The sequence below is a fragment of the Aporhodopirellula rubra genome (assembly GCF_014192335.1).
Taxonomy (GTDB): Bacteria; Planctomycetota; Planctomycetia; order Pirellulales; family Pirellulaceae; genus Rhodopirellula; species Rhodopirellula rubra.
Window position 1 is genome coordinate 1 of record NZ_JACHXU010000009.1, and the last position, 57,671, is coordinate 57,671.

42 protein-coding genes and 1 pseudogene (1 of these 43 running past the window's edge) are annotated in these 57,671 nt (G+C 54.6%); 20 read left to right on the forward strand and 23 right to left on the reverse strand.

Annotated features, from left to right (window positions below):
* The first annotated feature begins 401 nt into the window (after nt 1-401).
* Complete coding sequence (locus FHS27_RS13400; RefSeq protein WP_246419741.1) at nt 402-3,875, forward strand: mechanosensitive ion channel domain-containing protein; 3,474 nt, start codon at nt 402-404, stop codon at nt 3,873-3,875.
* Nucleotides 3,876-3,895: 20 nt separating this feature from the next.
* Nucleotides 3,896-5,038: a magnesium/cobalt transporter CorA gene (corA, locus tag FHS27_RS13405; RefSeq protein WP_246419745.1), complete on the forward strand. Its 1,143-nt coding sequence runs from the start codon at nt 3,896-3,898 to the stop codon at nt 5,036-5,038.
* 119 nt (nt 5,039-5,157) lie between these two features.
* Here corA and FHS27_RS13410 read toward each other — a convergent pair whose 3' ends face one another.
* The 3 genes from FHS27_RS13410 to FHS27_RS31090 form a co-directional block, all read right to left on the reverse strand.
* Nucleotides 5,158-6,225: a M42 family metallopeptidase gene (locus tag FHS27_RS13410; protein ID WP_044254651.1), complete on the reverse strand. Its 1,068-nt coding sequence runs from the start codon at nt 6,223-6,225 to the stop codon at nt 5,158-5,160.
* A 102-nt stretch (nt 6,226-6,327) separates the two neighbouring features.
* Nucleotides 6,328-6,786: a GNAT family N-acetyltransferase gene (locus tag FHS27_RS13415; RefSeq protein ID WP_184305450.1), complete on the reverse strand. Its 459-nt coding sequence runs from the start codon at nt 6,784-6,786 to the stop codon at nt 6,328-6,330.
* A gap of 262 nt (nt 6,787-7,048) precedes the next feature.
* On the reverse strand, nt 7,049-7,693 hold the full coding sequence (locus FHS27_RS31090) for a hypothetical protein (RefSeq protein WP_246419747.1): 645 nt from the start codon (nt 7,691-7,693) through the stop codon (nt 7,049-7,051).
* A 352-nt stretch (nt 7,694-8,045) separates the two neighbouring features.
* Between FHS27_RS31090 and FHS27_RS13425 the strand changes: the two genes are divergently transcribed.
* The 5 genes from FHS27_RS13425 to FHS27_RS13445 all read left to right on the forward strand — a co-directional run bounded on the left by FHS27_RS13425 (nt 8,046) and on the right by FHS27_RS13445 (nt 15,159).
* The gene (locus tag FHS27_RS13425) at nt 8,046-10,097 is read left to right on the forward strand and encodes an efflux RND transporter periplasmic adaptor subunit (RefSeq protein WP_184305451.1); all 2,052 of its coding nucleotides are present in this window, start codon (nt 8,046-8,048) and stop codon (nt 10,095-10,097) included.
* Nucleotides 10,098-10,277: 180 nt separating this feature from the next.
* Nucleotides 10,278-11,216, forward strand: a complete 939-nt coding sequence (locus tag FHS27_RS13430; RefSeq protein ID WP_221225094.1) for an efflux RND transporter periplasmic adaptor subunit — start codon at nt 10,278-10,280, stop codon at nt 11,214-11,216.
* A 72-nt stretch (nt 11,217-11,288) separates the two neighbouring features.
* Nucleotides 11,289-13,526: a hemolysin D gene (locus FHS27_RS13435; protein WP_221225095.1), complete on the forward strand. Its 2,238-nt coding sequence runs from the start codon at nt 11,289-11,291 to the stop codon at nt 13,524-13,526.
* Between the two features lie 193 nt (nt 13,527-13,719).
* Nucleotides 13,720-14,121, forward strand: a complete 402-nt coding sequence (locus tag FHS27_RS13440; protein WP_184305452.1) for a DUF3467 domain-containing protein — start codon at nt 13,720-13,722, stop codon at nt 14,119-14,121.
* Nucleotides 14,122-14,373: 252 nt separating this feature from the next.
* On the forward strand, nt 14,374-15,159 hold the full coding sequence (locus FHS27_RS13445; protein ID WP_184305453.1) for a (5-formylfuran-3-yl)methyl phosphate synthase: 786 nt from the start codon (nt 14,374-14,376) through the stop codon (nt 15,157-15,159).
* On the opposite strand, the gene FHS27_RS13450 is transcribed toward FHS27_RS13445, so the two are convergent.
* The gene (locus tag FHS27_RS13450; protein WP_315854559.1) at nt 15,101-15,766 is read right to left on the reverse strand and encodes a pyroglutamyl-peptidase I; all 666 of its coding nucleotides are present in this window, start codon (nt 15,764-15,766) and stop codon (nt 15,101-15,103) included. The two genes, FHS27_RS13445 and FHS27_RS13450, sit on opposite strands and share 59 nt — an antisense overlap.
* A 193-nt stretch (nt 15,767-15,959) precedes the next feature.
* Here FHS27_RS13450 and FHS27_RS13455 point away from each other — a divergent pair, with 193 nt between their 5' ends.
* The 3 genes from FHS27_RS13455 to FHS27_RS13465 all read left to right on the forward strand — a co-directional run bounded on the left by FHS27_RS13455 (nt 15,960) and on the right by FHS27_RS13465 (nt 18,678).
* On the forward strand, nt 15,960-16,406 hold the full coding sequence (locus FHS27_RS13455; RefSeq protein ID WP_236624912.1) for a YbjN domain-containing protein: 447 nt from the start codon (nt 15,960-15,962) through the stop codon (nt 16,404-16,406).
* Between the two features lie 98 nt (nt 16,407-16,504).
* Complete coding sequence (locus FHS27_RS13460; protein ID WP_184305454.1) at nt 16,505-16,960, forward strand: hypothetical protein; 456 nt, start codon at nt 16,505-16,507, stop codon at nt 16,958-16,960.
* Between the two features lie 278 nt (nt 16,961-17,238).
* On the forward strand, nt 17,239-18,678 hold the full coding sequence (locus FHS27_RS13465; protein WP_184305455.1) for an MBL fold metallo-hydrolase: 1,440 nt from the start codon (nt 17,239-17,241) through the stop codon (nt 18,676-18,678).
* Nucleotides 18,679-18,690: 12 nt separating this feature from the next.
* Here the strand turns inward: FHS27_RS13465 and FHS27_RS13470 are convergent, their stop codons facing one another.
* Entirely contained in the window at nt 18,691-20,277 is a 1,587-nt protein-coding gene (locus FHS27_RS13470; RefSeq protein WP_221225096.1) for a TIGR04222 domain-containing membrane protein, read from the reverse strand.
* A gap of 355 nt (nt 20,278-20,632) precedes the next feature.
* On the opposite strand from FHS27_RS13470, the gene FHS27_RS13475 reads away from it, so the two are divergent.
* Nucleotides 20,633-21,367 carry a metallophosphoesterase family protein gene (locus tag FHS27_RS13475; RefSeq protein WP_184305457.1) on the forward strand — a complete coding sequence of 245 codons (735 nt, stop codon included), beginning with the start codon at nt 20,633-20,635 and terminating at the stop codon, nt 21,365-21,367.
* Between the two features lie 163 nt (nt 21,368-21,530).
* On the opposite strand, the gene FHS27_RS13480 is transcribed toward FHS27_RS13475, so the two are convergent.
* From FHS27_RS13480 to FHS27_RS13490, 3 genes are all read right to left on the reverse strand, one after another.
* Entirely contained in the window at nt 21,531-22,829 is a 1,299-nt protein-coding gene (locus FHS27_RS13480) for an SGNH/GDSL hydrolase family protein (RefSeq protein WP_246419749.1), read from the reverse strand.
* 89 nt (nt 22,830-22,918) lie between these two features.
* A complete protein-coding gene (locus tag FHS27_RS13485) occupies nt 22,919-25,639 on the reverse strand; it encodes a right-handed parallel beta-helix repeat-containing protein (protein WP_315854560.1) in 2,721 nt (906 codons plus the stop codon).
* Nucleotides 25,640-25,932: 293 nt separating this feature from the next.
* Nucleotides 25,933-26,364, reverse strand: coding sequence for a hypothetical protein (locus FHS27_RS13490; protein WP_184305458.1), 432 nt, complete (start codon nt 26,362-26,364; stop codon nt 25,933-25,935).
* Here FHS27_RS13490 and FHS27_RS13495 point away from each other — a divergent pair.
* The 3 genes from FHS27_RS13495 to FHS27_RS13505 all read left to right on the forward strand — a co-directional run bounded on the left by FHS27_RS13495 (nt 26,364) and on the right by FHS27_RS13505 (nt 30,296).
* Entirely contained in the window at nt 26,364-26,900 is a 537-nt protein-coding gene (locus tag FHS27_RS13495; RefSeq protein ID WP_184305459.1) for a hypothetical protein, read from the forward strand. The two genes, FHS27_RS13490 and FHS27_RS13495, sit on opposite strands and share 1 nt — an antisense overlap.
* A gap of 281 nt (nt 26,901-27,181) precedes the next feature.
* Nucleotides 27,182-28,198: a GGDEF domain-containing protein gene (locus FHS27_RS13500; RefSeq protein WP_221225097.1), complete on the forward strand. Its 1,017-nt coding sequence runs from the start codon at nt 27,182-27,184 to the stop codon at nt 28,196-28,198.
* Between the two features lie 622 nt (nt 28,199-28,820).
* The gene (locus FHS27_RS13505; protein ID WP_184305460.1) at nt 28,821-30,296 is read left to right on the forward strand and encodes a family 16 glycosylhydrolase; all 1,476 of its coding nucleotides are present in this window, start codon (nt 28,821-28,823) and stop codon (nt 30,294-30,296) included.
* A gap of 118 nt (nt 30,297-30,414) precedes the next feature.
* On the opposite strand, the gene FHS27_RS13510 is transcribed toward FHS27_RS13505, so the two are convergent.
* The 4 genes from FHS27_RS13510 to FHS27_RS13525 all read right to left on the reverse strand — a co-directional run bounded on the left by FHS27_RS13510 (nt 30,415) and on the right by FHS27_RS13525 (nt 37,656).
* The gene (locus FHS27_RS13510) at nt 30,415-32,346 is read right to left on the reverse strand and encodes a hybrid sensor histidine kinase/response regulator (RefSeq protein ID WP_184305461.1); all 1,932 of its coding nucleotides are present in this window, start codon (nt 32,344-32,346) and stop codon (nt 30,415-30,417) included.
* Between the two features lie 115 nt (nt 32,347-32,461).
* The gene (locus tag FHS27_RS13515; RefSeq protein WP_184305462.1) at nt 32,462-33,241 is read right to left on the reverse strand and encodes a response regulator; all 780 of its coding nucleotides are present in this window, start codon (nt 33,239-33,241) and stop codon (nt 32,462-32,464) included.
* Nucleotides 33,242-33,424: 183 nt separating this feature from the next.
* The gene (locus FHS27_RS13520; RefSeq protein ID WP_184305463.1) at nt 33,425-36,703 is read right to left on the reverse strand and encodes a PAS domain-containing protein; all 3,279 of its coding nucleotides are present in this window, start codon (nt 36,701-36,703) and stop codon (nt 33,425-33,427) included.
* 326 nt (nt 36,704-37,029) lie between these two features.
* A complete protein-coding gene (locus tag FHS27_RS13525) occupies nt 37,030-37,656 on the reverse strand; it encodes a response regulator transcription factor (protein WP_184305464.1) in 627 nt (208 codons plus the stop codon).
* Between the two features lie 629 nt (nt 37,657-38,285).
* Between FHS27_RS13525 and FHS27_RS13530 the strand changes: the two genes are divergently transcribed.
* Nucleotides 38,286-39,413 carry a PAS domain-containing protein gene (locus FHS27_RS13530; RefSeq protein ID WP_184305465.1) on the forward strand — a complete coding sequence of 376 codons (1,128 nt, stop codon included), beginning with the start codon at nt 38,286-38,288 and terminating at the stop codon, nt 39,411-39,413.
* Between the two features lie 183 nt (nt 39,414-39,596).
* Here FHS27_RS13530 and glgP read toward each other — a convergent pair.
* Together glgP and FHS27_RS13540 are read right to left on the reverse strand one after the other, a co-directional pair.
* Nucleotides 39,597-42,145, reverse strand: a pseudogene (gene glgP / locus FHS27_RS13535) (alpha-glucan family phosphorylase).
* A 2-nt stretch (nt 42,146-42,147) separates the two neighbouring features.
* Nucleotides 42,148-42,507 (reverse strand): SpoIIAA family protein, encoded by a 360-nt coding sequence (locus tag FHS27_RS13540; RefSeq protein WP_184305466.1) that lies wholly within the window; start codon nt 42,505-42,507, stop codon nt 42,148-42,150.
* Between the two features lie 687 nt (nt 42,508-43,194).
* On the opposite strand from FHS27_RS13540, the gene FHS27_RS13545 reads away from it, so the two are divergent.
* From FHS27_RS13545 to FHS27_RS13555, 3 genes are all read left to right on the forward strand, one after another.
* On the forward strand, nt 43,195-44,790 hold the full coding sequence (locus FHS27_RS13545; RefSeq protein WP_184305467.1) for a phytanoyl-CoA dioxygenase family protein: 1,596 nt from the start codon (nt 43,195-43,197) through the stop codon (nt 44,788-44,790).
* A complete protein-coding gene (locus FHS27_RS13550) occupies nt 44,787-45,902 on the forward strand; it encodes a glycosyltransferase (protein WP_184305468.1) in 1,116 nt (371 codons plus the stop codon). Before FHS27_RS13545 ends, FHS27_RS13550 begins: the two co-directional genes overlap by 4 nt.
* Nucleotides 45,903-46,209: 307 nt before the next feature.
* Nucleotides 46,210-46,899, forward strand: a complete 690-nt coding sequence (locus tag FHS27_RS13555; RefSeq protein ID WP_184305469.1) for a class I SAM-dependent methyltransferase — start codon at nt 46,210-46,212, stop codon at nt 46,897-46,899.
* A gap of 290 nt (nt 46,900-47,189) precedes the next feature.
* Here the strand turns inward: FHS27_RS13555 and FHS27_RS13560 are convergent, their stop codons facing one another.
* The 4 genes from FHS27_RS13560 to FHS27_RS13575 all read right to left on the reverse strand — a co-directional run bounded on the left by FHS27_RS13560 (nt 47,190) and on the right by FHS27_RS13575 (nt 51,557).
* The gene (locus FHS27_RS13560) at nt 47,190-47,363 is read right to left on the reverse strand and encodes a hypothetical protein (RefSeq protein ID WP_184305470.1); all 174 of its coding nucleotides are present in this window, start codon (nt 47,361-47,363) and stop codon (nt 47,190-47,192) included.
* A 133-nt stretch (nt 47,364-47,496) separates the two neighbouring features.
* Entirely contained in the window at nt 47,497-48,792 is a 1,296-nt protein-coding gene (locus FHS27_RS13565; protein ID WP_315854568.1) for a DUF1559 domain-containing protein, read from the reverse strand.
* Between the two features lie 818 nt (nt 48,793-49,610).
* Nucleotides 49,611-50,246 (reverse strand): 3-keto-disaccharide hydrolase, encoded by a 636-nt coding sequence (locus tag FHS27_RS13570; RefSeq protein ID WP_221225098.1) that lies wholly within the window; start codon nt 50,244-50,246, stop codon nt 49,611-49,613.
* A gap of 210 nt (nt 50,247-50,456) precedes the next feature.
* A complete protein-coding gene (locus FHS27_RS13575) occupies nt 50,457-51,557 on the reverse strand; it encodes a cellulase family glycosylhydrolase (protein ID WP_184305471.1) in 1,101 nt (366 codons plus the stop codon).
* Between the two features lie 427 nt (nt 51,558-51,984).
* Here FHS27_RS13575 and FHS27_RS13580 point away from each other — a divergent pair, with 427 nt between their 5' ends.
* Complete coding sequence (locus tag FHS27_RS13580; protein ID WP_184305472.1) at nt 51,985-52,386, forward strand: hypothetical protein; 402 nt, start codon at nt 51,985-51,987, stop codon at nt 52,384-52,386.
* An 80-nt stretch (nt 52,387-52,466) separates the two neighbouring features.
* Here FHS27_RS13580 and FHS27_RS13585 read toward each other — a convergent pair whose 3' ends face one another.
* From FHS27_RS13585 to FHS27_RS13605, 5 genes are all read right to left on the reverse strand, one after another.
* Nucleotides 52,467-53,879: a PQQ-binding-like beta-propeller repeat protein gene (locus FHS27_RS13585; protein ID WP_246419751.1), complete on the reverse strand. Its 1,413-nt coding sequence runs from the start codon at nt 53,877-53,879 to the stop codon at nt 52,467-52,469.
* Between the two features lie 100 nt (nt 53,880-53,979).
* Nucleotides 53,980-54,315 (reverse strand): cupin domain-containing protein, encoded by a 336-nt coding sequence (locus FHS27_RS13590; RefSeq protein WP_184305474.1) that lies wholly within the window; start codon nt 54,313-54,315, stop codon nt 53,980-53,982.
* The gene (locus tag FHS27_RS13595) at nt 54,312-54,605 is read right to left on the reverse strand and encodes a GYD domain-containing protein (RefSeq protein WP_184305475.1); all 294 of its coding nucleotides are present in this window, start codon (nt 54,603-54,605) and stop codon (nt 54,312-54,314) included. The genes FHS27_RS13590 and FHS27_RS13595 overlap by 4 nt, the downstream gene beginning before the upstream one ends.
* A gap of 135 nt (nt 54,606-54,740) precedes the next feature.
* The gene (gene ric, locus FHS27_RS13600; RefSeq protein WP_184305476.1) at nt 54,741-55,454 is read right to left on the reverse strand and encodes an iron-sulfur cluster repair di-iron protein; all 714 of its coding nucleotides are present in this window, start codon (nt 55,452-55,454) and stop codon (nt 54,741-54,743) included.
* Nucleotides 55,455-55,466: 12 nt separating this feature from the next.
* Nucleotides 55,467-55,877: a hypothetical protein gene (locus tag FHS27_RS13605; protein WP_184305477.1), complete on the reverse strand. Its 411-nt coding sequence runs from the start codon at nt 55,875-55,877 to the stop codon at nt 55,467-55,469.
* Between the two features lie 528 nt (nt 55,878-56,405).
* On the opposite strand from FHS27_RS13605, the gene FHS27_RS13610 reads away from it, so the two are divergent.
* Nucleotides 56,406-57,671 carry the 5' portion of a glycoside hydrolase family 95 protein gene (locus FHS27_RS13610; RefSeq protein WP_246419753.1) on the forward strand. It continues 1,059 nt past the right edge of the window, so 1,266 of the gene's 2,325 nt are visible here — the first part of the coding sequence; it begins with the start codon at nt 56,406-56,408; the stop codon falls past the right edge of the window.

Below are 57,671 nucleotides of genomic sequence, written 5' to 3' on the forward strand. Positions count from 1 at the left end.
TTCTGGCATCGCCGAGGCCAAAGAAACGACGGCTTCCGCCATCGACGTCGCAACACCAAAATCAAAGAAACCTAACAAACCCTGTCATGCACCCCACGAAATTCAGACGACGGATTCGGCATCAATCCCCCCACTCCGAACGCCACCAACCCGATCGCGGGGCGAGGCCCATGAACACCATGCTAGCGTGCGTTTTGCACCCTCTAACCGCCTTCTTCTCGGATTCGTGTTGACGCCAATGTGACGTCTTTTCTAGCGTCGCGATGCCTTTCTCCCCGCACCCCTGGTGACCCATCTTGCGTACGCAGAAACCGTCTCAACCATCCCTGGTTTCGCTCTTTTGCACCTTCCTGATCGCCCTCCCTGCGTCAATTTTGCACGCCCAGGAGGTTTCGGAACCCTTGCCCGCGCCAACCGAACAATCTCTATCGATTGAAACGGTCGAAAGAGCGATCGCCGATCTCGAAAGCCGCAAAGATCTCGATGCGGACAAACTGCTGCAGGTGACGCAGGGGATCGAAAACTATCGTTCAGCACTCGCCAACCTTAAATCCGCGGCGATCAACGAAGCCAACCAGCGAGCCCTTGTCAGCGAAACCGAAACGGTCACCGCACGCGCCGAACAACTGAAACAACAGCGAGACGAACTCAAGGGGCAACCCACGCGAATCGAACCGGGCCTCAGCCTGCAGGAGATGGAACAACTCCTACCACAATGGGAATTGTTGCTTGCCACGCACAAGAAGAACCGCCAGGCCGCCGAATCGGAGCTACAAACCCGGTCCCAGCGCCGCAAAGAGATCCGCGCCTTCATGGTGGCCAAAGAACAACGGATCGTCGACGCCACCGCTCAACTGCAAACACTCTCGTCCTCGGAAGCGTCAACGCTATCGAACTCGTTGGTAGCACGCCTGCTAACACGGCGTTTGACGCTCGTCAAAGAGCTACCCGCTCTTCAGGCCGAACTGGCAAAATACGACGCGGAAGAATCTGCCGACGTCCTGCGACTGCGAATCGACCTAGCCAACGCGAACGCCGCTCATCGCGAAAAGTGTATCGAGCTGCTTCAAAAGGAAATCAACACGGCACGTGAGAGGGCCGCCGAATTATCGATCCAACAGGCTCGCTTTGAAGCCATCGCGGCCGCGCCCTCATTGAAAGACTACGCAGAGACGAACCAAAAACTCGCCGAAAAAACGAAAGCCGTCGCTGAAGCATTGGCCTCGGCCGAGCAAGATCAAAAAGCCGCAGCCGAAGTCTATGAGTCACTCGTCCGGCAATTTAACCTGACCCAAAAGAAGGTCGAATCGGTCGGTTTGACCAGCTCCATTGGCGCCCACCTTCGCAAGCAAAAGAAAGACCTCCCTGATGTCTCGGAAAGACGGGCCGCAGTCGCTCTCCGTCAACCGCTAATCAATGACATCCAATACGAAGTTTTCGACTACGAGGATCAACGTCAAGAAGTCGGCGACGCCAAATCGTTGATCGCTGAAATCGATGGTAAATCCGAATCAGAGATTCCCCCAACACACAACGCGGCGCTCAACATGGCATTGTTGGAATCAGCCGCTCAGGATTTGATTCAACGACGCCGTGAGACGCTGGACACGCTCATTAAAAGCAGTGGTCAGTATTTCGACGAATTGATCGAGCTCGATACCACCGACCAACAATTGATCCGGCTCGCCGCGGATTACGAAAACTACATCGATGAACGCGTTCTGTGGATTCGTAGCGGTCGCCCACTGACCACCGATCTGAGTCTCGATGCATCCGACACGTGGCTGATCAGTCCTGCGAAATGGGTTGAGGCCGGCTCCGCTCTTCTATCTGACATTCGAAAACGCTCGTATCTCTATCTCTTGGTCCTGCTGCCGTGGGCAGTCTTTTTGGTTCGCGGACGCAAAATGCGTGACCGGATTAAAGGCTTCGGCGAAAACGCCGACCGAGCCAACTGCCGCTCAATCTTGCCGACGTTCCAAGCCTCGTTTTTCACGCTGCTTGTCTCCGCGGTATGGCCAACGTTCACCGCGTTGCTGGCATGGCGGCTTCACCGCATCGCCGGTGACTCCGAATTCGTTGCCGCGATTAGCAACGGCTTCCTGTGCGTCTCGCTAATCTGGATCGCGTTGGAACTCGTGCGTCAGGTTTGTCGCCCGATGGGACTCGGGGAAGCACACTTTCGTTGGTCCTCGCACGCAACCGAATCGCTCCGCAGCGGACTGCGAAAGATGGCGTTCGTCGCGTTGCCCATCGTCTTTGTTACCGCGACGCTGTCCGTTTCCGAACGATCTCACGGACGCGATTCGCTCGAGCGGGTGTTCTTCTTGATTGGAATGTGCGTTGCGGCCTATGGCGTCTATCGACTGCTAACGCCCGGTGGCGTGCTGCGTGAATATTTTTCATCCGATGAATCGCCGTGGAGCGGTCGTATCAAACACGCGTGGGCCATTCTGGGAACCTGCGTGCCATTGTCGCTCGCGATGCTGACGATCGCCGGGTTCTACTACACCGCCGAAGTGCTCTCGTGGCGATTGTTTGCGACGTTCGGATTCGTGGTCTCGCTGTTAATCATCCGTTCGCTGTTTTTCCGAATGCTGATGCTTCGGCGACGGTATCTGAGCATGGAACAATCTCGGCAACGTGCATCGGCATCGGCGTCCGCCACAACCGGGGATGCCGCCTCGCCAATGGTGGCGGGAATCGTCGCCGAAGACCCCAAAGCGGACATCACCGCACAAAGCCAACAATCACGACGACTGATCAATTCAGGAATGATCGCGTGCTCAGTGGTCGGTTTATGGATGATCTGGGTCCAAGTGCTTCCCGCACTCAGCATGCTGGACAACTATCCGATCTGGACGACGGCCACCGCAGCAAGCACCGATACGGCTAGCTCGCCCTCGATCGCATCCGCGACCATGTTGCCCACATCGGGCGACGACGCGACCGCCTCTTCTACGATCTCCGCGAACGCCCAAAACACGTCGGTCATCACTCTGTCCGACTTGGCACTCGCGTTGTTGATCACCGCGGTAACCTTTGTCTTGTTTCGCAACGGTCCCGGTCTCCTCGAAATGTCGGTGTTGCAACAACTGCCTGTCGACGCTTCGGTACGTTACGCGATCACCACCCTGGTCAGTTACGCGATCGTTTTGATCGGAACGATCGCCGCATGTTCCACCATCGGATTGCAGTGGTCACAGATCCAATGGCTCGCGACCGCGTTAACGTTTGGCTTGGCCTTCGGCCTGCAAGAAATGTTTGCGAACTTCGTTGCCGGATTGATCATCTTGCTCGAACGTCCCATCCGCGTCGGAGACGTCGTGACCGTCGATGATGTCAGCGGTGTCGTTTCACGCATTCGAATTCGCGCCACCTCGATCACCAACTGGGATCGAAAAGAATATGTCGTTCCGAACAAAGAATTCATTACGGGCCGCCTGTTAAACTGGACGTTGTCGGACAAGGTCAATCGGATTTTGGTCAACGTCGGTGTCGCATATGGTTCAGACACGGAACGGGCTCGCGAGATTCTAGAGAACGTGGCAAAAGATCATCCGATGACGCTCGACGACCCAGCGCCGGTCGCTACTTTTGAAGGCTTCGGCGATAGCACACTCAACATGGTGCTGCGAACGTACTTGCCAACACTCGACAACCGACTCGAAGTTATCCACCAATTGCACACCACGATCGACCGGGCCTTTCGAGCCGAGGGAATCGAGATCGCGTTCCCACAACGAGACCTCCACATCCGCACCCAGGCTGGCGTCACCGGACTCAGTTTGGGAACCGAATCGAACCAAGCACTGGCCGTTGAACCGACGTCTGACATCTCTCCGGCCAGCGATCTTTCCAGAGAGGCCGCGTAACGACTTTGAATATCAAACTCATGCTCTTGTCGCGTCGTCGGCGGCGCGTACTCGACACTGTCGGCAAAGCTCCCGGATCGATCGTCGCCCCCAAAGGAGCCGTCAAAGGCCAGATCCGAGTGATCTCCTACGACGCTAAAAACTACTCGGATCAAAAGTACGATTCCGCTGGCGACCTCAGTAAGTTTGCGACTAAAAAGAAACTCGCGCCCGTCGATGCCCCGGCTATCGACCCCGATCCCGAGGCTCCGGTTGAACGTCCCGATGGAGTCACTTGGATCAACATCGATGGCGTTGGCGATGCCAAGATGCTCAAAGAACTAACGCGGATGTTTGGCATCCACCCGCTCGCGATGGAAGACGTCGCAAACCTGCACCAACACGCAAAAACGGAAAACTACGGCGACACTCTGTTCTTTGTCGTCAGAATGCCGACCGGAGACAACGGGTTCCAAACCGAACAAGTCAGCATTTTTTTGATCGACGGCATCGTCATCACCGTCCAAGAACGCCCCGGCGATTGCCTCGAACCGGTCCGGCACCGCATCGCCAACAATCTCGGTCGGATCCGACGACGACGTGCGGACTACCTCGCCTACGCGATCTTCGACGCCATCATCGACGGCTATTTCCCATTGGTCGACGCCTTCGCAGACCGACTCGACGAAGCCGGTGTGATGCTCGAGAGCGGAGGCAATCGCCAACTGCCGCTGCACCTGCATAGCATCCGCGGTGAATTGCTGCTGATTCGCAAAGTAATGAATCAACATCGAATCGCGATCATGAACGTGTTACGCGAAGAAGGCGAGCTGATTTCTCACGACACCTCATTGTTTTTTCGCGATTGTCAGGATCATGTTCAACAGATCATCGAGGCCGCCGATACCGATCGCGAAACCTGTGGAGAAGTCCGTGAACTGTACTTTGCCATGCTGGGTGAGAAAAACAACGATGTGATGAAGGTGCTGACCATCATCGCGACTATCTTCATCCCCATGAGTTTTGTGGCCGGGATCTACGGAATGAACTTCGACCCGAAGGCATCCGAACTCAACATGCCCGAACTCCACTGGGCGTTCGGTTACCCGTTCGCCCTTAGCCTGATGGCTCTGATGGCCGGTGGTTTACTCGCGTTCCTGTACCGCAAAGGCTGGCTCAGCTGACAGCGAGGACGCAGGTGCAACAGATACACAAAATGCTGCCGGGTGACACAGGCTGGCAGCCCGTGCTACGGAAAGCAATTTAGTGACGAAGTGCGCCGACTTACACGACACTCGCTCGATCAACCGGGAATGAACGAACACTTCGGCGTGAGACTTTGAGCGAAGAGCGTCAGCAATTTGGCGATCGCCTCGATGTCTGCGGTCGAAATAGTCTCCACCGCCGAATGCATATAGCGGTTGGGAACGGCGACCAAACCGGTGGCAACACCTGCACCGGAGATCTGCAAGACGTTGGAATCATTCGGCGCCGCACGACCAAGCGCCGCGAGTTGATAAGGAATGCCGTTCGCCTCTGCCAACTCAATTAGCCGCGCAGCAACCTTCGCGTTGATGTTGGGTCCACGCACGATCACGGGCCCACCGCCGAGTCGAATGTTTCCCTGCTGTTGCTTGCTGATCGTTGGGCAATCCGACGCGTGCGTGACGTCGACCGCGATCGCAACGTCAGGAGCGATTCTCGCCGCCGCTGTTTTCGCACCACGCAGGCCGATCTCTTCCTGCACCGTCGCAACCCCGAACAATTGGCACTGCAGCGGCGTCTCCGACAACTCCGCAGCACTTCGGCGAACCGTTTCCATCACCGTCCACATGCCCGTTTTGTTATCCATCCCCGGACCACTGACGTAATCACCGAGCAACCGTCGGTAGTGCAGATCCAGCGTCACGGGGTCTCCGATGCGAACCACTTCGGCCGCTTTCTCGCCATTAGTGGCACCGATATCGAGCCACATGTCCTCCAACCGAACCACTTCCTCACGTTCTTTTGACGACAACAAGTGAATCGGCTTTCGACTGATCACGGCCGATACGGGACCGTTGGCCGTCCAAACCGTCATCGCCTGCCCGATCAGCTGCTGCGGATCCCAACCACCGATCGTTTGTGCGTACAGGAATCCCTCTTCGTCGATGTAGGAAATCAGCATTCCGATTTGGTCGCAGTGCCCCGCGAGCATCAATCGCGGCGAATCGGCCGGCCCCACCGAGGCGGTCAAATTCCCGTGCACGTCAATGGAGACATCGTCGGTGTGCGGTTTGAGATACTCCGAAATCAACTTCTGAATCGGCTCTTCGTATCCCGAAGGACTCGGCGTACGGATGGCGGTTTCGAGAAACTCAAGAGGCGTCATGGCCATTGGGCTGCAATCTCAATGTTGGGAAAACGGAAAAAGGATGGGACGAGGAAACACGTCATTGATCTTGCGAAAAGACAATGCTGCTAACGTGTGAAGTTACTTACGTTCGTCAAAGGGCCGCTCGCGAATTTGATAGAACAATGCCTTCTTTTGATCCGGCAACGAAAAATCAAAACCACAGGAGCGTAAGAAATCTTCCGAGGAACTGATCGCGAGCACTTCCATCACGCCGAGCGATCGGGCACGGTCGATGCACTGAGCAACCAATTGACGCCCAAGGCCCAAACGCTGCGCCTCAGGATGAACCGCCAAACACTGCAACTCGGCTAGCTTAGGCGAATAGATTTCGACCGCAGCGAACCCGATGCACCGCTCGCCTTGCATGGCCACGAACCCGTGACGAGTCAACTCAATGATCTCAGCTTCCGTACGTGCCAACAACAAATGTTGCGACACAAACGGCCTCATCAACGCGTGAATCGCCTCGGCATCACTCGGAAGGGCTTGCCGCAATTCGCAAGTCGGTTTGGACGACGATTCAGAATCAGGGTTCATAAACAATCTTAAAAGCGCGTTGAGCGGACACGGCAGGCCGGGAACGATTCGGACTGACTTCGACCAGTCGTTTTACCAAGTCCGCGACCCGAGGAGGAGCGGAGGCACGCCAGTGGGCCGCCGAAGTGACCGCACAATCCAATGACGGAAAAATTGGCGACGGTTAACGAAAACCACGCATCAGAAACATCGCTGGCGAAAGCAAGCCATCGGGGATCCCACCCATGACTCGCCCATGAAGACAGCGATCCCATCCAGCGACTCAGCCTACGCGACGCTTCCGCTGTGGTTTGGCCAGCAAGTGAATCGGAGGCACGATCGCGCCACCGCCGTGAAAGGTGCGTTTGCCATCGATCGTGTGGTCGAGCACGAACGCCCCGGAAGGGATGCCCTTTCGAGGGCTCACCCGGAGAATCGCGGCGTGGCCGCATTGTTGACAACGCAAGCGAAAGCCGTGCTGATCGAGCATCGCTTGAATTGACGCGGCGAGGGCCCGGTTGTGTTCGAGCGACCCCAGCGACCGGCCGACGAGAGCCTGCAGTTTCGCCTGCAACGTCAAACGCATCGAGCGCTGAATCCGGTTGAGCTCCTGCTCGAGCGATTCGAGTAACTGTTCCGCGGGAACCAGCGGCTCTCCGGGAGCAACATCCATGCTTTCGCACTCGCCTCCGGCACCCAGTGCCTCAGGGGCGGACTCGCCCACAATCGACGCCTCGGCACTCAAAGGTTCTGTAGTCGCGGATTCTGAAGTAGGGGAATCGGTAGGAGGCGAATCTGCAGCCGATGCTGACGCTCCCAAGGTTTCCGCTTTCAGCGTTTCCGGCTGCGAGGCACTCTGGGTATTGTCGCCATTCTGAGGCTCAGACGACTTACGAAGTGCAGAGATTTGCTTGAGCGGGGCGTTCAAATCAGGTCCATCAGGATGCGTGGTTCTTGCCGCTCTACATTTTCGCGACGAAAAAGACTAGACGCCAGGTTATACAAATTGTATAACCAGTCCAGTTCAGTTGTTCGTTTTTTCCCGAAAGAGGCACCTCACGGGTTTCCTGACCGCTCTTACCCGGGGGTTCGGAGCAAATCGCCGCTTCATCACAGACGGCCCGTCCGTGACAGACGTTGCGATCGGTCTAGAGACCCCAGCAAACCCAAGTTTCGAATTAACTTCCTGTGGCGGGGGGAAGGTGGTTTCAACTACCGTCTTCTCGTAACCAGAAATCTCTGTTCTCCCGCGTCCTCATCCGCTCCAGATCACCAGACATATGTCGGTCAACCAACAAACGGTCGAAGAAACCAAGGCTCAGATCCGCGGTCTTGTCAACGAAATCGCTGCGTTGACCAAGAGCGGATCGACGGCGTCGGAGTTCTACCCCGAACTGCTATCTCGAATCATCACGGCCCTGGCGGCCGCGGGCGGTGCGATCTGGCTGCTCGACGAAGACCGGCAATTGCGGCTGCAGTACCAGATCAACGCCGAACCTTCGATTTTGGCCGACGACAGCGACGACGCTGCCCGCCACCGCCGGCTGATTCAACGGGCCGCCAACGCCGGTCAATCCGTCCTGATCCCGCCCTACAGTGGCACGACCGACGGCGACGCCGAAGGCAACCCGACTCGTTATCTGCTCGTCCTTGGGGCCCTGCAACACGACGGTCAAAAAGACGGGCTGATCGAAATCTTTCAACGCCCCGACACCGCACCGGAAACCCAAAAAGGCTACCTCCGGTTCCTGCAACAGATGTGCGAACTCGCGGCCGAATGGTTGCGCAGCCAAAAACTCATCAAACTCGGTGATCGACAAACCCTCTGGCAGCAAGCCGACTCGTTTGCCCGTGCCGCCCACGAATCGCTCGATCTCAAAGAAACCGCCTACATCGTCGCCAACGAAGGTCGCCGTCTGATCGGGTGCGACCGCGTCAGTGTGGCAATCAAGAAAGGCCGCAAGTGCACCGTCGAGGCGATCAGCGGCCAAGACACAATCGAAAACCGGTCCAACATCGTATCAGCGCTGAACGTACTCGCGACCCGAGTCGTTGCCGCCGGTGAACCGCTATGGCACGACGGCACGACCGAAGACCTTCCGCCTCAAATCGAAGAAGCCCTCGAGGACTACGTCGATTTGTCGTACGGACGTAATCTCGCCGTCTTGCCGCTGCGTGAGCCCCAACGAAAACTCGGTCACGAAAAAGAAGTCGGTGCCGCCGGCGAAGTCGACCGCGACGACGCCCACCGAGGCGAAGTCATCGGAGCCCTGATCGTTGAACAAATCGAAACCGATCTCCCGCCGGACGTCTTCCGCACACGTTGCGATTTGGTCTACGAACACGGAACCCGCGCGATCGCCAACTCACAGGCGCACACGAACCTGTTCCTGATGCCGTTGTGGCGAACGCTCGGTCGTGCCACTTGGGTCCTCCGCGCACGAACGCTGCCTAAAACACTCGGTGTGCTCGGCCTGATCCTGGGCCTCATCGCCGCCGGTTTCTTCATTCCGATGGACTTCGATCTCGAAGCCGACGGCACGCTGAAACCAGAAGCTCGACGCGAAATTTTTGCGGGCATCGATGGCGAAGTTCGCGAAGTGCTCGTCGACCACAATTCGATGGTCACCGCCGGACAACCGTTGGTGAGAATGATCAACCCCGACGTCGAAGTCGAAATCACCGAACTCGAGGGGCAGATCTACACCACGAAAGCGGAACTGCAACGCGTCCGTGGCCAACTGACCAAACGCGATTCACTCAAGCGAACCGACTTGCGTGCACTCGAGGGCGAAGAACTCGAACTCGAAACCAAACTGGATGCCCAAAACGCCAAACTCGCTCTGAAGAAAAAGCGAGCCGACGACCTGATCGTTCGTTCGCCGATCGATGGACGCGTGGTGTCATGGGAAGTCGAAAAACTGCTGCTCAATCGCCCGATCTCCACCGGCCAAGTCCTGATGGAAATCGCCGACCTGAGCAAACCGATGTACCTCGAAATCGAAATGCCCGAAAAACGCGAAGGGCACTTGGATGAGTTTGTCGCTGCCAACGCCGGCAAAGACCTCGAGGTCACCTACATCTTGGCATCCGACCCCGATCACCCGCTGCCCGCAACGTTGCCGGTCAACAACATCTCCCTCCGCGCCGAGGCGAGCGAAGAACACGGCTCGATCATCAAGATGCGAGTCATTCCTGATCAAGACGAACTACGCAAGCTCTCGCCGAGCCCTGGGACCAAACTGACTGCCGACGTCAAAGTCGGACGACGCGCAAGCGGGTTCGTGTTGCTGCACGAAGTTTACGAATGGTTTGCCAAGTTCATTTTCTAATTCACCACACGCTTGAGCGCCAAAACGAATTAACAACAAAGCCAACGGACGGATCGAGAGAACACAAGAGCCAGGACGGTTAACCCAATTCACGACAAAAACTTGACTCTTCCATTCCGATCGCTCTTCACCTTCTCTCTTTCATCTCTTCTGCCTTTGCTCCCTTCGCGAACACTCCCCATGCATTTCACTCCGCAATATCGACGAAACGCTTTGCTCGCCGTGGTTGTTGTCGCCGCCTCCTTGTCGTTGACAAACGCTCCCGCCACCGCTCAATCGTCCTCGCAACGACTGGCGTCTCCGGGCCAACGAGTGGTTGCCGACAACTGCAGTGTCAAGTACATCCGCAACGTCAACATCCCGGCTGAAGTCGAAGGAAAAATCATCGAGCTCAACTTCGAAGAGGGCATGGACATCGTCGCCGGCGACATCCTCGCCGTGATCGACGACACAGCCGCGAAGCTCGCTCTCGAACTGAAACGGGCCGAAGAAACCGAAGCGATGCTGAACGCCGACAACGACGTCAACCTGGAGGACGCACGCAACAGCCGCGAACTCGCCGACGCCGAAGCCGAATCGCACAAGAAGCTTTACCAAGAACAGGCGATCCCATTCTGGGAAATGAAGAAGAAGGAACTCGAGGCAGTCCGCGCGGCGTTGCGAATCGACCTGGCCGAAATGCAAAAGAAGATCGCATTGGCCCAGTACGTCGCCAAGCGTAACGAGCGAGAAATTGCCGAATATGAACAAAAACGACGCCGCATCGTCGCCCCTTTCGACGGATACGTTGAAACCCGTGTCGCCCAACGAGGCGAATGGGTTCAACCCGGTTCGCCGATCGCGACCATCGTGCAACTCGACCGCGTTCGCGTTGAAGGCGTCGTTGACGCAATCGCTTTCTCAGGCCGCGTGCGTGCCGGACTGCCGGTCACGGTGCGGGTCTTCTCGTCGAGCGATCGGGACCGTCCCGTCATCGTTCAAAGCAAACTCGGATTCGTCAGCAGCGAATTAAACCTTCGCCGCCAAGTTCGCATCTGGGTCGACATCGACAACGTCAAGGATGAAAACGGAGCTTGGATCGTGAAGCCCGGCATGCAAGCCGAAATCCTGTTTGAATAAATCGTTTGCGACCGACCGTCACCTCCAAACGATTCCCTAAAACATCCCCACGCTCCCCAACGTTCCTAATTCATGGCCACCCTTGCTGAATCACTGGTTAGCAGCTCGTCACGTGCACTGACGGTGCGCCGACGTCCTGACTTGACCGCGAGTCGGCACCATTACCAGGGCCAGGGATTCTGGGTGCTCAAGGAACCCGTCGGGCTGCAGTACTTTCGTTTTCACGACGAAGAGTATTTCATCCTCAACATGCTCGACGGACACGTCAGCCTGCAACAAATCAAAGACGGTTTCGAGCAACGTTTCGCCCCTCAAAAAATCACCTTCGGCGATCTGCAGCAATTCATCGGAATGCTGCACCGCAGCGGCCTGGTCATCAGTAATTCACCGGGCCAAGGCAAATCGCTCCGCGAACGTGGACGCACTAAAAAGAACAAAGAACTCCTCGGCAAGCTGTCGAACGTTTTCGCCGTCCGGTTCCGCGGGATCGACCCCGAGAAAATCCTCAACCGCATGTTGCCGATTTTCGGCTGGATCTTCACCGTTCCGGCGTTGATTTTCTTCATCGGATTGCTGATCGCCGCCTCGTTGTTGCTCGCAACGCAGTACCAAACCGTTTACGCCAAACTGCCGACGTTCCATCAGTTCTTCGCTGCCGATCGATGGATCATCTTGGCCGCAACGATGGCGATCGTGAAAGTCATTCACGAATTCGGGCACGGTTTGAGCTGCAAGAAATTTGGTGGTGAATGTCACGAGATCGGCTTCATGCTGCTCGTCTTCACGCCCTGTTTGTACTGCAACGTTTCCGACTCGTGGATGTTGCCCAATAAGTGGAAACGGATCTGGATCGGTGCCGGCGGGATCTATGTCGAGATGATCCTCGCGTCAATCGCCGCCTTCGTTTGGTTCTTCAGCCAACAAGGCACGACGATCAACGACCTGTGTTTGAACATGATGTTCCTCAACGTCATCAGCACGGTACTCGTCAACGGCAACCCGTTGCTGCGATTCGACGGTTACTACATCCTCATGGATTACCTGGAAATTCCAAACCTTCGTCAAAAGAGCACCGAAGTGCTCAAACGTTGGTTCCAGGAAACCTGCCTCGGTTTGGAATTGCAAGACGACCCGTTTTTGCCGCAACGCAACCGATTCATGTTCGGCATGTTCACCATCGCCAGTGTCATCTATCGCTGGGTCGTCGTGTTCTCGATTGCCTGGTTCGTGATGCAGGTCCTCGAACCTTATGGGCTGCAAGCTCTCGGCCGAATGCTGGCCGTGGTCGGATTCTCAGGACTGATTGCCCAACCGGTGATCCAAACATGGAAATTTGTCCGTACACCAGGGAGACTCTCAAAAGTGAAACGTGGCCCACTCCTCACCTCGCTGGCAATTGCCGGAGCGATCATTGCGGCGGTGTGTTACATCCCGCTGCCGCACCACATCGATGCCGCATTTGAAATCCGGCCGAGCCGAGCGGGTGCCGTTTACGCCGGTACCGTCGGACGCGTCGTTGAAACTGTCCCCGTTGGCACTCGCATCACGCAAGGACAGCCGATCGCCGTTCTCGAAAACCCGGAACTGCAAATTCGTTTGGCCGACCTCCAGGGCGAAGAACGTTTCGCTTCGGTGCAATTAGCTAACCTCAAACGCCGCGCACAAGAAGACGCAACGATCGTCGCGCAGCTCGAAACGCAAGAAGAGATGCTGCACTCGATCCGCTCACTACGGGCTAAAACCCAAGAAGAGATCGATCGGTTGACTATTAAAGCCAAGCAGGACGGTTTCGTTCTGCCGCCACCGGAGCGTCCATCCAACGATCCCGGCGACGGACGTTTACCCGGATGGACCGGCACGCCGTTGCACGAACGCAACCGCGGCGCCCTGCTGACCGCCGACGATATGATCTGTGAGATCGGCGCCCCGGATGCATTCGAAGCCGTGCTGATCATCGACCAAGGTGACCGACAACTCGTCCGCGAAGAACAGCTCGTCGACCTGAAACTCGATTCACTCCGACTGCACACCTTCCACGGCAGCATCGATGAAATCTCTAAGAACCCGATGGCCGCGGCCAGCACATCAATGTCGAGCCAAACCGGTGGCGACCTGCAAACAGAGATCGATCCCAAAACAGGCCAAGTCCGGCCTCGCAGCGTCTCCTATCAAGCACGCGTCCCAATCGACACGACTGACATGATCCTACGTCCCGGATACCGCGGCGCCGCAAAAGTACACGTCGATCCGATGTCGTTGGGCCAACGACTGTGGCGCATCATCATCAAAACTTTCAACTTCGATTTCTAAAACAACGACAGCGACCTATCCTTCACAAACCACGCAAATTGAAGCAAGCCGATCTACGAACTGATTGAAAAAATCAGTTTTATTGTCCCACACCTACCGCTTTCGCGTTGCGAGTATGGGGGGGACCTTTAACATGTGACCCAACGCGAAACCAACTCACCTTTCCCCCTTTCTCACCTTTGGAGAATTCTTGATGGCAGACGACAACAGCAACGATTCGGTAGAAGCAGAATCGGCAACCGCGACCGCAACCGCCGAACCGACATCGCCTGCAGCGAAAGCTCAAACTCCTCCACAACAACCTGTTCAGGTTCAAGTGGAAGACAAAGAGGCACTCGCCACTTACGCAAACTTTTGCCGCGTTACCGGATCGCCCGAAGAATTGATCATCGACTTCGGTTTGAACCCACAACCGATCGGCGTGCCAAAAGAGCCAATCCAAGTCAAACAACGTATCATCGTGAACTTCTTCACCGCGAAACGTTTGCTCGCCGCATTGCAAATGTCGGTCGCTCGTCACGAATCGGTCTTCGGTGTTCTCGAAACCGACATCAACAAACGAGTTCGTCCAGGTTTGCAACAGCAACAAAAGTAGAACAACGAAACGCATTGCCGGCGGGTCATCAACCACTCGCCGACACGTTCGACCGAACCACTCTACCATCGCGGTAGAGTGGTTTTTTAATGCCTGTTCCTAAACTCGCTGACGGAGCGTTCCCGTAACGACATGCGAAGTTCCATTGATGACGCACGCACAGAGCGCCTTGTTGCCGCCTCTCCGCGTTTTGCAATTCAATCCTCCCCTCCTCCCAACGCCAACCAATTCGAAACTCGTTAAGCTGCGTTCATGAACCAACCGAGCGTCACCACGGCGGCACCGTCATCTGCCCCACAACTACTCATCAGCGTCCGCGACATTCATGAAGCAACTCTGGTTGCCGAGGCGGATGTCGACGTGATTGATTTCAAAGAACCGCGACGAGGGGCCCTGGCACCCGTCGAACCGGAAATCTGGAGCGCCGCGTCCACGAGCTTGCGAGACCGTTCACTGTCGGCGGCCCTCGGCGAAAGCAACACTGCATCGTCTATCGCGGCACTCGTCCCGAACCAATTCCGATTTGCCAAAGTCGGGCCCAGCGGCATGCGTTCGTCCGGGCAACTCCGACGCCTCTGGGATTCGCTGCCCTTACCGCCGACGGTCGAGTTGGTTCCGGTTTCTTATGCCGATCACGAGGCGGCCGGATGCCTCGCTCCCGCCGACGTGCTCGCCACTGCCATCGAATCGGGCCACAAAAGATTGTTGATTGATACATTTATCAAGAACGGACGATCGCTGACCGATCACCTTTCCAACGCGCATCTCGCGAGTCTCTTAAACACCGCCCACAACGCCGGAATATGGATTGCCCTCGCCGGATCGATTCAACTCCCCCAGGCCCAACGCCTTCACGAAATCGGAATAGTCCCTGGATGTTGGGGAGTTCGGGGTGACGTTTGCCGATCGAATGAATCCGGTCATCTACAACGGACAGGCTCGCTCGACCCAAACCGCGTTTTGAGATGGCAACGCTCGCTCAGACTGACCGGCGGCTTTCCGATAACTGCTGAATCAAAATTGCCAGCGCCGCGCTAACCATCGGCGTACTCATGCTCGGCGAATCCGAATTTTCGCGGGCGACTTGAGCCGGAGAAAGCGGCATGTGAACGAAGGAGGAAGAGGTTCGCATGCCGAACGATCGAATGTAATGCTGGCTCAAGAACAACGCCGCATTGCACAGATAAGTCCCCGCGTGATTGGAAACCGTCGCCGGAATGCCCGCTTCACGAATCCGCGCCGCTGCTGCCGCCAACGGCAATGGACTACGGTACGCCGCCGGTGCCCCCGACAGAATCTCACTGCCGTCGGTACGCAGATTCAGCCCCACCGCCTCCAACCGGAGTTGCGACGCACCTGGAGCCTGCCCGCAATGCAGAGCGAAATCATAGTCTTCCTGAAGATCCGTCCTCAATTTTTCGCTCATCCGGCCCAACTCCACCGGATACCGGCGAGTCACCAGCTCGATCGGGCCGTCGTGCCAACGTGTCAGCTCAATCAACGCCAACCAACTCGAATTATCGGGCCAGCGGTCGTAAGGCTCAAATGCGGTCAATAGGACGCGGGTCACAGGGGCAGCTGCCGGTCGAGTCAGGAAGGACGGGAATAAAACAATGTCTCCGAACGCATCGTTTTTTGCGTTCACCCTGGAAGTATAGTTCGCCCGAACAGCCGCGCGCGATCAGGTTAGCTTCCGGATGATTTTTTCAGTACAATCAAATCATGACCGTCGCGAACCTTCCTATCGCACAGAATGTCTTCCTCACCTGTTCTGCCGATTCCCCCCTCCTGCGGATCGCTCTTCTAATTTCAGATCGTCAAGCCCCGGAGTCACCGACATGTCTGCTCTAGTCGATCAGCTCAGCGCGTATTTGGACCGAGGTGCGATAGTCTACGATCAAGACGAAGAGCGAGGCCTATTTCGCATGCTCTTCGAAGGCAAACACGGGGACATTCGCGTCATGATGATCATCGATGAATCGATGCTTCAGGTCTTCACACACCCGGCCAACAAAATTCCCGAGAGCCACCGTCAACTCATCGCCGAAGCGATCACGAGAGCCAACTACGGACTGAAACTCGGGAATTTCGAAATGGATTTCGAGGACGGAGAAATCCGTTATCAAACCGCATTGCCTCTGGGCGAAACGTTCCCCGAGGACGATATCATCGACCACATCCTCTACGTCGGTGGTGCCATGATCGATCGTTACGTCCCCGCGTTCCTGTCGATCATCTACGGCAACGAAGACGTCAAATTGGCGATCAGTGCCGCCGAGATGTAGAAAACGATCCTGAGATTGAGCAGAAGGAATGGCTGGCGGCATGGCACCGTCAGGATTTCCGTTCGCCTCAGCCCTCATTTTGAAGCAGCGTTCCGCAGATGGCTAATCCTTACACGCCGCCCGAAATTGCCGCCGATTCGCCATCGACTGACTCGAGTTCAAATATCGCGTTGTTTTCGCCTGGACAAATTGCCTGGGCAACCTTCCTCGGTGCCCCAATTGCCGGATGCCTGTTGTTGGCATCGAACTACAGACGACTCGGCAAACCCGCCGACGCACAGATTGCCTGGGTCGTCGGCCTGCTGAGCACGGTCTTGCTGCTCGCAATCGCGTTCGTTCTTCCTGACGAATTCCCCAACACCGTTTTGCCTGCCGCTTACACCTTCACGATGTACCAATGCGCCAAAATGTTCCAAGGAAAGGAACACATACGGCAAATCCTCAGTGGTATCAAAGGTCGTTCCACGTGGTTGGTAACAGGAATCGGATTCTTATGCCTCGTCCTGATTTATGCGGCAATCTCTGCCGTCGTTCTCGTAACAACACCTGAGTAACAGGCGAGACTCTGAACAGGTGTCACACAACCAACTCGACAGGCATGCGATTTGCGTCGCCTCTGACAGCGTATTTCTATCGCCGCGATAAAACGCGAGTGCTACGCCACGGTTTGGTTTGAGTAAACGCAACTCGTTCAGCACCGGGGGCAGGTCTCAATATTTGCCGAATGCTTTGACCGAATTCGCAATGGCCTGTGCCTCAATCCTTCGCTGTGACCCAGCACTCGCATTCTCGACCGGCAATCATTCAAACCAACACATGCGGGAGGCTACCGATGACAATGGTATTCGAAACAGTAAAGACAGATGGCATCGCCCAGCTTTCGTACCTCGTAGGAGACACTGGCACAGGGACGGCCGCCGTGATTGATCCCCGACCAGACGTTGAGATCTACCTCAGACTCAGTCGCAGTCGAGGCGTTACGATCACGCACATTTTTGAAACGCACATCCACGCTGACTTCATGAGTGGGTCGCGCGAATTACAGCAACGTCTCGGCGATGCAAAAGTCTACGTCAGTGGGGAAGGCGACGCCCAATACGGATACCCGGTCGAGAAACTCGCAGCGGGAGAACAGTTCGAATTCGGCTCGGTGGCACTGACCGTACGTCACACACCCGGACACACTCCCGAACACGTTTCCTACGAACTGGCCCAACACGATCAAACCGATTCACCCTGGGGAGTCCTCAGTGGCGACTCTCTCTTTGTCGGGTCCGCCGGGCGGCCCGACCTCCTCGGTCAAGAAGAAACAGAGGAGTTAACGAGGCAGTTATTTCACACACTCCGCGACTATTATCTGCAACTCGACGACGGAGTTATCATTTATCCGTGCCATGGCGCCGGTTCCGCATGCGGTGCCGAAATCGGTGAACGTCCCCTGTCGTCCATCGGCTACGAACGCCGAACCAACCCGTTTTTGCAACATGATGATTTCGACGCGTTTCGCGATTTCGTCAAGGACGGTGCACCACCCGTCCCGCACCACTATCCGATCTTGAAAAAGGTGAATGCTCGCGGTCCCGAACCGACCTCCGGCGTTCCCGCGATCCCTGGCTTAACACCGACGCAGTTTCATGACGCCGTGCAACACAATGACGTTCAACTGATCGACACGCGTCAGATGTTGGCCTTTGGCGGCGGACACATTCCAAACGCGACCAACATTGGTGACCGGCCTGAGTTGTCCGTATGGGCCGGTGACATGCTTTCGTACGAACGACCGATTCTTCTTGTTGTTGAAGATGAATCTCGGTTGGATTGGATCATCTGGCACTTCATCAACGTCGGCCTCACTCACTTCACCGGGTATCTCGTTGGGGGAATGAAAGCATGGCAAAACGAAGGCCTCCCGCTGCAAACCTTGCCGCAACTTTCCGTGCACGAACTGGCCGAACATCGAGACGAGTATCAGGTTCTTGACGTGCGATCACCACAGGAATTTGAAAAACAGCGGATCCCTGGTGCGAGACATCAGTTCGTTGCCGAGATGCGAGATGGGCTCAACGGGGATCTCGAACTTGATACCAACGATCCTATTGCCGTTTATTGTGGTAGCGGCTATCGAGCCAGTATCGCCGCCAGCATCTTGCAGCGTGAAGGTTACCGCAAAGTATGCAATGTTCCCGGCAGCATGCAGGCGTGGCAGAACGCGGGCAATCAGGTCGAAAAATCGTCCAGCACCGACTCCCAATCCGTCGTTCTCTCGCCGTGATCGCCCCGTCAACTAACCGCCGCAGCCACCACATCCTCCGCATCCGCCTCCACAACCCGCGTCACCACCGCCGGAACTGTCTCCGAGTCCAAAACTATCGAAGAGTCCGCCGCTACTACCGCCGTCGCCCGTACTCGTCCAATCCGCCCAACCGCCTGCCGTCGATGCCTTCTCCATGGCAGAGACTTCTTCGGCATACAACATTTCATTTGCCCAGAGATCGGATGGGTCTGAAAAAAGATACGCCGCCGCGACAGGCCCCCAAAACGCCAGGTACGGTAACTCATCGAAATCAGCATTGGCGTCCTCGCGATACAACTTCAGATTCGTTTCGGGCAAGTCATACTGTGCCCGCTGCTGAACCGCACGCCCCGCCGCAGACAACCGCACGCGACTCGCCCAGTGCATGGCGGCCAGGATTCCGATCACCGCAATCACCATTTCCAAAACTAACAAACCAATGGGGCGGTTGTTGTCTAAGCCTTGCAAGCATCGAATCCCACCGACGAGTAACAAGACCATCGCGATACCAAACGCCCCCGAATAAAACCGGCTGCGTTGATACGAACTCCGTAACAAACCCGAATCACTCATTTGCGTTTCGGCGTTCGCTGCGGTCGAATGGATCGCCAACATCAACCGCTTGAGTGTCTGAGGCTGTTTGCTCTCTTCGAGATAGTCCGCGATTGCCTCCATCGAACCGATGGCGATCGGGTCATCGTCTCGCTGTACCTGCAACGCATGCCGATTGACGATCGAGAAAACCTGCTGATCACAACTGACGACGCCACGCTTTTGCAACGCGACAAGCGTTGTTTGCAGCAAGCGTCGTTTGCCTCCCGTCAGCACGGCCAGTTGCCCCCATCCGAGCCTAGAACTCAGTCGGTTATCGGTCGACCGACCGTTGCTGATGTGGAACCAGATCCAGAGAAATGCCAAACCGGTTGCGATAGCCAAGCCATTAGCAGCCAAAAATTGAGGGCCGTGCAAATTGAATGGGAACAACGCAGCCAACGGCGTAACGGCCAATCCCCCGATCGCATAATGCGAACCAGAAACACCCGGACGGCCGAAGGCTATCTTCGGGACCAACCAATACTTTCGGCGGTCAATCCGAACCGATGAGACGGACTGAGCGAATCTTTCCTCCGTCGACGGCCAAACTTCAGCCGGTGCGGCACCAAATGCTTTTTCATAGGATGCCAAAGTCCGTTCATACTGATCCTGATATCGAACCCGTTCTTGGGAACCACCTTTCGTCGGCCCGTGATGCAAAGGAGCAGGCAGCACATTTTGGCAAAGATCGATCCAATAGTTCTCGGTGTAAACCAGATGTTGGTGCCAAACCTGATCAACGGCATCCGAAGGTGTGACTGAGTGCCCGGCAGTCGCTGCCAAAAACAGAAACCGCCGATACTCGTCAATACATTGGCGTGCATACTCGATCTCCCAGTTGTTCTCGCGAGCTAATCGTTGCGAAAACGCAAGCCCACGATTGGCTGGTGGCACGGTCCAGTCCGCAGGCTCGCCCCCGATCGAAAAATGAGAGATGTCTTGCCACAACGTGTCATGGTCGACGAATTCATGGTTCAGCTTCATCACAAAATTCCTCCAACCTCAACAGGCGGGAAAAGCGAGCAAGCAGGGCGCAAATGGAATGATTCTGAAGCGAATCCGAGTAAATTGCGTTTCCGAATGCATCGTATCGACGGCCAAAATCGCCTGCCCCGCTCCCTATCAATCACCAGCCCCGGCGTGGGGAAAACCACAAACATGTTCAACGCCGGTTCATTAGGTACGCTGCTTACTGGTAAACAAAGCACCCAATTTCATAGCCCGCCTGCAAAACCAAAACTCCGTCTCCGGACAGATTGGAATGCGGATAAATGCGAGCGGCGACTGTCAGCAAAACAGAAATCACGACGCAATCATTCGCGTTCTCGGAAAAGAACTCATGCGTGCTCTCATTAGCGATGTTCACGGCAATCTCGAAGCCCTCGATGCGGTGGAAAACCAAACGGCTGGTTTGGAAATCATCTGTTTAGGAGACGTCGTTTGCTATGGACCTGACTCCATCGAATGCGTTCGCCGATCAGGATCCTGGCATTCCGTCGTCGCTGGCCCACTCGACACTTCGATGTTGGATCATCGCCCCGATCAATGGAGTCCGACCATCAATGCAACAATTCAACGACTACGAAAACGGTTCAGCGATTCGCCTGACGCGCGCGAGCTTTTTGAAACGATCGCTTCGTATCAATCGGAGTTCACATCGAACGGAATCTTGCATTTCCATGGCGTCCCCGGAAACGTGCGAGACTGGATTTTTCCAGAAGAAATCTACTGCGGAAAAAAACTCGACCGCATCGCCAACCATTCACAACATGCGTTCATCGGGGGCGGCTCCCACATCCCTGGCATCTTTCGCAGGAACCAATCGAATTGGGAATTCACGACTCCTCAGAATGGCAAGACATACGATTTGCCAACCGACGAGAAAACTATCGTCACCCTAGGATCGGTTGGGCAACCACGTGATACGGATCCTCGCGCCGCCTATGCGATTCTCGATGACACATCAATTACTTTTCATCGCGTCGACTACGACATCGAAAAAACACGACGGAAGATCGAAGACGATCCTGATACCGAGAACATCCACGGTGCGCGGCTCCCCGGAGGACGCTAGAAAAACAACATTCGAAAAAACAACATGACGAAGCTCCAATGCGAGTATCTAATCATCGGCGTAGTTACCAATGGATCGTTCCCCAACGAGCAATTCCACCGCAATCGGAATCGCAGTTGTAGATTCCCTACGAAATGACGCGTTCACTCCAGAAAGTGCGACGTCACTCCGATACTTCGTCTTCCACGACGTCGCCAATAACCAGCAGCGAACCGATGTACCAAGTGTGGTCTTCATAGCGTTTCGGATTCTCATCGAAGTAGGCACGTTTGCTCTCGAAGAGTATCTCACGCTTGTCGAGTTGTGTGGGCGTCACGGTGACTTCGAATCGATGAACGCCTAGCGGCAACCCCGATGCAAGACTTAGTTTGCTCATGCGATGATACGTGCAGTAACCGTCGATGCTCCTGCGTGACGACGGGGCTTGATCATCAACTCGAATTTGAACTTCGCAACCGTCGGGACCGAGCAGATGAAAGACCGCAGCGGCAGTTCCATCGAGAGTGAATTTCAAGGAAGCGTCTGGTTTCATTGCCTGATACATCTCGGGAAAATTCTTGTTAAAACGCTTGGCCAGGGAATCGGCGGCATCGAGTTTCCTCCATTCACCGTGCAACATTCGCTCGGTAATGGGTACCTGTTTGGCGTGTTCCCAATTGTCTTCACGCAGCGGCTCGACCAGCTCGTGCGGTTCAGTTTGCCCGCTGGCTTTCCGAATCGCCGGCCAACTGCGAGCAATCGTCTCGGTATACAACCGATGCCCGGTCTCGACATGAGGATGCACACCGTCGCTCGAGAAAACCATCGGTTTCACATCAGCGATATTTTCGGGCTTGGGTGCTTTGAACACCAGCTCGCCCGCTTCGTGCAGCTCGTTTACTTTGACGCCGAAGTGGATCGACGGAATTTGGTAATGATCAGCAAGCTCTTCCATTGCGCTGGCTGATTGCTGCATTTTGCCTGCCGCGAGATCTTTCAACATCGCCTCAGTCAACGTGTATACGAAGCAAATATCGATGTCGGGATTTGCCTTCCACGTTTGACGAACGATTCCCTCCATCGCTTGATGAATCTGTACCGGCGACGTTCCACCGTCGTTGACGGCAAACTCGACGAACATCATATCGGGTTGATGACGAAGAACATCGTTCTGCAATCGAAACACGCCAAGGTCGGATCCCGTGCCACCGATTGCGGCATGAATTTCTTCAAATTGGGCGTCAGGATACTGTTTTTGAAACCATTCGCGAGATTGAACTCGCCATCCGGGCGCGGCTGTAATACTACCCCCGAGATAGGCAATCTTCACACTCTTCCCCGCGTCCACCTTGGCTAGAAAGTTGGGCAGTCCGTTGCGGGGCGCACATTCCACCGCGTCGCGTCTAACGTGCGTGTCTCCAGCCACACACGAGGCGGCAAGGAAGGTAACCAACAGCATTCCAAGACAGCTTTTTCGTTTCATTCGTCAATCACTCGGTCAACCAGAAATGTTAAGTTAAGTCTCGTGGAGATGGGGACGTGCCTAGCGAGTGCAACATCCGCGCAAGTCGATCAATCATTCACTTCGGAAAGTTGCATGTCGTCGATGTAAATGGTGGCGTTCTCGGTCCCTTGGCTAACGAAGCCCAACCAGTCGAGACTTTTCCATTGCTCATGAACCAGCGGAAGATCCTGAAACGTCTGTGTTTCTTGGCCCTCGACCGTGACCGACACGCTCCATGTGCCCGCGTGATCGCCAATCGCTGCGGTCAATTCAATCTCCACCCACTGCTCGACAGGAATGTCAGTCAGGTTTCGCTGGGGCGTTCGCAGCATTTGATTTTCGAACCATAAACTCGGTCCGATTTGATATGGCTGGGAAGCATCACGCCACTCATGTTGGAAAACAGCGTCTTTGTCGAGTCGAATCGAATACTTGCAACAAACGGTTCCCTGATTGAGTTTGGGTGAGAACGAGAACATCGGGTAATAGCGATGCTTTTGCCCCGGCGCGTCGACGATCTGCAACGCGTGGGTTCCGCTCTTCGCCAATGGAGTCTCGACGACTCGTACGAAACTCAAATTCTTCTCGGCACTTATTCCGATTCCCGACGGAAGTTCGCCATATTCAAAGTCCTCTCGGAATGTAGGCGGAGGAGGAGGAAGCGGTTCCGGCGGCAACACCATCTCCGGCATCTTCAATGATTTAGCCTGGTCGATCCATTCACGATCACCGTAAACGCCTGCCTTGTCGACATCGAACGGTTTGAAACCGATTTTTGCGGCCGCCGAGAGGTCGGTAAAACGAAAATCATCGTTCTTCGAATCCACAAATTGCGGATCTTCGATTACCGATTCATCGCTGGTATCTATCTCGCCGACGTCGATCGTTTCGCCCATACGCCAATATAGATTGCCTCCAATTTTGACGCCGTCATCGCCCCACTTGCCATGAAACAACGTCGCGGTGTCATAACAGACGATGTTGCGTTCATAAGTAAACGAAAGATGATCCTCCGCTCGGCTTCGACGAACTTGATACTCACGCCCGAACGCGAAAATATTGTTCCGAATGACGTTCTCACGACCGTAGTGCTGATGGTAGCCGCCGGACTTTGTTCGATAGACCAAATTGTTTTCCATCAGAATGCCCGTGCTGCCTTCGTCGTTGTAAAGTCCCCAACCTCCGTAGCCCCACGATTCGATGTCATGGATCCGATTTCCTCGCAGGACGGTGCCCGGCGAAGGGCCAAGCGTGTAAATGCCGCCCATGTCACTGAGCCATCCCTTACCGAGGTGATGAATATGATTGAAATCGATTCGGTTACCTTTGGCCAAACTGGATCCGTATCCCCAGCGCCAACCCACCGATATTCCGGTGTAGTACATGTCCGCGATCTCGTTGTGAGTCACACGGTTGTATCCGCTATTTCCAATCCACACGCCAACCGCACATGGAAACAAATGCCCCGCGTCATGGATGATGTTGTTGTCGACGACAATGTCGCTGGTCCATTCCGACTCATTGGAGGCAATGCCTGTTTCACCGATTGGCACACCACCGGCGCCAAGATCGTGAACGCGAGAACGTTCGAGCCGGCAATCGCGGCACCCTTTGCGAAACCAAACTCCATAGTTGCTGACATGACCAATCTCACAGTCAGTGATGGTCACACTCCTGGCGCCATCAACTTGCACCGAAGCCCCTAAGTACGCGGCCGCCTGAGCAGGTTCGTAACCACCGGGCGGAGTCCTGTTTCCGGTGTGTCGAAACGAAAGTCCACGAAACGTCAGATTTTCAACCCAACGATCCTTCGCCGAATCGCCTTTGATGACTAAGAGTTGTTCACAGACGGGGATAACGCACTCGACGTCATCCATCTTTTCATCAGGTCGAGGGTAATAGTGAAGAGTGCCCTCAGCCGAAAGAAAGAACTCCCCGGGTTCATCCAACGCATTGAGATAATTTTCGAGCAGGTATCCCGTGTTCCGCGTTAGCGGATTCCAAGACTTCATACCGCGGCCTGAGGTCACGAGACGTCCGGTGGCGAGATCCGCACGTTCCAAGAATCGGCGAGTCGTGTCCCACTTATGAAACGCCAAAAACTGCACTTGTCGAATCTCCTCGTCACTCAAACCCCTGAGACTTGCGACATCTTCAGGTCGGGCCGTCAACACTTGTCGGGCTCGCTTACCGTCGTCGATCAGGTTTTCACTAGACCGTTCGAAGTAGAAAAAGAATTCGTCGGGCTCGCGAGCCCGAACGGCGCGTTTTCCGTTCACCCAAAGTTGCTCGAAACGCTGATCCCGTGGAATTTGACACGTCCAGAGATTGTCTGCGGATTTGGACCATTGCGAGACAATCCGTTGACCACCGGAGATAACAGGCGATGCATTTTTGGCGGCTTCGTAAACAACATTGCCGTCATCTACCCCAAACACCATTGGTTCCGTGATTTCATAAAACCCATCTTCGACTACAACGCGAAACGCCTGATCCGGTACTTCCGCTCGACGCTTTCGAACTTCATCTCGGGCTGCCTGAATGCTGTGGAACGGTCCCGAAGGGCTAACCTTCAATACCGTCTCCCCGACCGTCGCAGTGCCCGAAGTCGTCGATGAGTGGCTCGCATGTTCGGTCGTCTCCGATGCACTGGTCAGGTGGTAATCGGTACTTCTCGTAGCTCCGATCCCAAACTCCGTTTGAGTCATCTTTCCAACGTTGGATGTGAACGAAACGGAATCAAATGAATGCAACAGTGACTCGTAGGAATTGAATCTACAATCAGTCACATCAGACTCAATCGAAACGTGCTCGGCACAAAAACCAGGTGCAGTGGTCGCCAACAGCGCGAACCATGTCAAAGCCAGCATCTTCATATCGATGTTCGCTAACCAAGGAGGGAGGATGGGGAGGGACCGCATCGAGAGCTGAGGGCCAATCATGCATCTGCGCGGAAGGGCGACTTGCTCAAATCAACTGCGGCAAGCGGTAATCATAGCAGACTTGAATCGACGCTCGCAAAATCTCGCCACGTCGGACTCGCGGGCGATTTCAAGTGAGACCGCGAATACAATCAGCCCACTCAAACGCCATCTATCCACACAACAAAACCTGCTGGCAGTCGCCCGTGCGTCCGAGTTCTGCGATATCGACTAATGGCGAATAGAACGGCGAAATCACGGGAAAACTTGAAACCCTCGTCTGTTTCTTCAACACCCGCCTGCAATCCCTCAGTGGTTTCAACCGAAATCCCCCCCAAAAATGTCATGACAGTTTGCGAATCGAGCGAGCGTGGAGCCTCGCAAAAGTGTCTGAACATCATCCCAAAACCGTGTGTCATGCGTCGATTTAACCGGCGAATCGCCAATCGTCCCGCGTCATGGAACAACATTTTTCCGCCGCAATTCGCGCCTTCATCGTGGTACTTTGGTGCCCTCAAAGTTTGAAAACCACGAATTCCGGTTTTCAAAGATAGATATACTGGGCGCACCTCAACTCCGGGATTGATTGACAATGGACGAACCAATAGACGCACAAAATCGCCCCCAAGAAAAGGGACTCCTCGAACGCACAAAAGCGTTGCTGCAAGACGGTGCGGATCTTGCGATCGATGCGGCAGTTACCCTTGGCACCAATTCCATCGAAGGCGTCATCGCCGTTTCGGAGAACGCTCAATCAACGATCTCGGAGGCCGCAAACACCGGCCGTGGAATAAAGGATGCCGCGATTCAATCGGTCGCCGACACGGCCCAACAAGTGACCGACTCAGTATCGCAAACGGCATCCGACGCAGCGAACTCCCTCACAGAAGGCCTCGTTGCCGTGAAAGAGACAGCACAAGCCTCCATCGAAGAGGTTGCGAACACCAGTCGGGAAATCAAGGACGCCGCTTTTCAATCGGTCACCGAAACGGCTCAACAGGTGACTGACTCAGTATCACAAACGGCATCTGACACCGTTGACTCGGTTACCGAAGGAATCACCGATGCCGCCAACGGCGCAATCGATTGCGTCGGAGAATCCTTAGGCAGCCTCGGCGACCTACTGTAAATGAAGCCACCTCGTCCGACAATCAAACACGACTGGTGCAGCCGCCGAGTAATGCAGAGCGAGTAAGCGTGCCAAGCTCACAATTTGACGGCGCGAGAATCGCGGTTATGCCGAAAGTAAGATTCTTAGCGTGAGTGACTCGCCGCGGTATCAATAGTTTTCGTCATTCTCAAAGTTTTCACGAGACGCTCCGCCGCACCACCCGAAAGAAGTAGCATGAGCCACCAGCCGTGACCGTTCGCGCTTGATGAACTGGATTATCACATCTCGGTATCACCAACATGTCACACTCTACTTCTCATCGAACGCCCTTTGACATTGCTCGCCGAGCTCTCTGGTACGTCGGCAAATTTCATACGCCGCCGTCTCCCAACGTGTACAAAGTCTGGTATCGATACGTAGAGGGCATCGTTACGGTCGTTGCGAACCTGGACTACGCCGTTCACGATGCTAAGGCCGTCAGTGTCGAAAAGCTGGAAGAGATTCATCAGCAATACTGCGTCGATCCTGACGGCGCGAATGATGAAACGAGCGATCACTTGGCGAAGCAATTGGCATCATTGCAGTCAGCCATCGCAACTCAGTTGGTTGCAGGGACTCAATTCCGCGCCGACCTGGACGAAGCCTGTGAACCGCTGAAAGACGAATCACCTACGAACTCCACAGTCGTCTCGTGCGCGCATAAAATATTGGCGAGCAATGGCGCCATGCAACAACGCGTGCAAATCCTCAGCGAGCAGCTCGAAGCATCCGAGGCGGAGGTGCGAGCACTGCAGGAAGAAATCGCGGAGTCACGAAAAACATTGACCACCGACACGTTAACGGGCCTAGGCAACCGACGGCATTTTGATCTCGACATTCATCGTGCCTTGTCGCTCGCGGGCGCGGAAGCATTTTATTCATTCTTGCTACTGATTGACCTCGATCACTTCAAACAAGTTAACGACACCTTCGGCCATAAGTGCGGTGACGAAGTAATCCGGTACGTCGCTACACATCTTACCGAACTCTGCCCTGACGCTCCGATCTCGCGTCTCGGTGGCGATGAATTCGCGATCATCTTGTTCACCGACAATCATCAGAAAGCCACACGGGTCGCGTCGAACATACGTCAGTCATTCGCCTCGACGCCGTTGAAACTGAGCGCTGGCTCTGTCGAACTCGGAAACGTTGAGCTATCGATCGGTGGCGCGAGACTCCGATCAGACGACGACGCAAAGACCTGGTTCATCCGCGCCGATAAATTACTCTATCAAGCAAAAAAAGCGGGTCGTAACAGCGTAGTGCTTGAGGATTAACCAGCGAAGTAGACACAGCTTTCCTCGGTTCACACCCTCATGACGCATCACAGGGCGATTGCACGTCTTCGCTCCAACGGCAACCTTAGCTCCTTAGTTGGACGGATGCCGTTTATCGAACAACAGGCATCTTGGGAACAAGTTTCCAACCCACATGGAGGTGAAAACGCGATGGGGCCATCCCCCCAATTGAACCGCGGTTCGTGCGTTCCTTGGAACACAAGCGTCACTGCGTTGCTTTAGCCCCAGTGCCCCGGCAGGAGCCTCTCTTCGCAAGAACGCATCAACTACACCGCTAGCCCAGGCGATCGCATTGATCTTCAGATGTACGTTAAGGTGTATTGGGACGGCACATAAAACTCCGAATATGCTGCACGAACACGAGCGATATTCCAAGGTGTCTTAGGTCAATACGCAGCCAACAAATTCCGTGACATTCTCGACGGATTGCCGAACACAATCAGAACACCGTCTCGATCGATGACGAGACCAGTAAGCCTGGACCTCAGTTGACGGCCGAAGGAATTCAAGAAATGAACAAGCGGCCAGCCGCGACTCCCCCAGATTGATTCGCGACAATACAGAATCTCTTGTTCCCTGAATTTCGAGGACCAAAATCATCATGCAGCAAACCACCCCCAGCCCCCATGTTGCCACCGTAATACCGCAACGAAACACTTCTCTTTTCGCGGCATCTCTCGGCAGATGGATTCGTTTTCTGCTGATGATTTTGGTGGGCCTGCCATTTGCGTCTTCCCAATCCATTCGTATTTCCAAGCACGACGACTCGCTCGTTGGTGGGCAACCGTCATCGGTTACCGTCGATTTTGAATCCCCCAACGAAGGAATCATTCAGCTTCAATTGTTCACGACGGACTGGAAAAAGAAATCGGAAGCCGCTGTGAACGCCCCTGCAGGCTCAGGAACAAAAACACTCCAAGTCACCGTTCCATCGGATGCCAACATCGATGCGAGCTACCTATGGCAAGTCGTGCTGTACTCACGCGATTGGAAAAAGCTCTCAGAAGCCACGGTAACCAAAATTCATGTCACGGGCGTCTCTGCGAAAGATAGCGAGCCCACAACCGAGCCGAAGGAAGGTACGAACGAAGTGTCCAAGGAGGACGCTCCGGCATCAGTCACCGTGACCCCAAATGGATTTGCCATCGGAATCCCCGTGGGAAACAACGCATGGGTTCCACCGGGCGATTGGCAATTAGATTGGGCGGATGAATTCAGCGGTAATGGTCAGCCGAAAGGGTGGTATCCGTTGCTTGGCTACGCCCCGGACTCATTCAAGCGAAACGCGGCAAAAGGAATTCGGTGGAGCGGCTCAACCGCCGATTCCGCTTGGATGTACAGCACCAAGTCTGGGAACCATGTTCTCAACGGTGAAGGGCAACTGGTGCTCCGGATCGTATGCGATAAAACACAAACCAACGAACATGGCCCCAAGGTCAACGCGGCTTACCTGCTCAGTGGATATCCCGAGCGATGGGACAGCACCGAACCAAACAACGTCAAATGGGGCGGACGATTCTTTAGTCCCGCCGACGGTCCGTTGTACATTTGTGCGAGCGTTCGCACGGACGAGGTGCTGGGGTATTCAACCTGGTTCGCATTTTGGTTGTTTTCGGAAACCCGCGCCTACAACGGTAACCCCGCGGACGGGACCGAAGTCGACATCATCGAAATAGCCAAGGGCGCACCGCAGTACATGTCACAGAGCTTCATCGTGGCAAACCACTGGAAAAAAATCTCAGGATCGGAATCCAAACAGTTCAACTCGGCATCACGCCCTCGTCCGACCGAGTACGTCGACGTCAACGACGATCAATTCCACGCGTACGGGATTGAATGGTCGAAGGATTCGATGAAGTGCTACGTCGACGGAAAACTTTATTACACATTCACCGAAAACATTCCGACCGATCCCGTCGACATGATGCTTCTTCTGACAATGGATTTTAAGCCGAACGCCTGGGATCCCAACCAGGGCGATGGGCGGACCGAAGGCCCATTCGTCTCCGACACGGCACAATCTCGAGAAATGTCACGAGCACTTGTCGATTACGTACGTGTATTCCGGAAACAATGATCTCGATCGCATCGTTGATGCAGACGCACATTAATGCGTTGGCGCTGACTCGGTGTTAGAGCACCGTGATGATCGCGACCTAAATCGTCGTCGGTTGATCGCCCTATTCGGAAGGACGTCATGAGTCATTCGTAACGCTTCCTGTCGTGGGTAAGTAAATATGAAAGACCGTCCCTTCGTTGACCTCACTTTCAACCTCGACGCCACCTCCCATATGGGTGACGTCCGCGAACACGGTTGACAAACCGAGCCCGGTCCCCTGACCAATCGGTTTGGTTGTAAAGAACGGTTCAAAAATGCGTTTTTGGATTTCAGATGTCATTCCACAACCTGTGTCAGCAATGCTCATCTTTACAAAACAACCGGAGCTCGCCTGTTCAAATGAAGACACCCGGCTTTCATCGAGCTGTTCGCATGTCGTGTGCACCGACAACGTTCCCCCGTCGGGCATCGCATCGCCGGCATTCCTGGCGAGGTTGATGATTGCCTGTTCGACCTTACCGCGGTCGGCTTTGCCGGATGGCAATTCAGGATCGAGTTGAAAATCCAATGTGATCCTGTCCGTGACCATTTGCTGGATAATCCGGTCCAAACCACGAATAACCGTATTGATGTCGATTGGTGAGACATCGGGCGCTTTCTGTCTCGAAAAAGTGAGTAACTGTTTCGTCAGATTTGCACCCCGACGACCACAACTCCTCACATCTTCCAATGCCAGTTGGATTTCAGGTGGCAACGTGCCCGGCTTTTCATTGAGCAACACGTCAACGTTACAGAGGATCCCGCAAAGCAAATTATTGAACTCGTGCGCGACTCCGGCCGCCAATTGTCCAATGGCTTCCATCTTTTGCGTGTGACGTAATTTTTGTTCCAAGACCTTTCGTTCGGACATGTCATATTCGGTCGTAAAGATCAGCGGAGGTTCACCCTCAACGTCAATCCGGTTTGCGTGGACACCAACCGGAAAGAACGAACCGTCCTTACGGACGTGCGTGTTTTCTACATAGAAAGGTTTGCCGGTCATGATTTGCCGCGTTCGCTGCTTGACCAACCGCCTACCTTCGGCGTCATCAATGTCGGCGACCGGTCTGCCGACGAATTCCTCACGAGTGTATCCGTGCATCGTGTACGCCGACTGACTCGCGTCGATGATGATCGGAATTCCGTCCTCGGTGTTCGGATCCAAGATCATGCAATAGTCGCCGGCCTGTTCAAAGAGCGCACGAAAACGCTTGGCGCTCGACTGCAACTTCTCTTCGGCGACCTTGCGTTCGGTGATATCTTGGGCCGTACCAAAGAGCCCCACGGCGTTGCCGTTTTCGTCTCGAAATATTTCTGCTTCGTTGCGAATCCAAACGACAACGCCGTCCGGCCGCAAAGCCCGGTGCTCACAATCGAACCAGTCGCCACTTTCCACCGCCTGCGATAGCGCATTGGACCAGAGCTCGAAATCCTCTGGATAGATAAGAGATTTGGCAACCTCAAACGAGGGTACCGTCTCGTCAGGATCGACACCAAAGATGCGATACGTTTCATCCGACCAAGTCACGACGCCGGAGCTGACTTCCCAGGAGAAACTGCCCAACTTGGCAATGTGCTGCGCTCGAGCGAGGTCCGCTTGGATACGACGGAGTGAATCGTTTGACGTCTTCAGTTCCTGAGTTCGTTGTGCCACGGCCTCTTCGAGATCATGCGCCCTTTGCACGAGGTGCCGATGGATGGCGCGACGCACGTGCCGGACGAGTTCTTCGGGATCTCCCGCTTTTTCCACATAGGCGAATGCCCCCCAATTTATCGCTTCCTTAGCCGACTCATACGAGCTGAAACCGGTGTGAATAATCAATGGAATCACGTCCGAAAAGTCGCTCAGCCTTTCGAGCAATGTCATTTCGTCGAGATCAGGCAACCGAAGATCAACAACCGCAACATCAACGTCGCCCCAATCCAACCGTTCGAGTGCTTCCGACGCGGTACCACAGACAACGACGTCAAAGTCTTCTGCTTCGAGAATCACAGCGACCGTGTCTCGTAAGTCTTCTTCGTCGTCCAAGAGAAGAACACGCGGTCGGTGATGTACGTTCGCCGATTCACTCACTGACGACCCCCGTGACATGATCGGTGCGAAGCATCGATGGCGCGGTGTGACGAAACGGGCTTCGACGTGTTCATACCGTATCCGGTTTACGTTGGTCACCGGACATCCTCCGTCCGATCAGACGCTGCAGCATGGTGAGAACGTGGTCAATATCGAGTGGTTTTCTAACAAACGTGTACGCATTTCGCTCAACAGCGGCTCGGGCGAGTGCCTCCAGTTCTTTATCTAATCCTGCAATCATGATGACCACGGAATTGCGTGATCTTTTCCTGATCTCCAAATAAAGTTCGAGTCCATTCATCGCAGGAAGTGCGACGTCAATGAAGATCAGTTCGAAACGAATCTGTTGCACCAACTCCACCGCACGATCCGGAGAATCGACCACCGTAACACGATAACCATGTTGCCTGAGTTGCTGATTCAGTAAAGACGAAGTGCGTTCTTCACTTTCGACGACCAAAATCGCAATGTCGGTGGCATCGTGAATCAGCCCGATCACCTTGTCGAGATCGAGCGGTTTGGGCAGAAACGCTACCGCCCCATCATCCAACGCTGCCTCCTTCATTTCGTCAGTGCAGTACGCGCTCATCAAGATGACACGAAGGCCTGTCTGATGACACCGAATTCGGCGAAACGTTTCGACGCCATCAATCCCCGGCATGCGAACATCCATCAGTACGACGTCGAAACGTTCTTGACTGCAACGCTCGACCGCCTCTTCCCCTGTAGACGCCGTAACGACCTGATATCCCTCCGCCTCGAGAATAGCCGCCAGGGTTTCTCGCATGCTTTCCTCGTCGTCAACGACGAGAATTTTTGAGGTCGTTCCTTCAGTTAGTTCAGTAGTCATAGTGGTTTCCTTTCTTGATGCAGCGACAACCGAAAGACAAATGATCCGTGAACACAGTTCAGAGGTTGATGAAAAACGAAAGCGTGTTGATGAATCTTCCCGAGACTTGCAAAGACAATGACTACGCTTTCCTCGATCTATCGCATGTCAACAATGTGAATCAGTGATGCAGTTCCGTGTGAGTTACGACAATAAGTTTACCTCAGCACGTCCGGTTTGGTCCGGTTGCCGAGGAAGTGAAATTTGAAAGGCGGCTCCACTCCCATCCCCCTCAACGACGGCAATGGTCCCGCCGTGTCGTTCGATGATTTGGCGACAAATCGACAGTCCTAGTCCAGTGCCCGTCGTCTTGGATGTCACGAGCGGTTCGAACAATGTGTCACGCACATCCGCATCGATTCCAGGTCCGTTATCACGAAAAACGATTATGTCGTCGGCGTCGTTCCGCGTTGCTTCGATGATCAATTCGCCATTGCCGCCCATCGCCTGTACTGCGTTGCGGATCAGGTTTGCAGCAACCTGTTTGAATTGTCCTGCGTCGACAAAAAACAAGAAGGGATCTGGCGTCGTCACGACCCTGCAACGAACGTCGCCCATGTCTTCCACTTGTTTCAAGGTCTCATTTACCGCCCGATGCAGGTCGACACCCGATGTCACGGGGGCTTTCGATCGTGTCATTTCCAAAAGGTTATTGATGATTCGGTCGGCTCGCGTCGTCTGTCGATCGATCACATCGAGAAACCGTATCGTTTTGTCTTCTTCCTTCAATCCGTGTCTCTTCAAAAAGTAGGCGGCGTTCCGGACCGCACTCAACGGATTCCGCAACTCGTGAGCGATACTACCGGATAATTGGCCGATCGCCGCCAGCCGGGTTTTGCGCACCAGGCGTTCGCGAGTTCTCTCCAACTCTTCCTCAACTCGCCTTTTCGCCTCGTCCTGCTGTTTCAAAAGTTGCTGCTGCGTCTCCCTGTATCTCTCTTCGGACCTTCGTCGTTCGACAATTTCACCAATCAAACGTGCAGAACTCGCAGCCCGCTCTTTCGCCATTTCGATGATGTACTTGGGGCGTGGCTCATAAGTGGACGCAGCTCGACGCAGCGAGTCGACATCGACCCCCAGCGTTTCGGTGATGGTTTCGAGAACCGACGGGTCGGTGGTCGGTGTTCCGTAACCAACACTAATCGCGCCGACCACACTCCCTCCCGCACGGATTGGCACCGCATAGACACGACTCCCACAGCCGCAAATGCTATCGACCGGCTGTCCGGATTCTATCGAGGGCGCGGCAGTGCAGTTCCAGCAGTCCTCGTGAAAATTCCATCTCCCACTGCGAATTGCCTCGGCGTTATCTCGCGTTCCACATCCCTCGCGAGATTTTTCGTCAATCAAACGAACCCAATCCGACCGCAGAACCCGAAACGCATAATCACCATTGACTTCATACACGGCAACTGACGTCCCCAACAGCGCCATCAGGTCGGCCGCGATATCACGGAGCGTCTCTTTTCCGACCGAATCGGCAATCGTGCGTTCGGTATTCAATTCGGTGAGATCACCATAGGGCGGAAATCGTTCCGACTCAGACGCATCGGTCGGAGCCGATTTAGTGAGCAACCATTCGATACGGTGCAGTTCTTCTTCGGCCTTCCTGAGTTCGGTGACATCTTGGACAACCCCAAACATTCTCAGCGGCTCGCCTGCCTCACTGAAATACGCTTCACCTCGGCCCGATACCCAACGCATTTCACCGTCCTGACGCATCGCTCGATACTCAAATTCGGCTTTCCCGTTGTTGGCTAGAATCTGATACACGTCATCGATGGTAGGTCGGTCTTCCGCGACGACAAACTCCAAAAAGGATTCATAAGTAACGTCAACTGAATTCGGCTCCAGTCCAAAAATGCGATAGACTTCGTCGGACCAGTCAAATTGGTTTGTTCGAACATCCAGATCCCAGTTGCCCAGGTGCGCCACCTTCTGGGCTTCTTTGAGCCTGCGTTCGCTTCGGCGAAGCTCGACTTCGGTTTGCTTTCGCTCAGTGATATCCTGAGCCATTCCAACCAGTTTGACCGCCGTCCCGCTTTTGTCTCGAAGGACTTCCGCCACACTGTGAATCCATGCGATAGTTCCATTGGGCCGCACGATACGATAGTCATATTCAAACGGCTCGAAGCTACGGAGGATCATTTCATCAAAATGGCGTTTCCACTGACCAACCTCTTCGGGATGAATCAGGGAAAACAGCAGATCGAGCGTGGGCTCTTGAGGCGGAACCCCGAAGACATCAAACATGTTCGCCGACCAAATGACCCGATTGGTAGCGATCTCTCGCTCCCAACTGCCCGCTTTTCCAATGTGTTCGGCGTGCTCCCGCAAACGCTGGCTCGTGCTTAACTTACTCAGTGTGTGCCAACGTTCCTCTGCGACCTTTGCTAATTCTTGTTCAGCCTTTTTTTGGGCCGTCACCTCAACAATCTGAACCACGTAACCGGTCGTCTCCCCTTTGATTCTTAGCGGGATCACGTACATATCGAGATGGATGACGCCAGTTCGGCTGGTCTTAAATTGAATGGGAGTATTTGAATAATCAAAATTGAAGGAGGCCGAAACAACGACCGCTTCGCCTCGCCGGAGAGCCTCCCTGTTTTCGGATGACAGATTGGGATCATCCCAAAAATTGAAACCATCGAGCTGACTCGTGTCGTCGACTCCAAACAGATCCAATGTCTTTTGATTTGCCGAGAGCAGACAACCACGCAAATCGTATAACTGAATCGCCAGTGGCGACTGTTCATAGAGCCCCCTGAATTTTTCTTCACTTTCGACAAGCCGTTTTTCAGCCTTTTTCTGCTCCGTGATATCCCATGTCGTGAGATACACCTTTCGCAATGAGTCTCCATACCCTGGGACAACAGCACATTTCACGTAAATGTCGATATCGTGACCGCGAAGTGTCTTCGCCATTGCCTCGCATTCAAAAACGAACTGCCCATTGGCGATGGCGATCAATCGCTCTCGAACAGCTTTGTAAGATGCCTCAGTGAATGTCGAGCTCAAATTGGCCAGCAATTCCTCTTTGGAATTCGCCTCAAACAGTCGCAATGCCGCAACGTTGACATCAGTTACCTTTATCAATTGGGCACACGCAACAACCTCGCTCGGATTGATCTCAAAGTATGACCTGAAATCGGCGATCCCATCTGCGACGAGCCCCATGATGTACGCCTTGACTTCGGAAAAGTCCTCTTCCCATAACGGCACTGGGGAATTCTCAAAGAGCGATTGGTAATGCTCTTGGTTTTGAGATTGGGTGATGATGGACGCTTCCACACCCTCACTGACCACCCCCGATACGTCGGCTCCGGTCACCGTGTTGCCATCGACCGCCTGCCGACCGAGCGACTGGATGATTCGCTCTTTTTCTGCCAAACGAGTGCGCAGCACTTCTATTTCGGCACGCATCTGCTCGGTTCGTAAATGTCCGGCCGATGAGGCGTGTTCGCTTGTCATTGCCACACCACTCAATCAAATTCAGTTTGCCCAGAACTCCGCCCCCGTTGCGAAAAGTTGTCAATCTGATCGATAACGGATCAAGCGTGGAAAGTACCGCCTCTGCTCCCGAGACGATCGGATCCCGTTGCAATCAGTGAACACAGAATCAGTGAATTGCAGAAACGGGATGAACCATCCCAGATCCTACCGTCTGGCCGAGTGGCTTCCAACCAGCGGTTCAGATTAAGCACGAACACATCAACATCGCACGCTCATTTGCAAGCCTACGGATCGATTTAGGAATCGTTGGCCAAACGGTATTCCGTCACCATTCCCACGAGCTGAGCGACCGATTCAACGCACATGCGTTTGGTGATGTTACTGCGGTGCACTTCCACAGTCTTCGGTGAGATGTCGAGCTGATAAGCGATTTTTTTGGTCGCCATCCCGTCAACGACCAATCGCATGATTTCCTTTTCCCGATCCGTCAGACCGTCTATCAGACGTCCAATTTCGTCGAGCCTGCGTTTCTTCACTCGTCGATTTCGGTCTTTCTCAATCGCAGCGGCAACACGATGTTTCAAGCATTCAATATCGAGCGGTTTTTCAAGGAAGTCGACCGCGCCCATTCGAAAACTCTGGGTCGCGTCTTGAATGCTGGCGTGCCCGGACATGAAAAGAATCGGGATGCGGATATCCCGTTCCCGCAGTTCCTCCTGAAGCCGATGTCCGCTCATACCGGTAAGGCACAGATCGAGTACCAAGCATCCGACGTGATCATCCTGATACTGATCGAGAAAGTCTTCCGCCGATCGAAACGAAATTACGTGATGCCCGACTTGTTCGAGACACCGCACGACGCCCCGGAGGACAACGTCATCGTCGTCCACGACGTAGACAATTGATTGAATCTGCGAGTTCATGTCATAGATACTACTAGAGGTACCAAAGATCCGCTCGGTTGAATTCGGCCGAGCATCGCCTGCTGTTGAGGTACGACTATAGCGATCGTATGAAATGTCGGGCTCGCCCACCAGCGGCCCGAAATCGAAGGCCCAAATCCCGAAGCCAGCCCACCAGCCCGACCCGCTTGCCCCAAGCGAATCGGACGTCCGACGACTGGGTTATGTCGGTACGCTGGTAGGTCGGCTGTATGCGTAAGGATCGGTCAAATTCGGCGCACTGGCACATAAGGGTTTCCCTATTCCGGCACTATTTCTAGCGTTTGTTGATTTGCGGGGAGCTAGTTATTGATACCTGAAGAGCACAACCGCCATTCAAGGGGGTGTTTTTTCAGTGAATCAAAACGGGCACAGAACAACGGGCATCGATAAGGGGCACACCGATGAAACTCGGCAACAGATCATCAAACTCGCAATCGTTGGCGGCGTTGACGTTTCGCCACATGCAACGACCAATAACCGGCACATGCTTTCAACCGAGACATCAATTCATGCGTTCGGCATCCGCTCCAAATACGCCGCCGGCGGCATACGCATCGCTGCCGATCGCACGATATCCCAAATGGCTCAGCCGCTAAAAGGGCCAATCCATGTATCCATCCATGTTTTTGCGAAGCAGCTTTTTCATGATCAATCGACGACTCTTCACCGGTCTCGTGCTAGTGAGTTCGTTACTTTTTCTGGTGCGTACCACGTTGCAAACCAGCACGAGCAATGCGCGAGTCGATAACACCACCGTGACAACATTGGACGCGACGTTGTCATCCACTCCGCCTTTCTTGCCGGTATTCTCGCAAACCGAACGCGTCTCTTACTTGCCGCTTTCGGTGTTAATCCTCGTGGGAGTTGTTTCGATCGTCGCGTACCGAACGCAAGACGCCGCGATGTCTCACGCGGCGAACCAGTCATACGGAATCGTGCCGCAACCGCCGGCGCATCAGCCATTGTTCAATGACCTTTCTCCTATCGCTTCAAACGGTCATACCGGCGCATTGGTTGAGTCACATCGCCAAGCAACGGATACGAATGCAATTGACTCCGCCGCAGCGGCGATGACGACGCAGACGGTACCGACAGACAATCTGGTGATGACGGAACCATTCCCCGCAAAGATGCGGACATTCCGTCGGGCAATCGAGCAAAGCCCCGCTTCGGTGATTATTACCGACTCCAAAGCACGAATCGAATTCGTAAACCCACAATTTGAAGAAGTCACCGGTTACTCCAGCGCCGAAGCGATCGGCAGGAGTCCTCGCATACTGAAATCAGGTGTTCATCCTCCTGATTTCTACGGATCGATGTGGCGAACACTTCTCGACGGAAAAGTATGGCGAGGTGAAATTTGCAATCGCCGTCGATCCGGTGAATTGTTCTGGGAAGACACCTCGATCACGGCGGTATTCGACGATGACGGCAAGGTCGCCAACTACGTTGCGGTCAAAATCGATATCACTGAACGCAAGCAAATCGAAGAACAACTCGCCGCTCACGTCGACTCGCTCGAAAAAGCCAAACGAGAATTGGAAGAAATCAGCGAACACGAAAAGGCTACCAGCGAATCGCTGCAAGCGAGGCTGAAAGAACTCGAAGCATTCAATCGAATCGCAATCGGGCATGAAATGCAGATCATCGCTTTGAAAAAAGAGATCAACGAGATGTGTGCCGATACCGGCGATCCACCCAAATATGAAATCGCCAAATCGAAAACCGTAACATGAACGGCGTAGACAACAAAGGACTCCAAGGACTCGTGGAATATCGCATTGAAGAAAAGGCGTGGAACGAGAACCCATCCTTGCAAACGCGTTAGGATGCCAGTGCGTCGTACACATCAGCGACCGCCACAATTCGCCCGCAGTCAGTCGACTCGACTTTCGCAGAAACTGGTCAAATCGAAACACTCACCGTTGCCACCGAATCAGGTCGAGTTCGAGTGGCACGTTGACAGATTCGTGTTTCGGAACGATACGCGGTGTGAAGTCAGCCACGGGACGCATGGCCGTCACGGTCACCTGATAGGTCGCCCAATCCGGTTCGGAGCTCTTTGACGCGTCGAATCGGTTCATCTCTTGCCGAACAGGCGACTCGCCGTTGACACCGTCGGCATACAGTTCGACTCGTACAGAGTTCGGATCGAGCCCGTCCAAATACACGTCAATTTCGAAGTGATGTCCGTCGCTATTCGAGCTGATTCGCAGCTCCCCAAACGCCAGCGAACTCCACTTCTCTCGCAGCGCCCGTTCCCAGTGGACAATATTGGTTCCCACCGTACCGCCGAGCGTGGATCGATTATGAAAGGCGATGGCGGCAGGCAGGTAATGCTGCTCGGTATATTCACGAACGGTGCGAGCGGCGGAATACTGCGGCGTCAGTCGTGACATGCTGGCCCGCATCCGTGCCAACCATTTCGTCGGAATGCCTTGTTCATTGCGATCGTAAAACTCGGGCACGACTTCGTTCTCGAGCACGTTGTAGAGTTGCTCGGCTTCGTTGGCATCCCATGCCGGATCATCGCCGTGCTCTTGCCCGTCGCCGATCGCCCAACCGACTTCGGGCGTGTATGCCTCGGCCCACCAACCATCGAGTTCCGACAAGTTGATGCCGCCGTTGACCAACACCTTCATACCGCTGGTACCGCTCGCTTCCCAGGGACGCCGGGGCGTGTTGACCCAAACGTCGGAACCTTGAACAAGATGTTCGGTCAACGACATGTCGTAATCGCTCAGGAAGATCACGTGCCGTCGAGCGACGGGATGCCGGATGAAGTCAATCCACTGGCGAATTAAGTCTTGCCCGGCTCTATCCGCCGGGTGAGCCTTTCCGGCAATGATCAACTGCACCGGACGTTCCGTGTTCGTCAACAAACGCAAGAGACGATCAGGGTCATCCAGTAACAAGTTTGGACGTTTGTACGTCGCAAAACGACAGCAAAGCCGAGTGTCAACGTGTTCGGATCAAACAGGTGCTTGGCCTCTTCGACTTCTTCAGGGGATGATCCCGAACCGGCGAGCTGACGTGATAGACGGTGCCGTGCGTAGTCGACCAGCGCGTGCGTGGAATCCACCCGGAATTGCCACAGTTGTTCGTCCGAAACCTGGCAAATATCGCACTCCAACGTTTCACTCGTCCCGAGCCATCGGTCCTTCCCGCACAAGTGTGTCCAGATATCGTCAGCCGCCGCGGAATCCCAACTCGGCATGTGCACGCCATTGGTCACATGCCCCACCGGCACTTCCCATTCTGGCCAGTTCCGAAACAACGGCTCGAAGATGCGGCGGCTGACTTGGCCGTGCAAACGGCTGACACCGTTGACGCTACCGCTGCCACGGATCGCCAAATAGGCCATGTTGAACGGTTCCGAATCATCGTCCGGGTTTCGCCGCCCGAGGGCCAATAGATCGCGAACAGAAATGCCGAGCCTTTCCTGCGCATATCGCCTCAGATACAGCTCGATCAGATCCGGTGCAAAACGATCAAACCCCGCTTCCACCGCCGTGTGCGTCGTGAACAGATTTCCCGCACGCGTCACGGTCAACGCCACGTCGAATGGCTGTCCCGATGTCTCCATGAAACAACTGGCGCGTTCTAGCACCGCAAACGCGGCGTGGCCTTCGTTCAAATGACACACGTCCGGAACAATGCCCAATTCCTCCAGCAATCGCCAACCGCCGATGCCGAGAATCATCTCTTGCTTCAAACGCAAATCCGGTCCACCGCCGTACAGTTCGCTGGTGATTCCTCGATGTTCCGGAAAATTCCCCGCGTCGTTGCTGTCGAGCAAATACAAGTTCACACGACCGACCTGAACCTGCCACGCACGCAACCAAACCGAGTAACCGGGCAGGCTAATTTTCAGTCGCAACCATTCTCCATCCGCGTCACGAAGCGGACGGATCGGCAATTGCCCGGGATCGTTATACGGATAGAGGGCTTGTTGTTGTCCCGCCGCATCAATGGCTTGTCGAAAGTAGCCTTGTTGATACAGCAATCCAACCGCGACTACGGGCACGCCCAAATCACTGGCCGCCTTCAGTTGATCGCCCGCAACATTCCCCAGCCCTCCGGAATAAATCGGTAACGCGTCGCTGAGCATGTACTCCATGCAAAAGTACGCCGCACACTTCAGCGGTGATTCGGCGTGTGTTTGTTGGAACCATGCCGGTTGCTCGGCCGTTTCCCGCCTCGCGTTTAATAGCTCATCGACTTTCGACCGAAACTCGGCATCATCGAGGACATGTTCGATTCGCTGACGCGAGACCGTTTGCAGCACCACCCAAGGATTGTGGGTGATCTCCCAAAGTTCTTCATCCAATCCCCGCCAAACCACATCGGTCGCGTGATTCCACGACGACCGCAGATCCAACGCCAACTCGGCCAGAGACTCAAAACCATCGATCTCGATGGGCAGGAGATCGTAAACCGGATGGACATGCCTTGGGTTGGCAGACATGGCTATTCCGCCAACCAATCGCGAGCTTGGTCGATTTCGCTAACGTCGAAGTAGCGAATTTTGGCGGTCGTGAATGGTTTGCAGAACACCGCCATTCCTCGTTCCCATTTCTTCTCGCCGACAATCGCCAACCGTTCGATGTCATTAAAATGCTTGACGTCAAACTTGATGTCTTGCCACATCGCCCCGGCATCCCATCCGTGGAAATCGTGCATCGCGAAGAGGATCCGGATCTTACCGCACACTTCGATCTGGCGCTCCACCGAAGGCAAAAACAGTTCATAGGCTGCTCTGTCCAGTTTTCCCGTCACTTGAATTTCCAGATAGTTGCCTTCTTGAATTTCGCTGAGTTCAACCGACATCACTTCACCTCATTACGTTTAATGGTTGTTAAGAATTGATCACGCGAAACGACGAAGCAGATGCAATGCCAAATCAAAATCCCCGCTAAATAACGCATCGAACATGGACACGATGCGTGCACCCTGACAACGCATGTGCGAATATGGGCAGCGTGATGCAATATCTTTCGCGGTCTAAGCACTCGCCAAAAAACCACCACTCGTTTAAAACAACGAGCGAGCAGAATGGCTCCCCGATGTCAGTGGCAAACTACCGGTGCGAATGAGGACCGTAGACAAGACCGGCGGAAACCTCTCGCTATTTCAGCACTCGAAACAAAGAAGAGACCAGATGATTCTCGAACTGTTGATTGACTAGCCCGCTGCGAAGTTGAGGGCTCTCGTTGTTCCCCTCGTTTGCGTATCGTGCTGAACATGACGCAATCACGAATCAACTTCTGAACAAATCAACAGCCCGCTCGCGACGAAACATCAACTGCGGTTCGCAATCCCACCGATGCGAGTCTTCATTCATTGAAATAAGAAAGCGCACGACACCGGCAAACGATCCGAATACGCCTGCCCCTTTTTACTACCGGTTCCAAACTAGTGTTGAACGAAGTCCTTCGAAATCCTACACAGAGCAGGCTGCAGTCTCGAGGTTGGGCTGATCCAATTGAGTGCTTGACGGCGGCGCAAGCCGCGACGATGGCCGCGCACGTTCAGACGTTGAATCTCAAACCCGACGCCGCGTGGTCAAAGGACCTCGCCACAAGAGATCGATGGATCTGGGATCTGGCAAGTTCAGATTTGATTCTGCAGCACATCCAACCGCTGCTCGGCGAGCACATCGTCCTATGGGGCAGTTCCGTGGTGACTCGCAAACCCGGGCAAGCACATCCGTGGCACTCGGACATCGAGGTATGGGATGCGAACGAGACGGATGCGATCAGTGTTTGGATTGGGTTGGAGGCAACGTCCCGATCCTCTTCGCTGAGCTTTGTTGATGGATCGCATCGCGTGGGCGTTTCCGTTCAGGAGGCCGCGTCCGGATTGGCCCGTGACTCACGAACGAGTGATGCTATTCTGCAATTGGCTCGATCGCGTTGCGGCGGAGAGGCCGCCCTCAGCACTCCCGACGCCTGGGACGGTGCCATGTTGATGTTCGCCGGTGGGACTTGGCACGGCTCACTCAACACACGCTCCGATGGTACCCGCGTCGCGTTACTGTTGCAGTTTGCTCGAGCAAAATTTCGCATCCGCCAACCCGATTGGTCGCAGCTCGATTGGCCCTTCCGCTTCAACGACAACGTGCCGCCGCCCGTATTGTGCATCAGCGGCGATTCCGAAATCGCACTTCAAGCCGGTAATCGTGTGGTCTCACCTCCACCGGCCAGCCCTCCGTCGATGTGGGATCCCTCGATCAGCCTTTCGCACCTGCCGCCACAAGTCCACAGTTGGGATCCGCCGTTAGCAGTCGCCCCGGGAGGCGGCTGGCAACCGACGCTCAACTTCGAAGGCCACACACAAATTTTGCGAAAGATCAGTGCGCACGCCTCGACGCTCACCCCCGGCGAATTTCCGCACGACCTGCAACGCCACTCCGACGAAGAACTCTTGCTCGTGCTGGCCGGTGAAGCGGAGTTGCACTACGCGACTGATCCGGACGATCCGTCACCACAGGCCATTCGCGTCGCCGCTGGAAATTTCGCTTACTACCCGTCATACACCTGCCACACCATCTCCTGTCCGGCGGACGCTACTGAACCGGCACAATACATGATGTTGCGTTGGAATGCTCGTCCCGCATGGGGCCCAAAAACAACCGCAACGTTGATTCGTCAAAGACCATGGAGTCTTCACGATTTGTTTCCAGCGACGGGCCGTGGCTTTGCTTCACAGCTGATCGAAGAAGGCCCCACCACCTGCCTTCCGCACTTACACCTGCACGCCAGCACGGTCGAGTGCGGCAGCGGCTACCCCGCCCATGAAGATGAATACGACGTCGGCATTGTCCTTCTCGAAGGCACGATCGAAACCCTGGGGAAACATGTTCACGCTCCCGCGATCCTATTCCATCCGGCCGGAACCGCTCACGGATTGAAAGCCGTCAGCGAATCGCCCGCTCGCTACCTAGTGGCCGAGTTTCACCACCCACCGGATCCCGAACTGCCACCGCCACACGACTCCCGTCCATGTTTTCGCTCACCGCGACACGGCATCTGGAATCGTACGCGACCGAGCCGAGACCGACTGAGCGCAAGTTTGCGATCCTGGTGGCAACAACTTTGGCTAAACCGATGAGATGGGCTTTCGTTTCCACACTCGGCTTCCCACCCGAACGCACCGGTGGTGCCCAAATGTCGGTACTCGCGATTTGCCGAGCGTTGAAATCCGCGGGTGACACAGTAGCGATTGCCTGTATGCAAGAGATGCAAGAGGTCGTGGCCCAATCGTGCCGTCACACACTCATTCGGTATTTGAGACCGAACGCTCCACTGCATCATCAGCACGACGGCATCGACCAATGGCGTTTTCGACGGTTGGAGGATACGGGGTGGGATGCATGGGCGGTGGCCCTCCGTCGCTGGCTCGCGTGGTTTGCCCCTGACGTAGTGGTCGTTGATGCCGGCCTGACTCGCGATGTCGCCGCGATACTGGCTGCGGATTACCGAACGGTTGTCTCGCTCAGAGACGTGGAGTTCCAAGCACAAACTCAGCATTCAACGCCGCCGCCTTTTCCGACCAACGCGACCTACATCGCCAATTCCACATTCACCGCAACCCGCTTTCGCGAAGCCTTCAACCTTCCCGCAATGGTAATCCAACCTTGCGTCGCACGTCCTTGCTTCACCCGCGAGAAACCGATCACGCAGGAGGTACCTAGCCAGGGTGAAAAGATCCTATTCATCAATCCTGATCCGCGAAAAGGTTGGGCACTGACACTGGAACTGATACGCCGACTTCCGCAATTTGTGTTTCGCATCCAGGAATCGTGGCCTCTGTGCCCCGAAGCTCACACCGCCGTGCAAGCCGAACTCGAAACGCTCCCGAACGCTGAATTCCATACCACCGTCGCGGACATACGTGATGCGTTCCAGGATGCCCGGTGTCTCATCGTCCCGAGCGATTGGGAAGAAGCCTGGGGACGAGTAGTGACCGAAGCTCAAATCTTCGGCCTCCCCGTCATCGCCCGTGCCATCGGCGGCCTTCCCGAATCCGTGGGCAACGGCGGACTCCTCCTAGCGCCCGAAACTGATTTCGGCGGCTGGACCAATGCGATCTCTTCCGTCATGACGGACGATGCACTGCGAAACAAATTGATTCACCAGGGAAAAACCCATGTCGACACACACCTGGTCTCACCCGCAATCCAAGCCGCCCAACTACGCGAACTGGTGCGTTGCCCGGCATGAGAGCCTCCCTCGGGATCGAACGATTCGGCTTCTCGCATCCGCCTCTTCACCGGCCGCTTGCTTGACCTCCGGTTCACATCCTACACACGACACGAGAAGAAACGCACGGCCGCGCTGAGACACATTGCTTAGACAACCACGACTTCAACGATGACGGCACACCAACCGCTTCCAGCTTTGCTTACATTTTCAAACTGCAAACTGGCCACCCTGCAAACATAAGTTGATCGAAAAATAACCACGACTCCACCGAGCAAACTGCTTTCCGTGGCGTGTATCGAGTTCCGCGCCTTCAGAATCCAACGCCATGACGAACCCAAGCTCAGAATCCCCCTTCTCCGATCCCGATGCGGTCGCACGATATGCCGAAGGACCTCCGCGCATTGTGCCCGGTTACGCGGCGTTGCTCCGCATGACCACATTGCTGTTAGAAGAACGCGTACCGAGCAACGGACGGGTGCTGGTATTGGGCGCGGGTGGAGGACTCGAACTGAAAACGTTTGCGCAGGCCCAGCCGACATGGTCGTTCGACGGTGTGGATCCCGCGGCCGAGATGCTGAAACTGGCCGAGCAGACTCTCGCCACACACTCCCCACGCGTTCAATTACATCATGGCTATATCCATGATGCTCCCGCCGGTCCGTTCGATGCAGCGACTTGCGTTTTGACCATGCACTTCGTCGCCCCCGAAGAGCGACAAGGCACGATCGACGAAGTTCACCGCCGCTTGAAACCAGGTTCACCATTTGTGATGGCTCACCTGAGCACTCCCGAAGGCGAACGAGAACGGGAAACGTGGCTATCACGATATGCCGCCTTCACCGTCGCCTGCGGTACCGACCCTGAAAAAGCACAAGCAGCTCGCACAGCCATCGCATCACGATTGACGATCCTCTCACCCGAGCAAGATGAAGCCACCTTGCGGGACGCAGGCTTCTCCGACGTGAGTCTTTTCTACGCCGGCTTCGCATTTCGCGGTTGGGTAGCGTACGCATGACGCTTATCAAAATCACCAACCATCGCAAAACATAGCCGCTCATTTGCACCGCAAATAGACTCCAACAATCTAACCATTTGCGGAGCAAATGGTCGACTATGTCAAACCGCCACGCAAGAACGACGGGCCTCAGTAAACGAAAAGTGCCGTCAAATCGCATTCTCCATTGCGTGTTGACGGCAGTCTGAGATTAGATCGTCTGTAGGCTGCAACCTTGGCGAACGTCCAAGAACTCCTGCATGGACGCCGACCGGTGTAATCGCGGTGTTCCGCGAGATCACCAACTCTGACTAGTCGTCGCTAGAAGGCTCAATCAGAGGTTGTTCCTCTTTCAACTCTGGGTGTGCATCCAAGAATTGTTCGACATCCGTGGAGTCATAAGCGACTTCGGGTTGACTTTCCTGGCAGCCAGTCATGCTGAGGGACGCGACGAGAATAAGAGAGGCGAAAACGAAATATTTCATTCGATGAAAACTTTTTAGTTGAGTAAAAGCCGTGCCAGCCGAGCATTGCCGACTGACACGTTTAGTTAGAAAACACGCAAGTCACGAAACGACGCTTGAGAGAAGCCAACGTCCGACTCAAGTGGTCGAGAGACTAGAACTCTTCGGAGATCACTTCGCGACTTCCGCGAGTCCCGAGAGCACCCCAAACACCATATGGGCTTGCAGCGCCAGGAACGGAGAGAGCCGAATCACCATTCACGCTGCTGATTGCAACCATGGCTCGATTGAGATCACCCGAGTCGATCGAATCGCTGATGAAACGCACGGCACCATCGCCCATCAAGACATGGCAACCGCCTTGGTGGTTACTGCTTGGGGTAAGGATACCATCGCCTTGAACGAAACCAGACGAGTAACAGATCTCACGGTTAGGCGGCAGAATGGTGAACATACCGGTGAAGATCGCATAGCCTGACGCCCACCGCATTCCTCGTCTCCACTCCACATTACCGGCGTTGAGAATCGTTGTGCTGTCAGCCCAATAACGAGGACGTTCCGGATCGGTGTACGATTGACAGCCCAACACTCCACCAGCCTGCTTGACGCTAACGCCCTTCACTCCAACGGTTCGCTTGTCATTGTCGCCGTTGTCGGTAACGAACTCACCCATCGCGATCGTGTTAGACAAACCATCCAGCACGTCACGGAATTTATTGTCAATCTCAGGCTGGAACATACCGCGAGTCGCAGCCTGCACTTTTTGGATGGTCGTTGCGGTCGCGTAAAACGAACCGTTGTAAGGGTGGTACATATTGCCGATTGTCTGATCGATCGAATCGCCGAAACAGACGCCATAGTTGGAACGCCCTTGGGCGGGGAGACCAACGAACGGATCGCTCGGGCAACGCAATGTTGGGATTTCAGTGACCCAAGGGTCATACAGACCGCTCTGGCCATTTACCGATTCGATCAGCGTCCGGTTGGGCCATGGCCCCATCGGCTGATAGATGTTTCCGGCCCCCGTACCCTCGCTCACTTGATATGGGTTAGAAATTTGTTCCCACAACGCTTGCTGTTCGAAGAAGGGAGTGAGCCCCACCAAGGCCGAGAGCTCTCCGCCGTTGTTTCCGGGAGCGTATCGTCGGAGGTTATTCCCCCCGGATGAGCCCTTGTCGAAATGGCCGTTCGTACCGCCAAGCTGACGCGGCAACTGCTGGTAGGCAGAGTGGTAATTGTGAAGTGCTAGGCCGAGCTGTTTCACATTGTTACTACAGCTCATTCGACGAGCCGCCTCACGCGCGGCTTGGACAGCAGGCAAAAGCAATCCGACGAGCACACCGATGATGGCAATCACAACGAGGAGCTCTACAAGTGTAAAGCCACGACGGATTCGAATGTCGTTCGTCGGATTTTGACTACCTGTGGCACCGGTAGGTTCACAAGCCACAGAGGCATACATGCTAGGCATCGTTCAAATTTTCCAGATGGGGAGAATGGGAGTTCGAATATCGAAGCCTGGTTAAAGCTTCATCACATCCTCTCTATAGGCAAACAGCGGGCCAACTTAATAACGGCTAGCGATTGCCCATTGGATCAAAACTAGGGTTTACTGAAATTCAAGCTGCTTATTTAACCAGCACACAACGCTCATTTATCACGCAACACCATGTTGCACGATCCCTCCAAGGGGGACACACACCTTTTCATGCCACCATCTAATTTCAAAAGGGCTTCTTGCAATCACCTTCGGCGCAAAGCCCCCCCCCCCGAATTACAAGATCTAAACACCTAGTTTTAAATTTTCTCCAAAAACTTTCGCTGCTATCTCGACGGTCAACCTACACATAAAACATCGCCGGGGGCCAAGACAAACCACATGATGGGGGCGAAGCAGACGGGCGATGTGAACACGCTCCCCAAAAAGAGCAGAGCTGTCGCAATAGAAAGCACCAAGGGCCCTGCCCTGATACGCCACAACAACGCCTGTCCCCTTTATGAAGCAGCTTGCACGGTTCGACGCGTGATTATCTCGCATCGATTTCGCAAATACACACCGTGGCTTTCGCAGACGACGGAACGAATGCCAACGCAAGCCAGCCAGGCAACTGATCACGAGACCAAAGGAAGCCCAACAACTCTCGCATCATCGTGAATCAATTCGCCACCGATGCGATGGCACCCGCGTCGGGATGACTGCGATACATTATCGACCGCCGCGACCGTTAATCGGCGCGATGCAAACCGCATTGACGCATCCATCGACAACTAGAGTTTCTTAATTCGAATGTTGCGAAACCAAGCAGGATGCCCCCAATCCTGCAACCCGATCTTCCCAGACGCCGGGACAGATTTTCCCAACTCGTCATAATCCAGATTGATGACCTGTTCGCCATTCAACTCCACCTGCAACAAGTTCCCCTTGCACGCGATCACCATTCGGTTCCACTCGCCCGCTGGCTTCGCCATATTTTTGCTAGGAGGCGAGACCTTTTGCACGGCGCCACAATCGTCTGTCGTCAGAGGCCCCTGCTTCCCGTAAGAATCAGTCAGCTCAATCTCAATGAATCCACCAAGAGACTGCGAGCGCAAAAACACGCTGCTATCGCCGCCCTCGGCGAGTTTGAACTCAAAATCGAGCTTGAAGTCTCGGAATGTCCACTTCGTCCAAAGAAATAACCGGTAGCTGAAGATCCCTCTCTTTCCAGGCTTCGGCTTCAGCGCCAAGACACCGCCGTCTTCAACGACCCAAGTCCCTGTCGTCTCCCATCCCGTCAAATCTTTGCCATTGAACAGGGGCAGATAGCCATCGCTATCCTTCTCGGCCGCGTGAGAATCGATCGTGCATGTCGTGGCGGTCGCGATCACGATGGCCACAAAAAAAGCTGCGAGTCGAGAGGACATGACCTTCCTTCCAGGGTAGATTCGAGAATTGCTGTCGTACCGCCCCACCTTGAGCGTCGCATTGCGGGATGCTGTGAGCGTGCATGACTCAAACTCCTCCCCCGCTAGCGATTAGGTTGATTGCAAACACCTCCTGAGGCAAGCGTAATTGCAAGCTTTTCTTGGCAGCGGAGTAACGCCACATCGCATTTGCCCCGCGTTCCCTCTCTGTCATTTTCCCCGAACTGACTTCATCTCCTCAGCCATCGCTTTGAACTGATCGAGCCAGGATGCGGTGATGGCGTGGGCAATGGTTGCATCTTCCGTCTCACGCAACTGCCTCGCCGTCGATCCCCAATAAAAACTGATCCATCCGTCCGCAATACTTTTTGATGCTCGGACAAACTCAACCAACTCTCGCTCCGAACACTTCATCGGAAACATCTCTTCAACCACCAGCGGCTTGCCAATGTCGTAAGCCTTAAGCGCAATGATCGCTTTGGCGACTTGCTCCTTTTCGGGATAGAAATGTACAGACACGAAATCAAGCCGCTCGCTAACCTCCGGCGAATAAAACAATGGCTTACCACCACCGAACGCAAACACCCACGGGATCACCCCGACAGTAATCAGGTGTCGATCGTCATGATTGCGAATGGCATCAACCATTTGATCGACCCAAGCTTTCGCAACATCTGATCGTGACCGCCCAGCCAAATCCAACGTCAATCGCTGCACGAAAAACTTACCGCCCAGTTCACCGCCCAGCCAATCGGTCTCGGGTTGCCTGCCCGCGAGAATCGGTTCGTTCATCAAGTCATAGCAGAACACCGCAGGACTATCGCGGCATACGCTCGCAACCGCTTCCCAAAAGAACGCTTGCGTCTTCCACCGCTCTTCTTCGCTTTGCTGATCATACCAACCAGGCACGTTGGATTTGTGGTAACACGCCAATCCGGTGATATCGAGATACAAGCCTTCACGCTCAGCGAGTTTGAGCAATTCAGCAAGTTGATCCAAGGCCGCCTGGTTGACACGACCGGGAGCCTCGACAAATTTCCCAACTTGTAAGTGAATGCGAACGCAGTTGGCACCGAGCTGCTTGATTTCGGAGAAATCTTCAACCACTTCATCCCATCGCTCGATCCAATACTCATCGAGCAACTCCCCCGCGGTGTTGTGATCGTAGTTCACCCCCCAAACAACAAACCGTTCACCGGAACCTTCGAGCACAAAATGCTCACCGTCGTCAGAGACACGAATCGCCGGCATCGCTTGGACGGAAACAGAGGCCATGCCATAAAAGGCAAACACAACAAACCAGAAACGCATTACATACTCGCTGGATCATGCTTCAAAAAGATGTAGTGATGTCGCCAGACGTTGGGAGGGAACTCAATTCGGACGACATTCAGCGACAGTGATCGGGCACGTCATCATCTGGAATGCCGCGGACGAACCCATACTGACGGTCTACTCAGTGTAACGCAGTAATCATGCGGAGCAGAGTTTTTAGAACCGTCGCGGATAATGGGATGTTTCCTACATTCCCACCTCAAAGGACTCCAGCGACTTTGCTTCCGATTCCCCACTGTCGCGAGTGCATTTGACAAGGAAAATTTCTCGACCGTTCGTACCACAGGGAAAGACAACAGCGATCTCTGCAGGGTCGCTTCTCGCCGTCCGGGACGGGGCTGCGAACTAGCTCAAAAAACAACAGCCGCAAAAATGCCCTCCCCCTCAAAAGCAAGCAACCAAATTGGAACAACGTTTGCGTGGCTCGCAAGTCGAATTCTCAGCAGAGAATTACAGAGCGTTGGCTAACCCGCTCGCTGAACAGTCCTTTCGTCGATTGCCCAAACTTTCGAGCTACCGCTATACCTGTTTTGCCTGGCGACACGTTGGTTGCCTGGATGAACGCACGCAGCATTGTCGCCATGGTGACTCCGACAACGCGGACATGGTGATGGTGATCGCGCATGCGTTGGGCGAACACAGCGGTTGGCACACCGATTTCGCGGACCAACTTTCCACGGAGGGCATGGCATCGCTTATGCGTGGCGATTTCTTACCGGTGAGCATCACTAAACGAATCGCCCTGGTCTTGAACAACGCGTGCGTTTTGGCATCGCCAATATCGCAGCCGAGCGATTACCGGTGAAGACTTCCGCTGGACTCGCGTGATGAATGACTATTTGAGTTCCTAAAGATTGAAGTGAGCCTAGCGTCGCTCGCCAATGATTATTCACCGACACAAAACAGGTGTTGTCCGGTGCGAATTAGCAGGCAATCGCCAGCCACAGCTACGCCGTAAACCATCGGATCGCCGTACAAAAACATTTGGTGCAGTTGGCTCTCTGGCATGCCAGCAAACACTTTTTCAGGCCCCGTCTTGGGAGCCATTTGATCGGCCGGCACCGCGTTGGCCCTTCGCTGTTTCTCGGCTGCTTCGCGTGCATCCATCATCGCACTGGCATCATAAAGCTGGTTGCGAGCGATTGGGTCATACTCATCACCCGGTTGCAAGATGATCGTGAATCCATTCTTCGTTACAAAGTAAACGAACTGCTCCCCGTCGGTCCGCGTAACGGCAATCGCAGACGCCCAGCACGGATTACCGATCCGTTTGGCAAATCGCTGTTCACCGGTTGCCTGATCGATGCAGTACAACACGCCGACTTTGTTGACATAGTAAACATAGCCCGCGAAAGCGAGCGGCGTTGAGTAATACGAGTTCGCACGCTCGGCACCCCAGCGAACTTCGTAGCCGGGTTTACCGTCGGTGCTTGTTAGCCTGATACAACAATTCGATCCGGCGGTCGCGTCTTCATCCGTCGCACCGCCGTACATCGTCGTTGAACCAACGAAGACCTCGTCGCCCACGATGCTCGCCGATGGGATATGGTTGCCTTGCAAACCATCGAGTTGCCATAGCGATTCGCCGGTTTCCGCATCGTAGGCATCAACCGTATCGGAAGAACTAGTGATAATGATATCGCGTCCACCCAATCTGGCAGAGACAGGCGAAGACCAAGACGGAACTCGGTCGCCGCGATCAGCCTTCCACGCAATCTCGCCGTCATGTTTGTTGATCGCGAGCAAGTACGAAGGCCCGTGATGATCAACCAGAACAAAGAGGTGGTCGTCGGTTTGAGCGAGCGAACTGGCGACGCCCCGTTCGTTATCAACTTCGCCGTAGGTTTTGATGACCGGAGTGGTCCACCGCACCAAACCGTCATGCGACATCGCCGTCACATCACCGCTGGCGAAGAACGAGTACACACCGTCTGCATCGACACAACACGTCGGAGCGGCACGACTGTTGCGAAAATAGTTCTCAACCTTCGTGGTCGCGTCGATGTGCGACGTCCAAAGCTTATTGCCGCTCTGCAAGTCAAATGCGTGCACTTGGCAATCGTGCTGGAACGGACCTTCGCTGCTGGTCACGTAGACGTGATTATCCCACACTACGGGCGATGATTGCCCGTATCCTGGGATACCGGCTTGCCAGGCAATTCCTTCCTCCGGCGACCACCATGTCGGTAGATCCGCCCTGGTAATCCCGCTACCATCGCCACGAAAGCCGGTCCAGTCTTGGGCGATCGATGTTGCCGCATTACTGATCGTGAAAAGAACAACAAGAAGTTGACGCAAAGCCAAGACAACGCGGGGACGCAGAGAAAAGACAACTCTGCATCGTCGTTCATCTTCGCCTCCCCACGCCCCGCGCGGCGCCGCCTCACCGCTCCTCTGCTTAACCATCAGCCTTGGCACTCTTGAGTAACAGCAACAGCATCTTGGTGGGCTGTTTCGCCGTAATGCTGTGCGACAAATTCGCAGCCATGTGAATGAACGTGTTCGCCGCAGCTTCAACAGTCTTCTCACCCAACGTCACCGTTGCATCACCGTCGAGAAACTGTAGGACGGCCGGGACCGCCGCCGTGTGCTCAGACAGTTCTTGACCCGCATCAAATCCAAACAAGACAACTTTCAGGGAATTGTCTTGATAGAGTGTCTTGCTAATCGTGCCACCCTCTTGGATTATGACTTCGGCTGCGAGATCAACGTAGCTCGTGGACTGTTCGTTCATGAGACCACCTTCAAGATGTCAGCAAATTCTTCGTTGTCGTAGCATCGCATCGTTTGCGTGCGAACGTTGCCGTCCTTGGCGAGCTTAACCAGCAACGCGGAACCGGTTGCTTCGTCCGGCGTTTCAAACACAACGCAACCATCGTACTGGCCAACGGTCCAAACCTGCGAAACAAGCTTGCCGCCAGCGTCACTGACGGACTTGCCAAAATCGGTCGCACGTTGCAGCGACTTATCGACGTTGCGAGCACCTTGGTCGGTGAACTGAATGAGAGTGAGATAGCGAAACATTTTTTTTCCTTCGGGAATAGAGAATGACATCAACTTCGAGAGCAACTCAAAAGAGAATGTGCTCGTTCACGGTAGCTGCATCTGCCAGAATTCAGTCACACGCCAACGACCAGATCGCGCACACTGTGTGTGCCATCACGATGCGTGTTCGAACTGGATTGCTTTCGGAAACAGCACGTTGTTTTCCTTATGAATGTGCTGATGCATGTCGGCTTCGAACTTGGCCAACGAATCGAGCATGGCCCGATAGGTGTTGCACGCCCATTCGGGAGGCGTGTAACCGTCGGTGGACTCATTCAGGATCGCCAGTGCATTGCTCGCATGATCGTGTTCATGTTCCATTTGGCGAATCGGATTGGCGATGCTGCTGCAGTGGTTTTGTTGTCGCTCGCTGGACGCTTCTAACTGACGCACGATCGGAAAAAGGATTTTCTCCTCTTTCATCATGTGCGGTTCGAGCTCCGCTTTGAGCGACACAAATGCCTCCCGCATCCGGAATAGCCGTTTGTCCTTATCTCCATGGACCCGCGATACCTTTTCGGTCATGAAATCGAGGCGTGGCAACTCTTCACGCAGATATGCGTGGTGGGTCGCTTCGATGTGGTCGGCGAGCTCGGTCAGTTTCATCTTATCGACGTCAACCAACGTACTGGCATCGGCTTGGGCGTCGTTTTGCGAGATCGCCTCCAACACCACATCGAGGTTGATGCCACGTTTTTCACATGCGCGGGCAAGTGAAATTTTGCCGCCACAGCAGTAATCAATCTTGAGTGATTCAAAGACACGTGCGCGGGCGGGCTTCTGACGAACGAAGTCACCGACGGTTTGATCGGGATCAAATGTAAGCATGTCAAAATTCATTTATAGGAAGCGTGTAAAAACGTAAACACTCAGAGGAAGCCTGTCGGCAAACAGTATCCATTCGCGGGTCGATTCAGTTGTTACGAATCCCGAGTCATCGCAATTGCCTGGAAGCAAAGCACCATCGATGACTTGGTCACCGCCGACCGTTCCCACTTCAGCCGATTGGGCAAACTCGCCCACCGTCGTCATCACGGCCGGGGTGTCGAAAGGAGCGGGCCAAACATCGATCGCTCCCGGAATCGCCTTCCGTTGATCACCGGTGCGTTGGCACGCTGGATAGAAAAACACCATCGGCTTTGAATTCGTCTCGAGCCCCCATTCATGGAACCGACGCGTGAGGGTCACGGCGTCTCCCACCACCCGGCCCCTAATGCCCTCGACAATCCGGATCGTTTTTTCACTCAACATGCGCGGACAACTCCGTAAAAAATCATGACAGGGACATTTCAACCGCCACGGAAAGCGCCGTCCCTTTATCTACACCAAAAGGTACACATTTAATTACGCACGTCAAGATGGATGTTCCTCCAAACGCCGGATTCGTCAGCCAGACCGCGTCAAAGCTACGTTCCAGATGGCCCCATACGCTGTTGCGTGCAGCCATGTGACCGGCCCCGAAACCATGCCTGCGAAACGGCGATGCCGAACGCACAGCATCTCGCGCCGTTCCGCTAAGCTTTTTAGAAGACGCACACGGAGGCTCTGATTCAAACAGCCATCCAATTAAGGCGTTAAGAAATAATCCCTTTACAAATAATCTTTGGCGAGAAGCCGGATTCTTGAGAAGACACGGGTGCCTTGATGAATCGATTAAACGACGCTGCTGTGATATCCCGCCGCAGATGCGGACTCAACAGGAAACCTGGCTTCGGATGGTTGTCATCACGATGGCAAATATGTTTGCTTCTGCTGAGCATTCAAACTGCTTCCCTTTCCTTGCACGCGGACGCCGATGACGCCCTGACACTCTGGTACACCCAACCCGCCTCGGAATGGATGGAAGCACTGCCGATCGGGAACGGACGACTCGGAGCGATGGTCTACGGCGGGGTCCAACAAGAACGCTTGCAACTCAACGAAGACACGCTGTGGAGCGGTGGCCCACACTCGTACGACAATCCGGAAGCATACTCGCACCTCGCCACCGTGCGAAAACTTCTCAACCAAGGCGAGTATGCCAAAGCCGAAGACGTGGCACAGAACATGTTGGGCATTCCCAAGTACCAACACGCTTACATGCCGCTCGGTGATCTGTTTCTTGACTTCCCGTACGCGCAATCGCCGAACGACTACCGCTGCGAACTCGACATGCAAAATGCGGTGAGCACGGTTACCTACCGTATCGGCGACGCACGTTTTACGCGGACGGTCTTCGCATCAAATCCCGATCAAGCGATTGTCATGCATCTTGCATGCGATAAACCGGGACGAATCGACTTTGATTTGTCGATGACGAGCCCACATCAGCATCAGTCTCGGCTCAGTGGCGTCAACGGACTGCTCATGACTGGCGAAGTGTTTCGAAATCCAGACAAACGCGGCAGTGGATCACGATCATTGATCGGCCCCTGGGAAAACGCAGGCTTGAAGTTCGCCGCGAAGGCGAGAGTCACGTCCGATGGAGGAACTGCTGCGACACAGGACGACCGCATCTCGGTTCGCGATGCCGACGCCGTGACAATCGTCTATGCAGCGGCGACGAGCTACGTCAATTACCGAGACATAGGTGCCGACGCGGTGCAACGAGCCGAAGATACCATCGCGAGCATTGGCGACACTCCCTACGAGCAGCTTTACCAGCAACACGTCGATGACTACTCCAAACTATTCGGCCGCGTCGCGATCAATCTCGGCGGCAACGAAGCCGACGAAAACCTGCCGACCGCGGAACGAATCCAACGAGCAAAGGATGGTCAGAACGATCCCCGTTTGGCGGAGCAAGCATTTCAGTTTGCTCGCTATTTGATGATTTCGGGATCGCGTCCAGGGACTCAACCGCTCAACCTGCAAGGCATCTGGAACAACGAAATCAATCCGCCTTGGGGAAGCAAGTACACGATCAACATTAACATCCAGATGATTTATTGGATCGCCGAGGTCTGCAATCTCAGCGATTGTCATGAACCGCTACTGCGGATGATCGACGAGCTGCAAGAACCGGGCCGGCGTACAGCCAAAATCCATTACGAGGCCGACGGGTGG

Bases quoted from the DNA above. Each gene is read 5' to 3' on its own strand.
- FHS27_RS13465 (WP_184305455.1), top strand. From the start codon at position 17,239: ATGACAATGGTATTCGAAACAGTAAAGACAGATGGCATCGCCCAGCTT.
- FHS27_RS13575 (WP_184305471.1), bottom strand. From the start codon at position 51,557: ATGCGTTTCTGGTTTGTTGTGTTTGCCTTTTATGGCATGGCCTCTGTT.
- FHS27_RS13435 (WP_221225095.1), top strand. From the start codon at position 11,289: ATGGCCACCCTTGCTGAATCACTGGTTAGCAGCTCGTCACGTGCACTG.
- FHS27_RS13495 (WP_184305459.1), top strand. From the start codon at position 26,364: ATGGACGAACCAATAGACGCACAAAATCGCCCCCAAGAAAAGGGACTC.
- corA (WP_246419745.1), top strand. From the start codon at position 3,896: ATGCTCTTGTCGCGTCGTCGGCGGCGCGTACTCGACACTGTCGGCAAA.
- FHS27_RS13525 (WP_184305464.1), bottom strand. From the start codon at position 37,656: ATGAACTCGCAGATTCAATCAATTGTCTACGTCGTGGACGACGATGAC.
- FHS27_RS13470 (WP_221225096.1), bottom strand. From the start codon at position 20,277: ATGAAGCTGAACCATGAATTCGTCGACCATGACACGTTGTGGCAAGAC.
- FHS27_RS13560 (WP_184305470.1), bottom strand. From the start codon at position 47,363: ATGAAATATTTCGTTTTCGCCTCTCTTATTCTCGTCGCGTCCCTCAGC.
- FHS27_RS13505 (WP_184305460.1), top strand. From the start codon at position 28,821: ATGCAGCAAACCACCCCCAGCCCCCATGTTGCCACCGTAATACCGCAA.
- FHS27_RS13500 (WP_221225097.1), top strand. From the start codon at position 27,182: ATGTCACACTCTACTTCTCATCGAACGCCCTTTGACATTGCTCGCCGA.
- FHS27_RS13425 (WP_184305451.1), top strand. From the start codon at position 8,046: ATGTCGGTCAACCAACAAACGGTCGAAGAAACCAAGGCTCAGATCCGC.
- FHS27_RS13475 (WP_184305457.1), top strand. From the start codon at position 20,633: ATGCGTGCTCTCATTAGCGATGTTCACGGCAATCTCGAAGCCCTCGAT.
- FHS27_RS13550 (WP_184305468.1), top strand. From the start codon at position 44,787: ATGAGATGGGCTTTCGTTTCCACACTCGGCTTCCCACCCGAACGCACC.
- FHS27_RS13595 (WP_184305475.1), bottom strand. From the start codon at position 54,605: ATGTTTCGCTATCTCACTCTCATTCAGTTCACCGACCAAGGTGCTCGC.
- FHS27_RS13590 (WP_184305474.1), bottom strand. From the start codon at position 54,315: ATGAACGAACAGTCCACGAGCTACGTTGATCTCGCAGCCGAAGTCATA.
- FHS27_RS13515 (WP_184305462.1), bottom strand. From the start codon at position 33,241: ATGACTACTGAACTAACTGAAGGAACGACCTCAAAAATTCTCGTCGTT.
- FHS27_RS13440 (WP_184305452.1), top strand. From the start codon at position 13,720: ATGGCAGACGACAACAGCAACGATTCGGTAGAAGCAGAATCGGCAACC.
- FHS27_RS13605 (WP_184305477.1), bottom strand. From the start codon at position 55,877: ATGTTGAGTGAAAAAACGATCCGGATTGTCGAGGGCATTAGGGGCCGG.
- FHS27_RS13430 (WP_221225094.1), top strand. From the start codon at position 10,278: ATGCATTTCACTCCGCAATATCGACGAAACGCTTTGCTCGCCGTGGTT.
- FHS27_RS13530 (WP_184305465.1), top strand. From the start codon at position 38,286: ATGTATCCATCCATGTTTTTGCGAAGCAGCTTTTTCATGATCAATCGA.
- FHS27_RS13460 (WP_184305454.1), top strand. From the start codon at position 16,505: ATGGCTAATCCTTACACGCCGCCCGAAATTGCCGCCGATTCGCCATCG.
- FHS27_RS13455 (WP_236624912.1), top strand. From the start codon at position 15,960: ATGTCTGCTCTAGTCGATCAGCTCAGCGCGTATTTGGACCGAGGTGCG.
- FHS27_RS13415 (WP_184305450.1), bottom strand. From the start codon at position 6,786: ATGAACCCTGATTCTGAATCGTCGTCCAAACCGACTTGCGAATTGCGG.
- FHS27_RS13410 (WP_044254651.1), bottom strand. From the start codon at position 6,225: ATGACGCCTCTTGAGTTTCTCGAAACCGCCATCCGTACGCCGAGTCCT.
- FHS27_RS13545 (WP_184305467.1), top strand. From the start codon at position 43,195: ATGGCCGCGCACGTTCAGACGTTGAATCTCAAACCCGACGCCGCGTGG.
- FHS27_RS13480 (WP_246419749.1), bottom strand. From the start codon at position 22,829: ATGAAACGAAAAAGCTGTCTTGGAATGCTGTTGGTTACCTTCCTTGCC.
- FHS27_RS13445 (WP_184305453.1), top strand. From the start codon at position 14,374: ATGAACCAACCGAGCGTCACCACGGCGGCACCGTCATCTGCCCCACAA.
- FHS27_RS13540 (WP_184305466.1), bottom strand. From the start codon at position 42,507: ATGTCGGTTGAACTCAGCGAAATTCAAGAAGGCAACTATCTGGAAATT.
- FHS27_RS13520 (WP_184305463.1), bottom strand. From the start codon at position 36,703: ATGCGTGCCGAAATAGAAGTGCTGCGCACTCGTTTGGCAGAAAAAGAG.
- FHS27_RS13555 (WP_184305469.1), top strand. From the start codon at position 46,210: ATGACGAACCCAAGCTCAGAATCCCCCTTCTCCGATCCCGATGCGGTC.
- ric (WP_184305476.1), bottom strand. From the start codon at position 55,454: ATGCTTACATTTGATCCCGATCAAACCGTCGGTGACTTCGTTCGTCAG.
- FHS27_RS13570 (WP_221225098.1), bottom strand. From the start codon at position 50,246: ATGTCCTCTCGACTCGCAGCTTTTTTTGTGGCCATCGTGATCGCGACC.